At 68.5% G+C, this 57,671-nt stretch carries 45 protein-coding genes, 1 tRNA gene and 3 pseudogenes (2 of these 49 cut by a window edge); 14 read left to right on the top strand and 35 right to left on the bottom strand.

Annotated features, from left to right (window positions below; translation table 11 throughout):
* From O7628_RS18725 to O7628_RS18690, 8 genes are all read right to left on the bottom strand, one after another.
* Nucleotides 1–719, bottom strand: the 5' portion of a protein-coding gene (locus O7628_RS18725; protein WP_278132318.1) for a hypothetical protein. Its footprint begins 370 nt before the window's first position; 719 of the gene's 1,089 nt are visible here — the first part of the coding sequence; its start codon is at nucleotides 717–719; its stop codon lies beyond the left edge, outside the window.
* Nucleotides 720–1,022: 303 nt separating this feature from the next.
* Nucleotides 1,023–1,316, bottom strand: coding sequence for a type I restriction enzyme endonuclease domain-containing protein (locus O7628_RS18720; protein ID WP_278132315.1), 294 nt, complete (start codon nucleotides 1,314–1,316; stop codon nucleotides 1,023–1,025).
* Between the two features lie 53 nt (nucleotides 1,317–1,369).
* Nucleotides 1,370–1,984, bottom strand: a complete 615-nt coding sequence (locus O7628_RS18715; protein WP_278132313.1) for a restriction endonuclease subunit S — start codon at nucleotides 1,982–1,984, stop codon at nucleotides 1,370–1,372.
* Nucleotides 1,981–3,258: an N-6 DNA methylase gene (locus O7628_RS18710; RefSeq protein WP_278132311.1), complete on the bottom strand. Its 1,278-nt coding sequence runs from the start codon at nucleotides 3,256–3,258 to the stop codon at nucleotides 1,981–1,983. Before O7628_RS18710 ends, O7628_RS18715 begins: the two co-directional genes overlap by 4 nt.
* A 97-nt stretch (nucleotides 3,259–3,355) precedes the next feature.
* Nucleotides 3,356–3,610, bottom strand: coding sequence for a hypothetical protein (locus O7628_RS18705; RefSeq protein ID WP_278132309.1), 255 nt, complete (start codon nucleotides 3,608–3,610; stop codon nucleotides 3,356–3,358).
* An 870-nt stretch (nucleotides 3,611–4,480) separates the two neighbouring features.
* Nucleotides 4,481–4,933 carry a SitI3 family protein gene (locus tag O7628_RS18700; protein ID WP_278132307.1) on the bottom strand — a complete coding sequence of 151 codons (453 nt, stop codon included), beginning with the start codon at nucleotides 4,931–4,933 and terminating at the stop codon, nucleotides 4,481–4,483.
* 10 nt (nucleotides 4,934–4,943) lie between these two features.
* A complete protein-coding gene (locus O7628_RS18695; protein ID WP_278132305.1) occupies nucleotides 4,944–5,342 on the bottom strand; it encodes a hypothetical protein in 399 nt (132 codons plus the stop codon).
* 158 nt (nucleotides 5,343–5,500) lie between these two features.
* Nucleotides 5,501–6,028: a DUF6244 family protein gene (locus O7628_RS18690; RefSeq protein WP_278136348.1), complete on the bottom strand. Its 528-nt coding sequence runs from the start codon at nucleotides 6,026–6,028 to the stop codon at nucleotides 5,501–5,503.
* A gap of 286 nt (nucleotides 6,029–6,314) precedes the next feature.
* Here O7628_RS18690 and O7628_RS18685 point away from each other — a divergent pair.
* Nucleotides 6,315–7,148, top strand: a pseudogene (locus O7628_RS18685) (IS5 family transposase).
* Nucleotides 7,145–7,564 (top strand): hypothetical protein, encoded by a 420-nt coding sequence (locus tag O7628_RS18680; RefSeq protein ID WP_278127552.1) that lies wholly within the window; start codon nucleotides 7,145–7,147, stop codon nucleotides 7,562–7,564. Before O7628_RS18685 ends, O7628_RS18680 begins: the two are co-directional and overlap by 4 nt.
* A 344-nt stretch (nucleotides 7,565–7,908) precedes the next feature.
* On the opposite strand, the gene O7628_RS18675 is transcribed toward O7628_RS18680, so the two are convergent.
* Nucleotides 7,909–8,490, bottom strand: a complete 582-nt coding sequence (locus O7628_RS18675) for a hypothetical protein (RefSeq protein WP_132399304.1) — start codon at nucleotides 8,488–8,490, stop codon at nucleotides 7,909–7,911.
* A gap of 627 nt (nucleotides 8,491–9,117) precedes the next feature.
* Here O7628_RS18675 and O7628_RS18670 point away from each other — a divergent pair.
* On the top strand, nucleotides 9,118–9,732 hold the full coding sequence (locus O7628_RS18670; RefSeq protein WP_278132302.1) for a hypothetical protein: 615 nt from the start codon (nucleotides 9,118–9,120) through the stop codon (nucleotides 9,730–9,732).
* Between the two features lie 139 nt (nucleotides 9,733–9,871).
* Here the strand turns inward: O7628_RS18670 and O7628_RS18665 are convergent, their stop codons facing one another.
* The 11 genes from O7628_RS18665 to O7628_RS18615 form a co-directional block, all read right to left on the bottom strand.
* The gene (locus O7628_RS18665) at nucleotides 9,872–11,455 is read right to left on the bottom strand and encodes a serine/threonine-protein kinase (protein WP_278132299.1); all 1,584 of its coding nucleotides are present in this window, start codon (nucleotides 11,453–11,455) and stop codon (nucleotides 9,872–9,874) included.
* Nucleotides 11,456–11,578: 123 nt separating this feature from the next.
* Nucleotides 11,579–12,361 carry a DISARM system phospholipase D-like protein DrmC gene (gene drmC / locus O7628_RS18660; protein WP_132399292.1) on the bottom strand — a complete coding sequence of 261 codons (783 nt, stop codon included), beginning with the start codon at nucleotides 12,359–12,361 and terminating at the stop codon, nucleotides 11,579–11,581.
* A complete protein-coding gene (locus tag O7628_RS18655) occupies nucleotides 12,358–14,262 on the bottom strand; it encodes a DUF1998 domain-containing protein (protein WP_132399290.1) in 1,905 nt (634 codons plus the stop codon). Before O7628_RS18655 ends, drmC begins: the two co-directional genes overlap by 4 nt.
* On the bottom strand, nucleotides 14,262–18,110 hold the full coding sequence (gene drmA, locus O7628_RS18650) for a DISARM system helicase DrmA (RefSeq protein WP_278132293.1): 3,849 nt from the start codon (nucleotides 18,108–18,110) through the stop codon (nucleotides 14,262–14,264). The genes O7628_RS18655 and drmA overlap by 1 nt, the downstream gene beginning before the upstream one ends.
* Complete coding sequence (locus O7628_RS18645; RefSeq protein ID WP_278132291.1) at nucleotides 18,107–18,676, bottom strand: hypothetical protein; 570 nt, start codon at nucleotides 18,674–18,676, stop codon at nucleotides 18,107–18,109. The genes drmA and O7628_RS18645 overlap by 4 nt, the downstream gene beginning before the upstream one ends.
* 116 nt (nucleotides 18,677–18,792) lie before the next feature.
* Nucleotides 18,793–19,989: an AAA family ATPase gene (locus O7628_RS18640; RefSeq protein WP_278132289.1), complete on the bottom strand. Its 1,197-nt coding sequence runs from the start codon at nucleotides 19,987–19,989 to the stop codon at nucleotides 18,793–18,795.
* A 25-nt stretch (nucleotides 19,990–20,014) separates the two neighbouring features.
* Entirely contained in the window at nucleotides 20,015–21,598 is a 1,584-nt protein-coding gene (locus O7628_RS18635) for a 3'-5' exonuclease (protein WP_278132287.1), read from the bottom strand.
* Nucleotides 21,599–21,628: 30 nt separating this feature from the next.
* Complete coding sequence (locus tag O7628_RS18630; protein ID WP_278132285.1) at nucleotides 21,629–25,642, bottom strand: type IIL restriction-modification enzyme MmeI; 4,014 nt, start codon at nucleotides 25,640–25,642, stop codon at nucleotides 21,629–21,631.
* Nucleotides 25,639–28,782: a DISARM system SNF2-like helicase DrmD gene (gene drmD / locus O7628_RS18625; RefSeq protein WP_278132282.1), complete on the bottom strand. Its 3,144-nt coding sequence runs from the start codon at nucleotides 28,780–28,782 to the stop codon at nucleotides 25,639–25,641. Before drmD ends, O7628_RS18630 begins: the two co-directional genes overlap by 4 nt.
* Nucleotides 28,783–28,951: 169 nt before the next feature.
* Nucleotides 28,952–29,839 carry a hypothetical protein gene (locus tag O7628_RS18620; RefSeq protein ID WP_278132281.1) on the bottom strand — a complete coding sequence of 296 codons (888 nt, stop codon included), beginning with the start codon at nucleotides 29,837–29,839 and terminating at the stop codon, nucleotides 28,952–28,954.
* A complete protein-coding gene (locus tag O7628_RS18615; protein ID WP_278132279.1) occupies nucleotides 29,836–31,761 on the bottom strand; it encodes an N-6 DNA methylase in 1,926 nt (641 codons plus the stop codon). The genes O7628_RS18620 and O7628_RS18615 overlap by 4 nt, the downstream gene beginning before the upstream one ends.
* A 98-nt stretch (nucleotides 31,762–31,859) precedes the next feature.
* On the opposite strand from O7628_RS18615, the gene O7628_RS18610 reads away from it, so the two are divergent.
* The 6 genes from O7628_RS18610 (at nucleotide 31,860) to O7628_RS18585 (ending at nucleotide 40,944) form a co-directional block, all read left to right on the top strand.
* A complete protein-coding gene (locus O7628_RS18610) occupies nucleotides 31,860–32,375 on the top strand; it encodes a DUF4352 domain-containing protein (RefSeq protein ID WP_278132278.1) in 516 nt (171 codons plus the stop codon).
* Nucleotides 32,376–32,462: 87 nt separating this feature from the next.
* Entirely contained in the window at nucleotides 32,463–33,020 is a 558-nt protein-coding gene (locus O7628_RS18605; RefSeq protein ID WP_278132276.1) for a hypothetical protein, read from the top strand.
* Nucleotides 33,021–33,451: 431 nt separating this feature from the next.
* Complete coding sequence (locus tag O7628_RS18600; protein ID WP_278132274.1) at nucleotides 33,452–33,850, top strand: RNase H family protein; 399 nt, start codon at nucleotides 33,452–33,454, stop codon at nucleotides 33,848–33,850.
* 75 nt (nucleotides 33,851–33,925) lie between these two features.
* A complete protein-coding gene (locus tag O7628_RS18595; RefSeq protein ID WP_132405812.1) occupies nucleotides 33,926–35,038 on the top strand; it encodes an HU-CCDC81 and SPOR domain-containing protein in 1,113 nt (370 codons plus the stop codon).
* Nucleotides 35,035–38,379: a transposase gene (locus O7628_RS18590; protein ID WP_278132272.1), complete on the top strand. Its 3,345-nt coding sequence runs from the start codon at nucleotides 35,035–35,037 to the stop codon at nucleotides 38,377–38,379. The genes O7628_RS18595 and O7628_RS18590 overlap by 4 nt, the downstream gene beginning before the upstream one ends.
* Nucleotides 38,380–40,944, top strand: a complete 2,565-nt coding sequence (locus O7628_RS18585; RefSeq protein ID WP_278132270.1) for a DUF3962 domain-containing protein — start codon at nucleotides 38,380–38,382, stop codon at nucleotides 40,942–40,944.
* 69 nt (nucleotides 40,945–41,013) lie between these two features.
* Here O7628_RS18585 and O7628_RS18580 read toward each other — a convergent pair whose 3' ends face one another.
* The 6 genes and pseudogenes from O7628_RS18580 to O7628_RS18555 form a co-directional block, all read right to left on the bottom strand.
* Nucleotides 41,014–42,489, bottom strand: a complete 1,476-nt coding sequence (locus tag O7628_RS18580; protein ID WP_278132268.1) for a site-specific integrase — start codon at nucleotides 42,487–42,489, stop codon at nucleotides 41,014–41,016.
* Nucleotides 42,486–42,821, bottom strand: a pseudogene (locus O7628_RS18575) (hypothetical protein); the annotation flags it as partial. The pseudogene O7628_RS18575 and the gene O7628_RS18580, both read right to left, overlap by 4 nt.
* A 129-nt stretch (nucleotides 42,822–42,950) precedes the next feature.
* A complete protein-coding gene (locus tag O7628_RS18570) occupies nucleotides 42,951–43,370 on the bottom strand; it encodes a hypothetical protein (protein WP_278127552.1) in 420 nt (139 codons plus the stop codon).
* A pseudogene (locus O7628_RS18565) lies at nucleotides 43,367–44,200 on the bottom strand (IS5 family transposase). Before O7628_RS18565 ends, O7628_RS18570 begins: the two are co-directional and overlap by 4 nt.
* A 99-nt stretch (nucleotides 44,201–44,299) precedes the next feature.
* A complete protein-coding gene (locus O7628_RS18560; protein ID WP_278132265.1) occupies nucleotides 44,300–45,193 on the bottom strand; it encodes a DUF2637 domain-containing protein in 894 nt (297 codons plus the stop codon).
* A gap of 387 nt (nucleotides 45,194–45,580) precedes the next feature.
* Nucleotides 45,581–46,468, bottom strand: coding sequence for a replication-relaxation family protein (locus O7628_RS18555; protein WP_278132263.1), 888 nt, complete (start codon nucleotides 46,466–46,468; stop codon nucleotides 45,581–45,583).
* Nucleotides 46,469–47,706: 1,238 nt separating this feature from the next.
* On the opposite strand from O7628_RS18555, the gene O7628_RS18550 reads away from it, so the two are divergent.
* The gene (locus O7628_RS18550) at nucleotides 47,707–48,402 is read left to right on the top strand and encodes a hypothetical protein (protein ID WP_278132262.1); all 696 of its coding nucleotides are present in this window, start codon (nucleotides 47,707–47,709) and stop codon (nucleotides 48,400–48,402) included.
* 173 nt (nucleotides 48,403–48,575) lie between these two features.
* Here the strand turns inward: O7628_RS18550 and O7628_RS18545 are convergent, their stop codons facing one another.
* Both O7628_RS18545 and O7628_RS18540 read right to left on the bottom strand, forming a co-directional pair.
* Nucleotides 48,576–49,154: a hypothetical protein gene (locus O7628_RS18545; RefSeq protein ID WP_278132260.1), complete on the bottom strand. Its 579-nt coding sequence runs from the start codon at nucleotides 49,152–49,154 to the stop codon at nucleotides 48,576–48,578.
* 110 nt (nucleotides 49,155–49,264) lie between these two features.
* Nucleotides 49,265–49,627, bottom strand: coding sequence for a cyclic-phosphate processing receiver domain-containing protein (locus O7628_RS18540; protein ID WP_278136347.1), 363 nt, complete (start codon nucleotides 49,625–49,627; stop codon nucleotides 49,265–49,267).
* A gap of 103 nt (nucleotides 49,628–49,730) precedes the next feature.
* Between O7628_RS18540 and O7628_RS18535 the strand changes: the two genes are divergently transcribed.
* Nucleotides 49,731–50,105, top strand: coding sequence for a hypothetical protein (locus tag O7628_RS18535; protein ID WP_278132258.1), 375 nt, complete (start codon nucleotides 49,731–49,733; stop codon nucleotides 50,103–50,105).
* A 103-nt stretch (nucleotides 50,106–50,208) separates the two neighbouring features.
* Here O7628_RS18535 and O7628_RS18530 read toward each other — a convergent pair whose 3' ends face one another.
* The 6 genes from O7628_RS18530 to amcA (O7628_RS18500) form a co-directional block, all read right to left on the bottom strand.
* On the bottom strand, nucleotides 50,209–50,889 hold the full coding sequence (locus O7628_RS18530) for a helix-turn-helix domain-containing protein (RefSeq protein WP_278132256.1): 681 nt from the start codon (nucleotides 50,887–50,889) through the stop codon (nucleotides 50,209–50,211).
* 109 nt (nucleotides 50,890–50,998) lie between these two features.
* The gene (locus O7628_RS18525) at nucleotides 50,999–51,523 is read right to left on the bottom strand and encodes a hypothetical protein (protein WP_278132253.1); all 525 of its coding nucleotides are present in this window, start codon (nucleotides 51,521–51,523) and stop codon (nucleotides 50,999–51,001) included.
* A gap of 70 nt (nucleotides 51,524–51,593) precedes the next feature.
* Complete coding sequence (locus O7628_RS18520; RefSeq protein WP_278132251.1) at nucleotides 51,594–52,256, bottom strand: pentapeptide repeat-containing protein; 663 nt, start codon at nucleotides 52,254–52,256, stop codon at nucleotides 51,594–51,596.
* Between the two features lie 75 nt (nucleotides 52,257–52,331).
* Nucleotides 52,332–52,517: a multiple cyclophane-containing RiPP AmcA gene (amcA, locus tag O7628_RS18515; RefSeq protein ID WP_278132250.1), complete on the bottom strand. Its 186-nt coding sequence runs from the start codon at nucleotides 52,515–52,517 to the stop codon at nucleotides 52,332–52,334.
* Nucleotides 52,514–53,650: a cyclophane-forming radical SAM peptide maturase AmcB gene (gene amcB / locus O7628_RS18510; protein WP_278132249.1), complete on the bottom strand. Its 1,137-nt coding sequence runs from the start codon at nucleotides 53,648–53,650 to the stop codon at nucleotides 52,514–52,516. The genes amcA (O7628_RS18515) and amcB overlap by 4 nt, the downstream gene beginning before the upstream one ends.
* 343 nt (nucleotides 53,651–53,993) lie before the next feature.
* Nucleotides 53,994–54,155 (bottom strand): multiple cyclophane-containing RiPP AmcA, encoded by a 162-nt coding sequence (gene amcA, locus O7628_RS18500; RefSeq protein WP_204956669.1) that lies wholly within the window; start codon nucleotides 54,153–54,155, stop codon nucleotides 53,994–53,996.
* A 420-nt stretch (nucleotides 54,156–54,575) separates the two neighbouring features.
* Here amcA (O7628_RS18500) and O7628_RS18495 point away from each other — a divergent pair, with 420 nt between their 5' ends.
* Both O7628_RS18495 and O7628_RS18490 read left to right on the top strand, forming a co-directional pair.
* The gene (locus O7628_RS18495) at nucleotides 54,576–55,913 is read left to right on the top strand and encodes a hypothetical protein (protein ID WP_278132245.1); all 1,338 of its coding nucleotides are present in this window, start codon (nucleotides 54,576–54,578) and stop codon (nucleotides 55,911–55,913) included.
* Nucleotides 55,910–56,473 (top strand): flavoprotein, encoded by a 564-nt coding sequence (locus tag O7628_RS18490; RefSeq protein ID WP_278132243.1) that lies wholly within the window; start codon nucleotides 55,910–55,912, stop codon nucleotides 56,471–56,473. The genes O7628_RS18495 and O7628_RS18490 overlap by 4 nt, the downstream gene beginning before the upstream one ends.
* A 259-nt stretch (nucleotides 56,474–56,732) precedes the next feature.
* On the opposite strand, the gene O7628_RS18485 is transcribed toward O7628_RS18490, so the two are convergent.
* Nucleotides 56,733–56,808, bottom strand: a tRNA-Lys gene (locus tag O7628_RS18485).
* Nucleotides 56,809–56,994: 186 nt separating this feature from the next.
* Here O7628_RS18485 and O7628_RS18480 point away from each other — a divergent pair.
* On the top strand, nucleotides 56,995–57,671 hold the 5' portion of the coding sequence (locus O7628_RS18480; protein ID WP_278132241.1) for an Ig-like domain-containing protein. Its footprint extends 595 nt past the window's final position; 677 of the gene's 1,272 nt are visible here — the first part of the coding sequence; its start codon is at nucleotides 56,995–56,997; its stop codon lies off the right edge, out of view.

Below are 57,671 nucleotides of genomic sequence, written 5' to 3'. Positions count from 1 at the left end.
AGCTGACAGATCTTCACGAAGCTGGGCGTCGGAACCATGCGGTAATCCCCACCTGGTTCTCGCTGTTCGCACTTCTTGTCGAGGTTCCGCATCTCGTCGAGTTGTTGCCGAAAGTGGTCGTCGACACGACAACGCCAGGACGAACCGTCCGGGACCATCCGCTTGTACTGCACCAGGACGAAACTGCGTCGTTGCTGGTGGTAGTAGATGAGGTCGATACCGAGCCGGGTTTCGATCGGCCACCGGTTGACGTTCATGATTTCCAGCGTACGCCCATTACCGTCGGCAAACCTCCGAACGGCCAGCCGGTCGCTTTCCTGGCGGGTCCAGCCGAGGAACGTGTTCGCGTCGTGTTCGACCATCGGATCTTCTCGTGGCGTCATGCCAGGCCGCGGGGGAAGGAAGGATTCGCGCTCGGAGATGCTGTCGATTTCATCCTCTGTAAGGAACCCGTCGGCCGGCAGCAGGTCGGGAGCGCCGGTGAACGCACACAGAGTTGCGAAAGAGTCTCGTTCCTCCGCCAGCGCCGCCTTGCGTGGTGCCGGCAGGTCGATGTCCCTGATGCCGAACAGTGATCCAATCACCGGGTCAAGCTCGGGGTCCTCAGCCAGCAGGATATCGAGCACGACTCTGCTTGCTTTGTCGGTCAGCTTGCCCTGACGCTCCAGCGGCCGTCGCTGGTCCTTCCGAAGTACGGCCCGCAGACGGCTGAGTTCCATCGGACGTTTGAGTTGAGTCAGCTCTCGCAGCTGAAACGCCCAACGGAGGTCATCGGCCCTGCTGTCGTCATCGACTCCTGCCACGAAATGTACGGCTTGCCGATATAATAGTAGGACTACGTCGACCCTGACCCGCGACTGGATTGGGAAGGAGACTCGGCAGCCACCCGTACCGGTGCCTCGTGCTCGCCGATCAGCGACCTCCTGTAGATACGACATGCACGTATCGTCGGCAAAAACTATCCCCAACTGGCGGCCGCCCACTGTGCCTCCCTGCGATCGGCCGAGGTGCGAGTTTCCGTTTTAGCTATTTCGCAGTCGCTCCGGGCGCGACGACCACTCGTTCGCGAACGTCTCCATCTGGCGGACGACCAGGTCAACGGCCGAACGCTCGTGATCGGGCGGATAGTCGTAGCGAGACAGCAGGCGGCGGATATGGCTGCGGAGCTTGGCACGTACCGGTTCACGGGAGAACCAGTCCGCCGTGATCGACGACTGGATCGACTTGACCAGCTGCCGGGTGATCTCCGCCAGGGTGCCAACTCCGTGGGAACATGGGTCCAGCTGACCACCGCAGACGCACCCGGTCAGTGGCATGTGCAGACGTTGATCGGTGTACGCTTCGGCGCGAGACGAGCAACCGCTGACGCTCATCGGTTGGTCAGCAGCAGCGGCAACAACGAGTCGCGTAGCTGCTCAGTCACCTCGACAATCTCCCGGTGTAGTGCGGCCTTGTCCTCGAGGGCGCTCATGATGTCCCCTATGGTCGCTTGCACTGCGAGCGGTGGCACGAGTACCGGCAAGGCCCGCAGAGTGCTGAGGGTCAGTGTTGGCACTGTGGCTGTGGATGCATGCCGGGCGGTCCAATCGCGTACCGTCGGATACCGCAGATAATGCAGCAGGTACCGGGGATCGATTTCCGGTTTCGGGCGTAGCCGAAAACAGGCGGTGCCGACGACCCATCCCTTGTGCTCCAGGCCGGCGAGGGCTTGCTTGCCGAGGTCTCCGGTGCGCACGCAGATCAGATCTCCGGGGTCGAGTCGATACCGATCCAGCCGAGCGGACGCCTCAGCTGCCACCAGCACGGTGCTTCTATCCGCAATACGCCCGTGTAGCAAGTGCTTTGGTGCGACGACTTCGACCGGCACACCGTCGGTCTCCACTGGCCGGATCATGCTGTTCGAAGGGCCGGCCACCACGTGACATACGTCGGCTAGCGGCATCTCCTGCCAGCCGTCCGGTACCGGACCGATCGGCGAGTTCACAGCGAAAGCTCCTTCAGATGGGCCTCGATGGTCCGGTCGAGACGAGCGGCTTGTTCGGCGAGCCGGTCGAGTCGCTGGGTGAGTTCGTCCACCTGCCGGGCTCGCGTCTGTAAGTCTGGTGCCTCATTTAGCGGAGTGACATAGACGCGGGGGTTGAGCCGGTATCCGTCGCTACGAATCCTTTCAAGTGGCACTGCGGCGGCGAACCCTGCGACGGTGTCAATCCGGTGTTCGCGCCAGCCCCGGTACGTCTCGACGATCTTGTCAATGTCTGCGCCAGAGAGGGTTCGGCGGGGCCGCTGCTGGACGCTGCCCATCTCGGTTGCGTCAACGAAGAGCACCTCCTCGGGCGGGCCGGCAAGCGAGCGCCGCAGGAGCCATAGCGCAACTGGGATGTCAGTGCCGGGAAACATCTGACCTGGAAGCGCGATGACTGCCGACACCACCCCATCATCGAGCATCGCGGCCCTGATATTCCGCTCCTGTGTGTTCTCCGAGAGTCCCGCACCGTACGGCATTACCACTGCAGCCCGGCCACCAGGGTTGAGTGAGGCGAAGATGTACTGCAGCCAGGCGAAGTTGCTGTTGTGCGCCGGTGGCGCACCGTACCGCCACCACCCACCAAGTCCGCGGTCACCACTCCAATTCGACAGGTTGAACGGTGGATTTGCCGTTACCACGTCATACCGGCTCTCCGGCGCCCCACTTGGCAGGCTTTCGGCGGCCCGCGGTAGCACCTGCGGCACCACCCCCCTCAAGCGCAGGTTTAGATACGCCAACGCGCACGAGCGCCCCGAGTAATCGGAGATCGCTACCGTCAACCGTTCGACCGCTTCGCCCTGCCCGATCAGCCGGTCAGCGATCGCGGCAAGAAAGCCACCAGTCTTGCAACAAGGGTCAAGCACCCGATCGCTCTGCGCCGGCTCAAGCAACCCCGAAGCTAGTCCTGTGATGGCCCTGGGCGTGTAGAAGCCCCCCCCACCCTTGCCGACTGCCCCGCTGACCTGGTCAAGCACCGCACCAAAGACCTGCGGAAGGGGGACTTCGTCGGGGTCAATCCGGTCGATCAACTCGAGAAGGGGCGCCATCTGACGCGCCTCGACGGTCTTGCGGAGCGGTTGCAGCAGAGGATACAGGAGATCGACGTCCTCCCCGTTCGCCGACCAGTCAGCGACGATTGTTCGCTCGACATTCGAGGAGCCATCGGCCAGTACCTGCCAAGCGGGACTGCCGCGCATGTACAACAGGACGAGCACGACGTCACCGAACTCCATGACGTTGAGCATCCCCCGGTATCGGTCGAGGCCCCGCCAGAGCGTTTCACTGTAGCGTCGCATCGTCGCGTCATCCGTCAACGACGAACGCGTCTGTTCATCCGATATTTGGATCATGTCCCCTGCCCTCGTCCTGCTTGCCCCGATCACCCTGCTTGTCCTTCGGGCCTTGTCGGCGCGGGATGATCCGCAGCCAGAGATTCAGGAGATCCTTCGACTCCCAAGGCAGTATCCGATGCGCCAGGGCGAGGAAGAACGCACCAACAGCTACCCCCCACGGAGCGTCAGCCAAGGCGATGCCAAGCGGCGCAACCACGCTGGTAAACATGCCAGACAACGGCTTGACGATCATCGGCATCCGCCGGGCAGCCAGAGGTTACAGCCAGAGAGGCATACCTGAACCCCTCGCGACACCACCCGAGACTTCGTCGCATCCAAGAGCCGCCCCTTCCGCCGTAGGCCACTCCACTGTAGACGCGTATGGGTCTGCGCGCAACGCGCAGACCCATACGCGTGCGGTGCATGTCCTCGGTCGCACAACCACCTCGAATCGGCGCCTGGGGAACTCCTCGCGCAGCGCCAGAAGCGGGGCGTCGCCACATTGCCCTGCGCTACCGAACTTCGGGTCTGCCGCATCGGCAGGTGACAGGTGTGGACACGCGGCCTGACTAGCCGGTGGATGCAGATGGTCTCGAATTCCATGGGGGTCGACCGGGACAGTGACCGCTGTCGTCGGTGGCTGTGGTGGATCCCGTTGGTCCAGGTCACGATCGCCATCCGTAGTTGCTCGCGGGTGGCCCACGATCGCCGGTTGAGGACGGTGTCCTACTCGACATGATCATCTGGACGGCAAGGGACGACGGATCGGCTGCGAGGGCGCGCCTTCCACCGAGGTGGTTCGGCATGCCCATCAGCAACCTCATCCCCTACGAAAGGGTCGCTCCAGAGCCGATCCCGCCTCAAGATATAGGGTAATGGTCCATGATCCCGCGGACCGAGCCTGGGCGCACAAAAGCCCTATGCGGACTGCCATACAGGCCTACCCATCCGCTGGACAGCCATCAAGGGACTGAGCCGGCGGCTCCTCGCCCTCATCGTGGTGAACCCCTGCCGCCCCACGGCGCCGGGCGGCACCACCGGGTGATGGAGGTTCCCCTGCACGCGAACCCGCCGAAGTCCCCCTCGCCAGCAGCGTAATCGGCAACGACCGGCTCCATGCCACTCATCGCCCGACAAGGTCTTCCCCGTCGTGAACGCCCCACCAACTCGGCGCGTGCCTGTGCAGCCTTCCGGAGAAGCGGGTCAGCAGCAGCCAGTCGGCGTCGAGGATCAGCGCGGCGTCCTCCGCTCGCTCGCCCAGCACCCGGGCCACAGACGCCAGCATCTCCCGCGTGGCCCGGTCGGAGGATTCGCCCTTACCCAGTCGGAAGCCGATGGTGACGTACCGCTCCGGTTCCCACTCCCACACCGAGCCGTCAGCATCCTCGGCCTCGAAGTAGCCGTGGGAACCGGCGTAGATGCTCACCGTGTAACCACACCGATCACTGAGGTCCGCACTCAACACCCGGGGCCTGCCATCTACCGCCGACTCCTCGACACCCTCCGGAGCGACGACGCCGGCCAGCACATCGAGGGGAACATCGCCGGCTAGCGTCAAGCGGTACTCGGTCGCCATGGATAGCCCTTCAGTCTCGTCGCAGGATCTGGATTATCGCCCCGCTGCGCGTCACCGCCACCAGTTCCTTCAACCCTGCGATCGGCCAGTCGTCGAACTGCTTCTGCAACGCCGCGAGATCACCGCGCCAGTCGTGGAGGTTGACCACCACCCGTTGGGTCTGCTCACTGGCGATCTTGTCGTCAACCCCGCTCCACACGCCTCGCACGCTCTTCGCCGGCGTCGGGGAGTAGCAGTCGAAGACGTGTCCCTCGATCAGATAGTCGGGATCCTTGCCCGGTTTACCGGAATCACCGGTACCGAGCCGGGCGTCGGCGACCTCCTGCCTGGTCGGGTTCTGGTGGAGCAGGTATCCCTCAGCGGCGACGGTATCGGCGCATTCGTTCTCCAGCTCTAGGGAGCGCCGCACGCGTTCGTCCTCCTTCGGAGGAATCCGGGTACGCCGACCGGTAGGCGAGCCACCGCGCTCTCCGGTGGGCCTGCGCGTCCACGACGTCGTCACACCCATGCCGGCAGACGATGTGGAAACTGAAGCAGGGCTGGCCGGTACGACACCGCCAGCCCCGCTCAATTTCCCGAGGACCCCAGCTGTCGCGCCTCGGCGATCGCCACGTCAACCACCTGACGGGTGGTAGCGGTGCGCTGGACCAGCACGACAAGCACCTGTTTGACGCTCTCCAGCGCCTGGAGGAGCGGCCCTGGCTGCCCGCCCTGCAACACCGCGACGACAAGCTGCTGCGCCTCACCGACGTGCATGATCGTGGCGGCCGTCTGGTCGCGGATGCCGTCGACCGCACTCCGCACCGGAGCCAGCCCATTGATTGTCTCCCCCGGACTGCCCTGCTGAGGGACACCAGCGGTCGCCTTCGTGGCATCACCGACGGCACCGGCGAGACCGCCCAGTCCGCCCCGGACAGTGGCGATGGCCCCGCGAATCCGCGCCACACCCGCAGCGACCGCAGCGAACCCGGCACCCGCAGCCCGCAGCCCGATCTCCTGCGTCTGCTGCTCAGCAGCGGCAGCCAGACTCTGCGCGCGTTCGACCCCGGCGGCCAGCGTACGTAGCTCCGCAGTGATCTTCTCGACGTACGACACGCTGCCGTATTCCTCCACCTGGCGACGAGAGCCCCTCAGGAGCTTCAACCTACCGGCACGGCACCGACCTCACCAGACGCCGCAGAGCAGTAGGCGATCCCGGCGACGCCAACCCGGTCCAAACGGCTCTCGAGCAGCCATCGAGCACCGGGCCACCTACCCGGAAACGAGAAAGGCTCCGACCTGAGAGGGTGGTTCGGTAGCTTTCGTCCAATATGGGTTTGGGCTGGCATGTGAATGTGAGCCGTGGTCGTAACCGGTAGGTCCGGCCGGCGTTGGGCTGATCATGGGTGAGCGTGCGGCGTATCCGAGTGACCTGACCGATGAGCAGTGGGCGGTGGTGGGTCCGTTCCTGCAGGCGTGGAAGGACCGGCATCCGTCGGTGTCGGGGCATCAGGGTCGCTACGAGCTGCGGGAGATCGTGAATTCGATCTTCTACCAGAACCGGACGGGTTGTCAGTGGGCGTACCTGCCGCACGATCTGCCGCCGAAGTCCGCGACGTATTACTACTTCGCCCAGTGGCGTGACGACGGCACTGACCAGGTGATTCATGATCTGCTGCGGTGTCAGGCGCGGGAGAAGGCCGGCCGTCGGGAGGATCCGACCGCGGTGGTGCTGGACACTCAGTCGATTCGGGCGGCCAACCACGTCCCGGCGGCGACGACCGGCAAGGACGCGGCGAAGAAGGTGCCGGGCCGTAAGCGGGGCCTGGCGGTGGACGCGCTGGGGTTGATCATCGCGGTGGTGGTCACCGCGGCGTCGGTCACCGACAATGCGATCGGTGTGAGGCTGCTGGACAACGTCCTCGCGCACACGCCGACGGTGACCAAGGCGTGGGTCGATGCCGGGTTCAAAGACGACGTGCAGATCCACGGCGCGGTCCGAGGTATCGATGTCGAGTAGGTCCTGCGGTCCGACACGACGGCCGGGTTCGTGCCGGTGAAGCGCCGGTGGGTGGTGGAGCAGACCAACGGCACGTTGATGCTGCACCGCCGTCTGGTCCGCGAGTACGAGAGCCGACCCGCCTCCGCGGTGTCACGCACCTGGTGGGCCTCGACGGCGAACCTCATCCGCCGGTTGACCGGCACCGCCACCACGTCCTGGCGCGACCAACGGTGACGCAGCCGACGCTGCTGGCCCTGCTCACCGAACGCGAGAACGCCGCCGGCCTGGCCGTCGAGCGGCTCCGCGCCCAGATCGCTTCCCTCGACGAGCAGCTCACCGCGGCCGAGACCGAGGTCGCCGAACTCGCCATCACCCGCAAGACGCTCCTGAGCCTGGGCGGCCCACTCGATCCGGCGGCACCTGCTGACCCGACCGTCGCCAGCCCCGCCTACCAACAGATCCTCGCCGTGTTCCACGGCGCCAACGCACCGATGCGCGCCAAGGACATCTGCCAGGCCCTCGCCGCCGGCACCACCGCGAAGGACACCGAGAATCTCCGCGCGAAGCTCAAACGCCTCGTCGCCCGCCAGATCCTCACCGAACCCGAGGCCGGACTGTTCACCCTGGCCCCGCCGACGGCGTCCGCGTAACCCCCACCACCAGGGCCGCTAACGAACCGTCAAACCCGCATCGGACAAAGCCTCCCGAACCACCCTCTGAGGCATAACCCCAGGTCGGAGTCCCTTGCTGCTGGTGCGCAGCCAGGGACTCCGCCGTGCCATTGCTCGCGATCCTCGGCGGGGTCATCTTTCATTGGCATGACGAGAGTGTCCGTTGCGCTTCGGGAACAGGTCGCGCTGGGGCTTGTGGCTTCAGCTCGGGTCTGTTGATCGATGCCGATTCGGGCAGGTCAAGGATATTGGGTAGGAGTCGGGGTGCTGCTGAGCCATTGCGGCTGTGTCCACAGTCTGGGCCGTCGAGCCGATCGCCCGGCTCAGCGCGAGGCAGCGGCCTCCGTCGCAGGTTCGGCGGTGTGCACCAGGCGTGGATGCCTAAGCGGCCGTGGCAGCAGCACAGCCTTCTGTTGCGGGAATCGTGTGCCCCCGTAGTGGAAGATCTGGGCGCAGTTCTGCCCGCGCGTCTCGGTTGCCAGGGCACGGCCGGCGAGCCGCGAGTACATGCGGCTATGTTTCAGCCAGGCAGCCTCTTCGCCGTGCCGGTCGAACCCACAACCGGTTGCCGCGTGTCCGAACACATCGTGGACGGCGCGAAACATGTCGTTCTCCCCGTCGCTGAGGTACGGATGCGGATTGCCGGTGGCCGCGCTCGCCCAGACCTTTAGCCGGCGCTTCCGCACGTCGTCCGTTAGCGAGGCCATGTCCGGGTACGGATCGGTGTCGATGATCCGCACGGATACGCCCAGGCCGCCGTACTCCTGCCGGCCCACCAGGTAGTGGTACTGCCGCACCGTCTCCCGGCAGAACGCGGCGTAGGCGGCATAGGCCCGCTCGTCCCGCACGGGCGCGGCCATGTAGGCGTCGGCAATAGCCGCGCCGACGACAGGGTCAAGGCGCACTCGCGCGTACGCCAGGGCGGTTGGGCCGCCCATAGAACCCGTGCGGTACCGCTGCGCGCCACGCCAGACGTACTCGATTGGCCGAATCGTGGAGGCCGCAGAAGACACAGGTACGAGCAAGGGGTTTCATGATCCTCCTTGGATAGTCAGGTTGGGGGGGCGGCTTCGGTCAGCGCACTGACGAGCGCACCTACAGCGGGGACAGCGCGCTGGCCCCGGACCTGGCTTCCTGCTCGCGGCGCAATTGTTCGCTGAGCATCCTGATTTCGGACGCCCGGCGCTCCTGAGCAAGCTTCGCGAACTTCCCGATGGTGGCACTGCGTCCTCGACGCGGCATCGTTCCTCCAAAGGCTGATAACCCGTAACCGCCAACAAGATAGCGTCTGTGAACCGCGTACACAAGCGATTCGTTCATGATCTAGTTCACGCGCGGGCATCGGACCAAGCAGGACCCCAGCGAGGCCACCCTCACCTCCAGCGACATCGCACGACTTGCGAACGTCAGCCGGGCCGCTGAGCAACTGGCGTCGGCGGTACGCCGACTTCCCCGCGTTCGTGGGCGGCACCCCGATCAGACCGGCCTTCGACGCACGTGACGTGGAACAGTGGCTACACCACCACCGTCGAATGCAGCACGTCGGCACCGCGCAACAGGCATGGCGGCGCATCGAGAGTTACCGACCCGCAGCACAGATCAGCGACAGGCTCGGAATCGCCGGCGCGTTCCTGCTCGTACGCGCCGATCGGGCCGAGGTTCCCACCGAAGGCCTACCCACTCCGGACCAGCTCACAAGCCATCTGTACACACTCGATGCCGGCCCGGCTGAGCTGGTCGGTGCATTGTTCCCGCACCAGAGGACCGCGCAGCTGTCCGCGCTGCTCCGCGCAGCCGATCAGCTCGATGCAGACCAAGGCGCGGAGACCGCCTGCGAACACCTGCACCGCCAGTACGTGACCTCCGCCCGCTGGATGCCCGGGCTTGCCGGCCCGCCAGACGTTGTCGCGGAAGTGATGCTGACTCTCGCCGGCTCCGGAGCCCTCACGTTCGACTTCACCACCGGCACGGGATCCCTCCTCCGGATGGCCACCGACCGGGCCCTGCACAACGGAACCACCAGGTGCTACGCCCAGGAGAACAATGCAGGGGTACGCGCTGATCACTCTGCTACGCCTGTGGTTCGTGCACCTACGCGCCCGACACGCCGGACACACATCACCGCCGCCCGTGGTACACGTCGGTGACAGCCTGCTCGCCGACGCCCTACCCGACCTACGGGCAGACGTCGTCGTAGCGAACTTCCCGTTCAGAACCTCGTCGTAGGCCCGTACCGCCTCGCGCCCCTGTCACGCCAGACCGCGGTAACACCGCGACCTCACGTGGCTATCGGGTGCCGGGGCCGCGCAGCCCGGACAACAGATCGGCGATCTCCCGGGCGCTGGGGTGGCTGGAGCTGTGCAGCCGGGTCACCTCGGCGAGGAGCCGGCTCAGGGTCTCCTCGGCAGCGCGTCGTTGACCCGCGCCGAGCTGGAGCAGTCCGATCTGACGACGCAGCTCCAGCGTGCGGGGGTCACCGGGGCCGAAGGCCTCCTCCTGATCACGCACCAGTGCTTCGAGCTGCCGCAGCGCCTCGCTCGTCTCGCCGAACAGGGCCCGGCAGGTGGAACTGCGGAGCCGGCACCGCAGCGCGAGTTCGGCGTGCGGCCCGTCCTCCCGCGCGATGTCCTCGGCGAGTTCCTCATACACCGGGGCGGCCCGCCGGTAGTCACCCTCCTCGAACAAGGCGTCAGCGAGTTCGAGCCGAGCCCGCACCACGTCACCGTCGGTCCTGCCGAGCGCGTCGATCGCCGGCTGGATCGCGGCGGCGAGCAGCTTCGATGCCTGCCCGTACCGAGACGACCCAGCCAGGCGATTTGCCTCCGCCCGTAGGCGCCGCAGCTCGGAGCGGCCGGTCTCCGACCGCGCCTCGTTACGCCGGTGCGGCGACGCCGGCGGCTTGGGCAGCGGTGCGGGTGGCATCGGCGGGCGGGCGGGCCCAGCGGGCGGCGGGCCGCCGAACACCCGCCCGAGCACCGCGCCGTACATGCGGATGGGGCTGATCGTCGACAGCGGGTGAAGGACACCCGGGAGCGGTCCAAGCTCGGTGGCGAAGGGCATCAGCCGGTCGTAAACGACTCGCGCACTCGTGGGCCGGTCCTCGGGCTTCTTCTGTAGCAGGTGCAGCAGCAGGTCTTCCAAACCGGCGGGGACGTCGTCGCGTACACCGCGCACCGGCAGTGGTTCGTGACCAACCTGCTTGCTCCACACCTCGTACGACGTGGAACCGGTGAACAGCCGCTTCCCGGTGAGCATCTCGTGCAGGGTGCAGCCCAACGCATACAGGTCGGTGGCCGGACCGCTCATGTTGGTCTGGATCTGCTCGGGTGCCATGTACTGAGGTGTGCCAGGCGGTAGGCCCGTCAACGTGATCTTCGAGAAGTCGGAGAGGGTCGGTGCCGCGGCGAGCCCGAAATCGAGGACCTTGACGGCACCATCCGGCTGGAGCATGAGGTTGCTCGGCTTCAAGTCTCGATGCACAAGCGAGGCCTGATGGGCGGCGGTGAGCACCGCGCAGACCTGGGCGGCGATCGCCGCCGACCAGCCGACCGGAAGGGCATCCTGCTCAGCCACCAGGTCTGCGACACTTATTCCGTTGATGCGCTGCATGACGAGGTAAGGCCTGCCCTCGTGGGTGCCGACGTCATAGACGGCAGGGACTCCGGGGTGCTCCAGCCGAGCGGTGATCCGGGACTCACGCACGAACCGTCGGATGTAGTCCCGGTCCGGCTCACCGCCCGGAGAGCGGATGAACTTGACCGCTACCGGCCGGTCCAGTTTGGTGTCATGGCCGAACCACACTTCGCCCATACCACCACGACCGATGGGCAGTTCATCCAGTTCGTAACGGCCGTTGACCAACGTCCCCACGGCGCCAGACCTTCCATTCTCGATGCACCCAAAATCCACGCCATTCCGCACGACCGCACCCGGACATCCGCGTCGGCCGACTCACCGGTGGCCCTTGCCACGCCGTCACGTAGCCGGGCATGTTCAGCGCCCCGGCCCGGCAACTGGAAGCGGGACCAGTACGCCTCGGCCCTGCAACTCGGCGATGTGCTCGGCCGCCCGCTGCGGCGCGGTCCCGCCCCGGACCAGCAGACCGGCTTCGATGTTGCGATTGACACCCGACTGGGTGAGGTTGGCGCTGGACAGCAGCAGCACTCCACGGTCGGCCACCGCGATCTTCGCGTGCATCCTGGCGTGCTCCCCGGCCCGCCGTTCGAGCGGCCAGTGCCACAACCGTACGCCGGGCAGGCTGGCGAAGGCCGCAGCCGGCTCCACCCCGTCCAGCGCTCCCCGCGCACCGGCCAGCGTCTCGACCACGACCGTCACGCTCACCCCCCGGACGACCGCTGCTGCGAGAGCCGACAGCAGCGGCGGATAGGGCCTGGCGGAGTACGTCATCAGCAGCAGCTCGGCCTGTGCCTCCGCGACCAGCTCGACGAGGACTTGGGCGGTCGCCCGAACCGGCACCGGATGGGTGCTGGGGCCGCTCCACACCGACTCGATGCGCACCGCGGCAGACCGTTGGGTGTGGCCGGCGGCCAGCCCCCGCAGATAGGCCGCCGCTTCCACACCCGACACACCCGTGGCTCGCCGCGCGGCGAGCACCGCCCGGGCGGCCTCGGTGAAGCCGGGCACCGGCACGGCGTACAGCGCGGCCTGCTCGGGCGAGTCGTCGCCGAGGCGGTCGGCCAGGACCCGCAGGTGCGCCGGGCCGAGCCGGTGCACGGCGGCCTCGGCCGCCGCTTCGAAGGCCGGCTGCCAGGTCACGGCAGCTCGGGGAAGAGCGCCAGGTCCGGCTGGTCGATCGGTACGACGAACCGTCGGTCCAGGAACCGGTTGCCCCGTTCGCAGGTCGTCTCGGAGACGAACAGGCAAACGTGGCAGGCGGCGCCGTGCAGGAAGTCCTCCGGGTGGTGCGGGAGCCGCTCGGCGCAGAGCGGGTCCGACGAGCAGTGCATGGCGTCGCGCAGGGCCCGTCGGGTGAGCCGGGTCAGCGCGTCGGGTTCCGCGAGCGACACCAGGCCGCCGAGGGTCCCTTCTCCGTCCGGGACGGCGGTGTAGATGAGGATGCCGGCCCGCTGTGGGTCGTCGGGGGTGCTCGGGTAAATCCGTTCGGACAGGCTGGCCGAGCTGTAGCCGCACTCCAGGGCGATGGTGCGGATCAGCAGGTGGGACAGGGTGTGCAGGGCGATGTACCGCTCGCCCGGCCAGTTCTTCATCCGCTCGAAGCCTCCCCGGATCCGCCCGGAGTAGCGGCTTTCCCGGAACCGCCCGTACGCCTCCCGGTGCGTCTGCAGGCACTCCGTGTCGGTGACTCGCCGTTCCCACTCGGCGAGCAGCTCTTCGGGAAGGCGCAGGAAGATGCCTTCGCCGCGTACCTCGCTGGCCGGGATCCAGTTCTGGGTGGTCTTGAACAGCGGCGCCCGTTGGACCAGGTCCGGGTCCATCGGGTCGGGGGCGTCGAGGCGGGTGAAGCCGACCAGGGCCCGGACCTCGCGCAGCCGCTCCGCCTGGATCACGTCGGCGTAGATCTCCTTCAGCTCACCGGGTACGCCGCCCGGATCCCGACGGAGGGTGAAGTCGTCGGCGGCCGGAGGCAGCTCCGCGGCGGAGAAGACCTCCCACTCCGGCGTGTGCAGGTCCGGGTATGCCTTCTCGTCATCCTCGTCGGTCCCGGGCCCGTTGCGGTGCCGTTCGATCGCCGCCCAGACCTGGGGGTCGGACCACCGGTCGAAGTCCTTTAGCGCCGGCACGACGGTGCGCAGGTAGGGCAGCATGTCGACGCCGGGCATGCCCTTGAGGGCCTCCCAGTGCTGCTCCACCTTGGTCTGCAGCTCGCTGGCACCGCTCTTGGGCACGGCCAGGGCGGAGAGCGTCTGAGCGAACCACTGGTTCGACGCGCCCACGATAAGCAGCTTCAGCTCGCCCCTGGTGCAGCCTCCCGGCTCGAAGTCGCCGAGGTGTGCCCGGCGGCCCCGACAGCGGGGCAGCTTCTCCGCGCCGCGACCGCCAAGTACCTCCTTCATATTGCGGCGGGCACCGCAGGGCATGCACCTGATCTCGACGTTGGCGCCGAGGTTGCCGCCCCGGTCGTCCATCCGCAGCCTCGGGTGGCTGGCGTCGGGGCAGCCGCCACCCTGGTGTACGTACTGCGAGTAGGGAAAGTCGTCGAGGTGGCCGGCGGTGCAGGCGAGCACAAACCGGGCGGCCACCGCCATCGGCCGCCGACCGATCTTCTTGCGTCCGCAGGTGGTGTGGAAGAACCGGGCCTCGTGCGGCTTGCGGGCCTTGGCGTTCTCGAACCCGAAAACACCCCCGTCGATGGGGGCCAGTTCGTCGCAGGCGGTGCAGCGCAGCCAGCCGGGGAACGGCGTGATCGGCACCCCGACCTTCGCGGCCGGGCCGTTGGGCTGCTGGTCCACGCCGTCCATCCACGGCGCCGGCCGCAGCTCCTTGATGGACTTGTCCCTGAGCAGCTTGCGCACGGCGGCGAGCAGCCGTGGCTCGGTGATCTGCTCCAGCTCGGGCACCGGGGTGTAGTTCCAGTCGTCGAGCCCCCGCACGAGCACGGAGAAGTTGGGCAGGTCGACGATGGCGCCGACGCCGGTGGTGAACATGAGGTGGCTGGGGCGGACCGATCCGACCCGCCGGAAGTGCCTGCCCGCCATCAGTGTCCCTTCCCCGCGATGGTCGATTCACCCAGTTCGTCCCCGTCGGGGAGGTCCTCGTCCCGCGCGTCGTCGCCCGGCGGGCCGAACGACCAGTCCGGCGCGCCGTACTGCGGGTCGAAAATCTTCTCCCCGGCGGGCAGCACCAGGTTGATCTCGTTCTCGGTCTCCCGCATCGACTGCCCGACGGTAAGGTCGGTCCAGCGTTCGCCACCGGCGACGGTAAGCAGGCCGACGAGCTTCTGCTGCTTGAAGGTGCCGTCGGCGTAGCCGAGCCGCGTGGAGCCGGTCCTGCGCTCGTTCCACCGGTCCCGCAGCCGGTTGATCCGCTCACCGAGATAGTCGCGGGCGCGGGTGCCACCGATGGCTTCGGCCCGGTCGAGGAACCGGTCGACGACCCGCTGCACCTCGGGGCCGTCGAGCGGCACGTCGTGGGCATCGGTGTTGCGGGAGAAGGCCTCCTCCGTGTTGCGCACGGCCGCGACCACGGTCGCGGTGGTCCCCCGGTCCAGCGCCCGCCGGGTGTACGGGGTCACCGACAGCGCTTCCACCTGCCGGTAGAAGGTGGCGTGGTAGTACTCGAAATCCTCGTAGTGGGCTAGGTCCCGGGGCCGGGTCCAGTTGTAGAGGGTCACCACCAAGCCGGGGCGGCTGGCGTCGCGGCCGACCCGGGAGGACGCCTGGATGTACTCGGCGGTGTTTTTCGGCTGACCGGTCACCACCATCAGACCGAACCGGGAGACGTCCACGCCGACCTGGAGCATCGAGGTAGCCAACACCACGTCGACCGGCAGCCTGCCGTCGTTCTGCCGCCGGTAGTAGCGTTCGGTCACCGGATGCAGTTTGAGCCGCGGGTTTGAGGCAGTCTTGGCCTTCATCGCCTCCCGCATGTCCTCGAAGATCGCCTTACGCCGGGCGGTCGTGTCGATCTCGGCGTCGAAGCCGATCTCCAGCCGTTTCAGCACGTCACTGATATCTCCGGACGAGATCCGGGAGGTCAACTCCTGGACATTGAGCATCACCGCTCCGGTGAGGCGGTCCGACATGCCTTTACGGCGGCCGTGGGTGCGTACCCGGGTGGTCACGTCGTCGTCCAGCAGCCGGCGCATGCCGGCCAGCTCGCGGGTGGCGCTGAAGTAGCCCACCGTGGTCAGGTACGGGTCGGCGGGCGCGCCGTACCGGTCGAAGAGGGTCTGCCCGGCGAGCAGCAGGATCTCCGCGACCCGGATCTCGGCCGACTTCATCCGCACGCCGTGGGCGCAGACGCCGAGGTAACGGCGGCCCGGGTGGTCCACGGTGACCGGCACCTGACGGCTGAAGAAGGTGTCGGCGATGTCGACGACCGGTGGCGGGAACACCGCCAGGTCCCGCCCGAAGACCCCGAGCACCTGCGCCCTGGCCCGCTTGGTGGTGGCCGTCGACGCGACGATCTTCGGCCCGGCCGTGCCGCCGCCGGGCAGCGGCCAGGTACAGAGCTGGTCCACGGCCGCCTCGAAGAGACCGACCATGGTGCCGAGCGCGCCGGAGATCAGGTGCAGCTCGTCCTGGATGATCAGATCCGGTGGGCGCAGGCGGACCACCGGCTGGCTGGTGACCGCCTCCAGGCTGCCCTTCTTGTTGTGCCGGTTGCTGCACCCGGTGCGCGTGTCCAGGTCGTCGTGCCGGTAGCCGTGCCGGGGGCAACGCTGCCGCACCCGGCCGAAGAGCAGCCCGGCGAAGCCGCGCCAGGGCAGTTGCGCGAGCTTGTCGACGGTGGCGATGACCAGGCTTGGCGCGTACCGGTAGATCTCCTCGTCGACAGTGAGGATGGGCAGGCCCTCGGCGCTTCGGGTACGGGAGAACGGGCAGGCGTACGCGCCCTCCGCCTCCGGGCAGAACAGCAGGACCCGCCGGAGGTCCTCCTTGGGTTCGAGGTCCCGCTCGGCCCGCAGCTTCGCGCCGCACCACGGGCAGCTCAGGGTTTGCAGGACGTTGGTGAACTTGCCGTGGCCCGCCTCGCGCGCCTCGGCGATCTGCGTGGCCGCCTCGTCGAACCAGTTCGGCGACACTCCCCCGCCGACCCACAGCCCGATCCGGAACGGTTCGACGCCCCAGGTGGTCTCGTCGCGGCGGCGCAGCACCTCGGCGGCGCAGATCAGCGCGGCGGCCCGCTGGAACTGCTGGGCGGTGAGCAACCGCAGCGTGTACCGCATCAGCACCGACACCCCCGCATCACCGCTACGGGCGTCGGCACCGGCACCGACCACGCCCTGAAGGCGGCGGATGGCGAAGGTGAACGCGGTCAGGCCGAGGTACGCCTCGGTCTTGCCGCCACCGGTCGGGAAGAACAACAGGTCGACGAGGGCGTCCCGGTTCGCGGCCCGCTCCGGGTGCGCCGGGTCGGTCAGCGACGGCAGGTTCAGCAGCACGAACGCGAGCTGGAACGGGCGCCAGGAGGCGGCGGCGGCACCGCGCGCGTCAACGGCGGCCTTCGCGTCCGCGTACGACAGGTCCTGCTCCTCCCGCAGCCCGGCCACCTCGCTGTGCCGGCGCTGCAACGCCATGGCCTCGTTGGCGAAGCGGAACGCCGCCAACGCCTCGCCGTGCCGATCGGCCGTCGGGTCGGTCAGCAGGGCGATGCCGGCCCGCAGCCGCTTGGCGGCCCGGCGGGCGGTGAAGACGGCGTGCCGCGCGGTGTCCCGGAACGGCTCCGGCAGGTCGGGGATCTTTGTTTCCTCGCCGGCGAGCCAGGCCTCGTAGCCGGCGGCGAGGGTCGTCAGCCCGGTCCGCAGCCCGTCGACGTCGGCCGTGGCCAGGGCGTCCATCGACAGCTCCACGCCGGCCAGCGGGGTGCCGGGGCCGGTCGGCGCCACCGTCGCGGGCACGTTGTAGGTGGGCAGCCAGGTGGTGAAGAGCTGGTGGGCGCGGCGTTCCCCGGCGCGTACCCACGGGTGCACGGCCACGTTGCGGCCGGAGGCGTAGCGGCGCTGCCCCCGATAGAGCAGCCGCAGATGCGTCTCCTCCTCGTCGTCGCCGATCCCCTTCACCCCGTCGAGCGGGTCGTCGATGGGGAGGAAGACCGCCGCGTGGCCGTCCGACGCGGTCACCGTCAGCGCAGACTGGAACAGCCACGCGGTGTCGGCGTTGCTCTCCGGCTCGGCCTGGGAGTTGATCAGGGCGAGCTGCACCACCCGCCGCCCGTCGCGCGGCCGGACCTCCACCGCCAGGTGGACCCCCGGCGCGTCCGGGTCGGCGACGGTCAGCGGAATCCGGTACGAGACATCGCCGTCGAGCCGGACCGCCCTGGCGTACGACACCGGCTCGCGATACCAGGCCCGACGCTTCCTGCCCTTGTCGTCCTCCGACTCGCGCAGGTCGTAGCGGCCCCACTCGGCCGTCACCGACAGCGTGTCGGTGTCACCGGCCACGGCGAACGACATGCCCATCGAGGATGCCCACATCTTGCCCAGGTTGAGCGGGGTGACCACCTCGGGCAGCTCGGCCTCGCTGCCGTCGCCCTGCACGGCGGCGTCCACGTCCTGCACCTCGGCGCTCCTGTCGGTGCGCGGGCGCTGCTTCGGCCCGAGCATGCCGACGAGGTACCGCTCCCGTGGCCCCATCGCGCCGGGCGGGAACTCCTCCCGCTCCCCGTCCCACGGCCCGAGCAGGTCCCGCCCGATCAGCTCCTCCAGCTCGTCGCGCACCTGGTAGGAGGTGGCCGCCGGGAACACCTGCGGCACGTCGAGCGGCGACCCCGGGCCGGCGCTTCCGTCACCCGCGCCGTCGCTGTCGCCGTCCCCGGACAGCGACAGCGACTGCTGCTCGCCCCGGGGGTGCGGGAACAGTCCGCCCTGGACATCGACCGTCACTGCGGCCTCCTTGCTCGGGGAATGTGCGACGTACAGCACTCGGTGACATCGGCTCGCAGCTGGTTCCACGAGCGGTTACTGCCGACCGGCTTATCGATGCAGTTCAGCGCCACCGCCTTCGCGAGGACACCGGGCGCGTCCGATTCCCGGTAACGCCGCCCGGCACCGCTGACGTTGCGCATCAGGATCTGCTTCGGGTCGCCCAGCGTGCCGGTGTCGCGGTTCCGGTACTGCTGCGGCACTCTCCACGAGGACACGGTGCCGGTCAGCGCGGCAGGGAACATCAGCAGCCAGGCCTCGACCTCTGCCACCGACAGGACGTAGTGGGCGTTGCCGAACTGCGCGTCGAGCGCGGACTGCACGCGCCGCCGGGCCTCGACGTACTCGTCTCCGTCGGGCCGGTCGAGATCTTCGTGCACGAAGACGCAGGCGAGGTCAGCCCGTTCGAGCTTCGCCCTTGCCTTGGCCTTGCTGGCCAACGTCTTGACCCGGCTGGTCAACTCGCCATGGCTCTTGGCGTTCAGCAGCCGGACTGGGTCTTTGATCTCGACCAGTCGACCGCTCATGGCAGGACACCATGCCTCGAGCAGGACGCGCAGGCACTCCCGGTCGTTCCGGTCCTCCCCGGCGAGCGCCACGACCGGCCGTTGGGTCGCACGAACGGACGTTCCTCCCCGACGGGTCACAGGTCACCGCCGAGTACGCCCGAGAACCACAGCTCACCGAGCGGCAGGTCCTCACTTTCGGCCACGATCTCCTCGATCCGCTCCGCCGTCAGCGCCGGGATTGCCGAGGATCCGTCGTCGAGCCGCTCACAGATCACCAGTTCCTCGGGCCGCAGCCGGTCGGCAAGCGCCGGGGAGTGGGTGGCGATGAGGAACTGGGTACGCTCGCTGGCCTCGCGAAGGCGTTCCACCAGCAGTTCGAGCGCCTGGGGATGCAACCCGTGGTCGATCTCCTCGACGCAGGTCAGTGCGGGCGGGTTCGGGTCGTAGAGCAGCGCCAGCAGGCCGAGCAGCCGGATCGTGCCGTACGAGGCGTCGGCAAGCTGGGTGGGCCGCCTCAGCCCACGTTCGTGCAGCACGATCACCACCTCGCGGGCCGCCCCGGAGGGGTATTCGAAGTCGATGGCGTCGAGCTGCGGCAACACTTCCATGGCGTCCTCGACCAGCCGCTGCCACGCGCCTTCGTTACGACTGCGCAGGGTCAGCAGGAATCCGGCGAGGTTGGCGGCGTCGTCGTCGAGGACCTCCCGGTCGGTACGCGGAAACCGCGACGGCCGACGGGCCACGTCCACCCGGACGTCGAACACCCGGAACGAGGCGAGCCGCTTGGCTACGGTGCTGACCTCGGTTCCCCCCTGGTCGTCGGCGAGCCGAGGCAGGGTGGACAGCCCACTGCTCAGGGCGCTGATGCCGATCTCCCGTTCGGTGGATTCAGCCCGGTCTTTGGCGATCCCGACGACGCTGACCTTCTGCCCCTTGATCGTGATCCGCCGGCCGCGTCCCTGGGTGCGCTTGAACTGGAAGGACTCCTGGCGTGACAACTTGCCCCCACGCAACCGCGTGACCCGCAGCGCATACTCGTCGGGCACGCTGCGACTGCTGTGCGTGGTCCACGTCGCTTTCAGCTTGATCTGGATATGCGCCGGTGGCTTCTCGCCACCCCAGAAGCGCACCTCTTCCAACCCGCCGCGCAGGTCCAGCGCGGGCTGAAGGTCAGTGCGGATCACATCAGCGAGGAAACGGAACACCTCCAGGACGTTCGTCTTGCCGGCTCCGTTAGGACCGACGAGCACGTTGAGCGGACGCAGGGGCAGGGACACCTTCCGCAGGCTGCGGAAGTTCTCCACCTCGATCTCGATGAGTCGCTTGTCCATGCCTCACCTCCTCCGTATCAATCCTTCACGCGATCAACTGTCGGGCCAGCTCAAAGGCACCGCCCACGAGCAGCCCACCGACGGCGATCACCGCCGCGCATCCGCTCTTCTTCTCGGCGGTCACGACCGGAGCGGCCGGCACCCGTGCGACGGGAACGGTGATCCGGATGGTGGACGACTCGTCCCAGTCGTCGTGTCGCTCGACGAACCTGGCGTGGTACTCGGCGGGACTCAGCTCCCGGGGCCGCCAGAACTCGTGCCACTCGGGACGCCGGGGGCGGTTGCCCGCAGCGCGTTCGGCGGCGAGCCGCCCGGCGACCTCCGCGCCGCTGGCGTCGGCGAACAGGCCACCAGCCGCCTTTGCTGCCTCCGTCTCCATCGCCTTGCGTGCCTGATCAGGCGACATGATGTCGATTCCGGCAGCGGCCGCCTTGGCGATGCGCGGATCGTCCTGCCCCGCGCCACCGTTGATCACGAGCCGGACGGTCTTGGTGACGTTGACGGCTACCTTTGCGCCGTGCTCGACGGCGTAGTCGACCACCTCGGTGACGTCGGCCGAGTCCCCGACCGGCAGGATCCGCCAGCCCTTGAGCGGGCCATTGCTCCGGGCCCGGTTCGCGGCGGCGGCTTCCTCCAGGTCACCGATGAGGTGCGAGGCAGCAAGCTCCTTCGCCGCCCGCTGAAGCTCCTTCAGCTCGACCGAGGTGACCACACCGTCCTCCTCAGCGCGGGCCCGCGCCTCGGCAAGGAACTCCTCGTGCACCTGCCGCGCCGTACCTTGGGTCAGCCCGGCCCGGGCGGCAGCGACCGCGAGTTGCGCCGCTTCCTCGCCGACGATCCGGCCGTCGGCGAGCGCGTGGGCGAGCAACGCCCGGTAGTCACGCAGCCCGTCCGGCCGGGGCGGCGGCGGGACCGCCATGCGCGGCAGCCGCGCCGTGAGGGTCGCCAGCCACCCCGCCGTGCCCTTGCGCAGCCCGGCGGCGCGCGGGGCGACGATCCCGGTGCGCGGCAGGCCGGGCAGCGGCACCGGCCGTGGCCCCAGCCAGGCCAGCGGCTGCGGCGCCTCGGCGATCAGCTTCGCCAGCGTGCCAGCGAGCGCACGGGAATCGCCGAGCGCCGAGTGCAACGCGGTCGGCCACTCCCCCGTGATCAGGTTGGCCACGTTCTCCAGCTTGTAGCCCCACCGGTCGAGGTGGGTGCGCGCGGTGACGAGCGTGCACAGCCCGGGAACCCCGGGCAGCGTGACGCCGAGCCGCCCGTACTCGGCGGTCAGGAACCGCTCCTCGTAGTCCAGGTGGTGACCGACCACGATGGCACCACCCAGGTACGCGAGCACGTCCCCGGCGACGTCCTGGAACGTCGGAGCATGCTTGACGTCCGCGTTGCTGATCTCGTGGTATTCCTCGTTGTTGATCCGCACGCCCGGGTTGACGAGGGTGGAGTACTCGTCGAGCACGACGCCGTCGCCACGCATCCGGACGATGCCCACCTCGCAGACCCGGGAACCCTTGTGGGGATACAGGCCGGTGGTCTCCAGGTTGAGGAAGGCGAACGTCAGGCCACGCGGGTCGACGCCACGCTGACGGGTGAGCTGGCCACGAACGAACACGGAAAGCAGCCTCCGGGAGGGGTACGCGGATCAGAACAGGGTCGCGGGGCCGGACGGCGGCTTGCGGCCGGACTTCTTCTTGTCATGCAGGCCCTGCGCGACCTCTTCGGCGTAGCGCTCGTGGTTCAGCTCCAACAGCCGGTCGAGGATCTCCCGCTGGACAGCCGGGCCGACGGTGTAGCGGACGTAGGCCCCGGCCTTGTGGAAGCCGTGGTCGAGGCCCTCCTCGACCAGGTCGTCCCAGCCGTAGGCCCGGCAGGTCGCCACGTCGATGTCCCGGTGGATCCGCCGCAACTCCACAATGTCGTCGTCCTGACAGCCCGGATCAAAGACCAGGTTGTACGTAGCCGTCAGCCCGGCGTCCCTGCTCAACATCACGTCCCGCCGGTACGTGTCGAGCCGGTCACCCAACGCCCGCAGCTCGGCCGTCAACTCCGGCAACGCAAACGTCGCGATCACATCCGACGGCGAATAACTTAGGTCGGCTTTCATCGTGGAGCTACGGCTGGTGGTCCACCAGTAGTGCGGGGCGCTTGAAAGCAGAGCCAGCATCGCCGTGTCGTCCACCGCGAACACAACAATCTTATTCGCGAAGACCTGGCCCGTCGGCACCAACAACGGCAGAACAGTCTTACTCACCTGCGCTAGCACGACAACCCGATTCAGCCCGGCAATCGCCTGCTGCATTGCCGGTTGCTTTTCTGCATACTGCCAATATTTCTCAGGCAAGGGCTTTCGGAGAACGAAAGTACCATCAGCCTTACGCCGCTGACGCTCGGGTCGAACCTCTCGCTCCACGATTTCGAACACTTCTCGAAACCAACGAGCCCGCTCCACCGGCCAGTCAAAGAAGTTGATCACCCATCGACTTCCCGAGCAGTCAGGGCGAGAGTTAAGGTCCTTCCCATTGAGATAGGGAAACAGAACTTCACGGTTACGCGAGTCCACGGAGATCAACTCCTCGGCCCGACTAGGCTCCATGACGAATCCCATACCCAAGACATACGAGCCAATGAAGGCCACTCGCTCATTCGCCACAAGTCGGTGGGGATTTCCCGCAGTACGGGTGACGGGGGCCAGGGACGACGTGATTCCCTTGACGATGACGCCGTCCGCGACACGCTCGGCGTTCGCACTGACCGTCGCGCGACTCGTCCAAACGGCACAGTATTCGAGTGCGGCGGACGGAGATGGCCACGGCTTACTCTTGATCGACTTCCGGAGGGCTGCACCGCCGGCAGTCACTTGATCGAGCCCGACCTCCCGGGTGTCACCCTGAGCAAGGGTATTGGTAGCAATCAGGCCGGTCTGCCCCCCGGGGTTGAGCAGGTCGTGCGCCCGCAGCAAGAAGTAAGCAACCAGATCGGCGTTCCCCTTGACGCCTCGCCCGAGTACCGTAACGAGACACTCCCGGTACGCTGTACCCAACGGGCCACTGATCTTCTTGCCGCCGAGAAAAGGCGGGTTGCCAATGATGGCGTCGAAGCCGCCCTGCTCGAAGACCTCCGGGAACTCCAGGGGCCAGTGCAGCGGGTCGCGGTCGAATCCGCCGTCCGGCTGGTCGGTGGCCAGCCAGGCGCGTGCCTGCTGGAGCAGCAACTCCACGTCGCCGCCCTTGGCCAACTGTTGGGCCAGCGCGCCGACCCGTTCGGCGATGACGACCTGGTCCCGGCCGCGTTTGACCGACGCGAGCTGCGCGCCCACGACCAGGTCGGCGTAGGCGTCGGCGCGCTGCCGCACCGTGCGTACCTCGTCGAGGAGCCGCCGCTTCTCGGACAGGGTGTCCGCGCGGTCCGGCAGGTCGGCGAGTTGCTGCCGCAGCTTCCGGGCCTCGGCGAGGTCGCGTTCCAGCCGCAGGTCGCGGGCGGCCTTGCCCGGCAGCGTCGCCGCGTTGCCGAGGCCGAGCAACGCGTCGCCGGCGACGAGGCGGTCGTCGAGGAAGGTGAAGGGGCGGTGCGGGTCCATGGAGACCAGCCAGAGGGACAGCTTCGCCATCTCCACGGCCATCGGGTTGATGTCCACCCCGTACAGGCAGTGTTCGATGATCTGCCGGCGGGCCTCGACGACGAGCGGGTCGTCGTCGGCGTCCACCGTGCGGTCGGCGTCGCGCTGCTGGTAGGCGAGCGCGACCTCGTCGCCCTCCCGCGACCAGGCCGCGATGAGGTGGCCGGCGAGGTAGCGGGCCGCCGCGACGAGGAACGCCGCCGAGCCCATGGCGATGTCGGCGACCTTGAGGGCGAGGATCTCCTTGCTGGACTTCGGCTTCCACTGTGCCCTGTCGGCGGTCTGCAGCGGGCCGGGCTCGTAGACCAGCGGTTCGAGCGCGCCCTCGACCACCTCTTCCGCGAGGAAGCGCGGGGTGTAGTGGGTGCCGGTGTTGCGGCGCAGCGCGGACTCGGTGACGAAGAGCGCGCCGGGCAGGATGACCACGGGCAGGCCGCGCAGGTCCGCACGGATGATGCCGTGGAAGGGCAGCAGCCGCTCCGAGAGCGGGTAGTCGCCGCCGGTCACCGCGAGGAGCTTTCTGCGGGCCTCCTCGCGCTCCGCCCCGTCGAGGGGGACGAGCTTCTTGGCCAGCGCCGCCGGAGAGCCGATCTTGGAATCTTTGTGCCGCTCGGCGAGCGCCTTGGCCAGTGACGCCACGTCGGGGTGGCGCTCGCGCAGCGTCTCCAGGTCGGCGAGGGCGACCTCGTCCTCCAGCCCTTCCTTGCCGATCAGCCCGACGGTGACGTCCTGGGCGCGGAAGCCCTCGAAGGAGAGCAGGCCCTCGTAGACGTACCCGATCTGCTCGACGTCGAGGGTGCGGAAGCTGACGGTGCGGCGTTCCCGGGAGCGGCCGGTGCCGACCTGGACGTACTGCACCGAGCGGAGCATGTGCAGCACGGTCCGGTCGTCGATGGCCAGCGGCAGCCAGTCGTACCGCTTCGGGTCGAACAGCGAGCCGTCGTGGCCGTGCAGGGTGAGCCGGGGGTGGTCGATGCCGTGGTAGACGGCGGTGAACAGGGCGAGCAGCCGGTGCCAGGCGGCGGAGCTGTGCTCCAGGTCCTCCTCGCTGCCCTCGGTGACCCGTTGTTCCAGCTCGGCGCAGAGCCGCCCAGCGGAGTACGCCGCAGCGTACAGCTCGTTGTCGGCGGGGAGCAGCCTGCGTTCCTCGGCGAAGAGCAGGAAGACGATGCGCATCATCACCGCGACAGCGCCCCGGTAGACCTCGTGGGCCTCCACGTGGGCCAGGCCGGGTCCGCCGGCGTCCCGTTCGCGTACGTCGGTGCGGCCGATCGCGGCGACGAGCAGCTCGACGGCCTGGCGGACCTGGACACCGAGCGCCTCGGTGATCTCCTCCTGGCTGCCGAGGCTGTCCCGCAGCAGCGGCACCAACCGCTCGGCGTCGGGCACGCCGAAGAAGCGGTGCCGGGACAGCAGCGAGACGAAGGCCCGGACCACGTCCCGCTCGGCCGCCTCCGGCCAGGCCACCGCGTCGAAGGTGGCGGTGGTGGTGACGCCGCCGCGCGGCGCCCAGACCAGGGTCCACCAGCGTCCGTCGGTGGCCAGGCCCAGCTCGACGCGGTGGTGCCGGCACAGCAGCGCGAGCCGGTCGGCGGGCGTAGCGGCCCAGGTGGAGCCCGTGATCCGGGCGGTCGGTTGCTGGCCAGACGGGCAGACCAGGCCGATCAGCCGTACGCCGTCAGGCTTGACCGCCTCCCCCGGCTTGACCAGCACGAACGACGGCCGCAGCTCGGTGTCGTGCTCGGCGACGGTGTGGGCGAGCGCGTCGAGCCCGTCGGTGTGCCGGGCGTCGCCCCAGCCGAGCAGCTCGTCCAGCACGTACCCGATCCAGTCGGCCTGGCCCGCGACGGTGTCGGCCTGCCAGGTGGTGTGCTGCTGGCGCAGCCGGTCGCGACCGCGCCGGTCGAGGGTGTCGAGGGTGGGCCAGGTGCGGCGCAGCACCGGCAGGCTGAGGAACGGCCCGCTGACCTCGACCAGGCTCAGCCAGTTGCGGTGCTGTTCGACGCCGTCGGGGGCGGGGCGGCGGAAGGTGCGGCTCATCGGGTGGCCTCCCGCTTCGGTACGACGCAGACCACGGCCACCGGGAAGCTGTGGTCCTTCGGGTCGCGGTAGCGGGCGGCGACCGCTTCGAGTTCGCGGTCGCGCTCGGCTTCGAGGGCCAACAGCCGGTCCTTCCAGGATTGGCGGTCCCTGCGGTACTGGGTGAGTTCTTCCTTGCTCTTGCTCGCCTCGGCGCGGCTGATCAGCGCCTGTTCGGTCTCGCTGTCGTCGGCGTCGAGCGCGCCGCGCAGCGCGGCAGCGAACTGGTCGAGGTTGTGGACGATGCGCTGCCGCTCGGCCTCCTGCCGCTGGGCGAGCTTGCGTTCCAGCGCCTCCTGCCGGGCCCTGGTGCGCCACTCGATGGCCGACAGCAGGCCGCCGCTGACGCGGGGCCAGCGCTCGGCGAGCCGCGCCCGCACGACCGGGGCGGCGGGGGTGCCGGCGGTCAGCGCCCGGTCGAGGATGGCCTTGAGCGTGCCGAGGTTCTCCAGGCGGCGGAAGCGGCCCTGCTCGGGGGCCCAGCCGCCGGCGTGCAGGACCTCCTCGTGCAGGCGGACGCCGTCCGCGCCTACCAGCACGAACCGGGAGTACGCCCCGATCAGCACGTCCTCCAGCACGGGGTCGTCGCTGACCACGGCGGTGACCCGGTGCAGGCCGATGTCGGGGTTGGAGACGGCGGCGCGCAGCAGCCGGGTCGACATGGCCACCAGAGGGTGGTTGAGGTGGGCGAGGACGATGCCGTCGCGGTCCTGCCTGGCCACCTGCGGGTCGAAGGTGACCGGCAGTTGGCGGGGCGGCTCGTCGCCGTCGACGAGTTTGGCGGTGAGCCCGGCGCCGGCGCGCTGCCAGGAGCCGGTCAGCGGCGGCACCGTGTAGAGGCCGTCGAGCAGGTGCCTGTCGTCGACGTGCCGCTGGAGCTTCTGCTGGCGGGCCAGTTCCAGGGCGGTGTCCACGACCCGCTTGACCGCCGTCGGGGTGATACCGAGCTCCTCGACGGTCTGGTCCAGGTCGGCTCGCAACCGGCGCACCTGCTCGCGCAGGTTGGACTCGACGGGCAAACCGCCGCCGGCCCTGTTCCTGCCGGCCTGGTCGATGTCGACGCTGACCTGCTCACCGAGCATCCGTCGCTGCACCGCGTCGGAGAGGACGGCGTTGACGGAGCCGAGGTCCTCCTCCATCCGGGCCACCTTCGTGGCGACCCGCGACAGGAACTCCAGGTCGGCCTCGAACGCGTCGACCGGCCTGCCGAAGCCGGTGCCGACGAAGTGCTGGATCTCCGGGGCGACCTGCTGCCCGTACCGGTCGATGCGGCCGATCCGCTGCTCCAGCTTGTTGGGGTTGAACGGGATGTCGTAGTTGACCAGCCGGTGGCAGTGGTTCTGCAGGTCGATGCCCTCGCTGGCCGCGTCGGTGGCGAGCAGGATCCGCACCGGACGCTCGCTCGGCTGGGCCTGGAACGCCAGCCGGATCTGCTCCCGCTCGTCGCCGGGGGTGCCGCCGTGCAGCAGCGCGAGCCCGTCGCCGCCGATGCCCTCCTGCCGGAGCAGGTCGGCCAGCCACGCCTGGGTGTCGCGGTACTCAGTGAAGACGACGACGCGTTCGTTGGTCCAGTGCCGGCCGTCGGGGCGGCAGATCGCCGTCAGGTAGGTGATCAGCTCGCGGGCCTTGGCGTCGGGCCGGGCTTCCTTCCGTTCCGCCCAGTCGAGCATCCTGCGCAGCAGGGCCGTCTCGTCGTCGGTGGGGTCCGGCTGCATCGGGCGGACCCGGTCGAGCGCGTCGTCCTCCGCCTCGGCGAGCTGCTCGTCGTCGTAGGTGGCCATGTCCTCCATGAGCTCGTCCATCCACTCCGGCACGTCGTCGCCGGCGGCCAGGCTGGGAGAGCCCTTCCGGTTGGCCAGGGTGTCGAGGTAGACGCGGACGGTGTGGGCGAACGCGGCCGGGCTGGAGAAAAGCCGCTTCTTGAGCAGCAGCGTCACCAGGTCGGTGGCCCTGCGGCCGCGTCGGGAGTGCAGGCGCTTGCGCCGCAGCTCGGCGAAGTGGGTCAGCAGGGCGTGGATCTGCCGCTCGTCCTCCGGGTACGCGACGGGGATCGCGGACGCCTGGCGTTCGACGAAGCGGGGCGTGCCGTCCGGCTTCTCGATGTGGCGCTTGAGCCGGCGCACGACGGTGTCCCGGACCGCGTTCGGGTCGGGCTTGACGCCACGGGCGAACCGTTGGTTGTCGAGGATCTCCAGGAGCGCGGTGAAAGACGCCTGGTAGCCGTTGTGCGGGGTCGCGGAGAGGAAAAGCCGGTGGGTGAAGTGCGGGGCGAGCCGGCGGATCAGCTTGGTCTGCTGTGAGTCGACGGCGTAGATCTGCTTGGGCGCGGCCGGGGCGACGTGATGTGCCTCGTCGAGGATGAGCAGGTCGAAGGTGCGCGGGTAGGTCGGGCCGTCGGCGGGCAGCACCTCGTCGAGGAGTCGCTGCGCCTTCTGGCCGCGCAGCCAGGGCAAACTGACGATGCTCAGCGGATGGACCTCGAACGGGTTGGCCGCCGAGCCGTGGCTGCGGCGCACGGCGGCGCAGCGCTCGGAGTCGACGATGGTGAAGTCGAGACCGAACTTCTCGGCCATCTCGTCGCGCCACTTCAACGTCAGGCCAGCCGGGCAGACGATCATGATGCGGCGGGCGCGGTGCCGCAGCAGCAGTTCCTGGGCGACCAGCCCGGCCTCGATGGTCTTGCCGAGGCCGACGTCGTCGGCGAGCAGCAGGTTGACCCGCGGCGCGTCGACCGCCCGGGCGACCGGTTCGAGCTGGTAGTCCTCGATGGCGACGCCGGAACGGAACGGCGCCTGCAGCGTCTTCACGTCGGCCGAGGTGACGGCGGACCAGCGCACCGCATCGAGGAACGCCGCCAGCCGCTGCGGCGAGTCGAACGCGTCCCCGGTGACCTGGGGCAGTGAGCCGCTGGGCAGCACCTGGCGGCCCGGTTCGATTTCCCAGATGACGTCGAGGGTGTGACCGTAGCGGCCGTCCTCGACGCTCTGCAGTGTGACCAGCGTGCACTGCCCGGACGGCTCGATGTTGCTGACAACCCAGCGCTGGCCCCGCACTGCGACCAGCTTGCTGACCGCCAGTTCGTCGGTCTTGGCCGACGTCATGCTCGGCATGGTGCTCCCATGTTCGTATCGCCCCCACGTGAACCCCGCGACCCTACGTCCGCCCACGATGACGGAGGGTCCCCTGAAAGGGTTGTTTGTTCTCTTTACGGCCCATCTGCAGGTGACTAGAGGATCACCCTGTTTCGGTCCGGTCAACGGGACCATGCAGTCAGCTGAACGACAACTCGGCCCCGGTCGCATCGGGATCACTGCGGAAGAGCAGCAGTTCTACCAGCTCGGGTGTCCATTGCTCACCGTCCTCTGCCAGTTGGACAGCCGCACGACCGAGGAAGGCGAGATAGACGTGATAGCGGTACGGCGACCACACCGATCCTCGCCAGAGCCGGTGCGGGGATTTCCCCTGTGCCGCGTACGTCTCGTCGGCGCGGCGCAGCCAGAAACCCCGCATTCGTCCCGCCAGCCGGTCGTCTAGGATCAGCGCCCCGGGCCGGCGATCGCCGGCCCGGCCGGCGAAGTAGAGGAACTTCGTGAAGAAGGCAGGGCCTAGACCGCAGACCTTGTCCTCCTCCGCGAGGTACCGGTAGGCCGACCAGGCGCTTTCGTGGTCGAGGACGTCGACGGCGTGGGCGAGGCGGCGCTCGACCTCCCCTGGTGGAGGCGCCGGCCAACGGGTGTTGCCGTGCAGGATCCAGGTCAGGCGGGTCGGGCCGAAGCCTCGCCGCCCCCAACCCCAGGCGAAGGAGGCGGCCAGCAACGGCAACCACACCCGGTTCTCCCGGCAATGGCGCGCGACCTCCGTGACGTCACGCCGGCTCACCGGCACCGGCCCCGCGCCCGGTGGGACCGGGAGGTGCTCGCCGAGCTGCGCCCATCGCGTCAGGTCGACGGGAATGCGGTGCTGGTCCGTCAGCTCGGTCACGTCCGCATACCGGCAAACCGACGACTGCGCCCGCTCTCGGCGCTGCCGACGGAACCAGTCGCGTTCCCCCGGAGTCAGACCGCCCTCGACTACGCCCCGGTCGAAGGGGGATGCGCCGTGCGGCAGCTTGACCGGCTCACCGTTCTGCCCGCCGCCGACGTGCACCAGCCCGATCATCGTTCGTCTCGCTCGGGCAGCAGCAGACCGCCCGCCAAGCCGTCAGCAGTAAGTCGAACGAGATCGCCGCCGAGCGCCGTGACCTCTCGTACCGTCGACTCGAAGTCGGTCAGCCGGCAATACACCTCGCCGTGGGCTCGCTGCTCCTCAAGGGGAAGACGCCGGATCTGGGCACGGCGGACGTCGATCCTCGTGCCCGACAGGCTGGTGGCCTGCCGGTCGTTGGCGGTACTGCGCAACTGCCCGGCGAGGAACCACGGATCCAGAGCGGCCGGATTGGGACGGAGCAGGAAGAGACCCGGGCCGAGCAGTAGTCCGCCCCTGGTGATGACCCGGGAGGCCAACCGCCGGGCCGCCACCGGGACGATGACGTCACCGGTCTGCAGGTCGATGCGCTCGGCCAGGCTGCCGTTGTCGTGGCCGGACGCCTCGATCCCGCTGACAACGTCCTGGCCGGTGAGTACAGTTGGCGGCCCTTCGCCCGGGGTGGTGCCGTCCCGCTCCGTCGAGTACCCGGTCCGTACCGGTCCGATGATCTGCAGTGCGCCGCTACGCGCCAGTTCGGCGACGGTCATGGTCTCCGGTGCGGGCCTGCTGTCGTCCACGGGTGTCACCCGTGGCACGAGCGCCGGCAGGTTACCGACGGCGGCGGCCAGACGCTGCTGGACGTTGGCCAGTTGTACGCCCGTGTCCCCGCCGGTGACCGTGGGCTGCCGACGGACGGGGGTGATGTCGACCTCTTCGTCAAGCAGGTCGATCACCGGCACGGCGCGGGCGAATCCCGGCTCCTCGAGTTCGGCATCCGGCGCGGCAACAAACGCCCGCCACACCTCCAGGATCCGCGGATAGGTGACATTCGGCTCACCTGCCGCAGCATCGACCAGCAGCGCTCGCTGTGGCGGTGGCGCCTCCGGTGTCGCCCGCCGCAGCACCCACAGGTGCAGCGGGACGTTGTGCGGTGCGGCCACGCCGGGCGGAAGTGCGACGACGGCACGTAAATGCCCCCGGCGAAGCAGCTCGGCGCGAATCCGCTTGCCGGCTCGACGCCCGGCGACGGTGGGTGGCATGAGCAGCACCGCATGCCCCTCGACGCGCAGATGGGCGAGAACGTGCTGGACCCATGCCAGCTCCGGCTCGGTACGTGGCGTGCTGCCGACGATCCAGCGTGGGTCGTGGCCCAGCTCGTCGTCTCCCCAGTTGGTGACACCGAAGGGCGGGTGGCAGACGACGGCGTCGAAAGTGCGGCCAGTGAACGCGTCGGCGCGCAGGGAGTCACCGGTGCTGACCTCCCCGGGTACGTCGCGCAGGGAGAGCCACAGACCGGCGAGCCGGGCCAGGCCCTCGTCAAGCTCCTGCCCGTGGGCGGAGGCGCAGCCGGCGCGGACGGCGGCACGCAGGACGGCACCGGAGCCGGCTGCCGGATCGAGGACGGCGCTGCCATCGACGTCCGCGAGCGCCACCATCAGGTCGGTCACGTCGTCCGGAGTGGCGAAGGGGCGGCCCGGCCCGGGAGCGGAGAACCGTTGCCACAGCGCGTCGAAGGCACCCTGCGGCCCGAGCTCTTCGACCAGGGCGTCGAGGTCGGGCAGTAGCGGCACCAACTGCGGGTCGGTTGCGCGGCTGCGTTGTCCACGGTGTCGGGCGAGCAGTAGATGACCAACGGTAGCCAAGCCGACGGCCGGTGATGGGATCGCGGTGGCGAGGTGCCGCCAGAGCCGGTCGACGGTCGCCAGCTCCGGAAGCTTGCCCTGGGCGCGAAGCCACTGTTCGACCTGGGTCAGGTCGAACTCGGGGCTGGCCGGGGTGCCGCCCACCGGGGTGGGGAAGTTCGCATGTCGTTTACGCCAGTTGCTGACTGCGGCACGACCAACCCCGGCGATCCGGGCGATCTCCGCTGCCGTGATTGTCGGTGTCTCCTGCACGTTCGCAGTGTGCCACACCTGTCAAGCAGTAGCTCCGTTGACAGCATTCACAGAGAGTGCTCTGATTGACGCCGCGACTTCACCGCAGGAGGATCTCGATGCGTAAGACCACTTCTTTCACTCTCATTGCCACCGCTCTCGTCGCCCTCGGGTGCGGTGCCGGCAGCACCGACAGCACCGACGCCGTCGGTGCCAAGGGAGACGACAAGCCGAAGACCGCGACCATCGGCCAGCCGGCCCGGGACGGCAAGTTCGAGTTCACCGTCAAGTCGTCGAAGTGCGGCGTCGCCAAGGTCGGCAACGACCCCCTCGGAGCCAAGGCGCAGGGCCAGTTCTGCCTGGTCACCATCAACGTCAAGAACATCGGCAAGGAGGCGCAGATGTTCGACGGCAGCAGCCAGAAGGCGTACGCCGCCGACGGTACCGAATACTCCGCCGACAACGGTGCCGCGATCTACGCCAACAAGAACGCCGAGACGTTCCTCAACGACATCAACCCCGGCAACCAGGTCAGCGGCGTGGTGGTCTTCGACATCCCGAAGAACGTGAAGCTCACCAAGCTCGAGTTGCACGACTCGCCGTTCTCCGGCGGCGTGACCGTCGCGCTCAGCTGATCCGCCATCCGCACCGAGCTGGTGCGGGCGCGCCCGCAGCCCGCCCGCACCACCGTTGACCACACCTGCTCATGGAGGAAATCGCCCATGACCCAACCCCCTGGCCCGCCACCGCCCATCCCGACCATCACCAAGCCCTCCCGGGGCCGCGCCTTGGTTGTCAGCGGCATCGCCCTCGTCATCGCCCTCAGCATCGGTGGTCTCGGAGTCGCCGCGCTGGGCAACGACTCGACCGATACCAAAGTCGGCATCGGTCCGGCGATGGCCACCACTCCGACCAGCAGCGCGCCGCCTGCGGCAGTGCCGACCACCGCTTCGGTGACGACGGCACCCACGCTCCCCCGATACGCCACACTGACCAAGAGGGACATCGCGCTCAAGGTGAAGATCCTGCGCAAGCAGTGCTTCGGCAGCGCCGGCTGCAATGTGACCTATCGAATCGACGTGGCCTACCGCGGCACCGCCGACCTGGATCCGAGCAGGACCTACGAGGTGACTTACCAGGTCAAAGGCGCCGAAGACCCGATCATCAACACCTTTGAGGTGACCGGTGACTCCGCCTCAGTGCAACAGGAGGAGATGGCCAGCACCAAGCGCTCCGGCGACACCCTGACCGCCGTCGTCACCGATGTCGCCGAGTTCTGAGGGGAGGTCGTCGTGCGTCCCGACGAGTTTCACCGCGCCCTGCACCTGCTCCCCGATCCGCTACACGCCCGCGCCCTGCCGCTGCGGGAATACGTTCGCCGCAACGCCTGCCCCGACTGTCAGGCTATCGCCGACACGGCGGTCCTCGTACTCACCGCAGTCCAATACGACGAGCTCGACTCAGCTGAGCAGCTCCTTCGGAACGCCGAACGGCTCGCTGCCACGCACGGCACACCCTGCCCGCCGCAACCAGACCCGCAGCGGGGCCGCGGCCGGATCGGCCGCTGGACTACGGCAGCCACGCCGGTCGTCGCCGCGACCGACGCCAGCTGGAAGGACCGCGCCGGCGGCATCGCGTACGTGGTCAGTGACGGCCACTACGGTCTGCGCGGCCGGGGCACCGGCTGGCAGGACCCAACCGGGGCCTCCAGGTGCTGGTCAACGAGCTGCGGGCGGTCGACTTCCTGCTCTCGGCATACGCGGAACCGCCTGCGGGGATGACGGTGCTGGTGGACAACGCCATCGCCCTACGCTGGTTGCATCGCTGGCAGGCCGGTGAGGTGTCCGCGATGCCGGCCGGTTACGACCTGCGGCAGCGCCGGTCGGCCGAGCAGCCGACGCTGGTCCGGCTCGCCGAGGCAGTCAGCCGTCGGCCCGACCTGTCTTTCCAGCACGTCAAGGGGCACAGCGGGCACCCCCTTAACGAGGCCGCCGACGGCTTGTCCCAGATGGCCCGCCGTCGTGTCGGCGAGAGCTTCGACGTACGCCCGAGGGCACACGCCCTGGCCGACGCTTTCCTGTCGGACTGGCACGCCAGCCTCGCCCGCTGACCGAACCCCCCAGCAGCCAAGTCGGATCAGCGTAGATGCCTGGACCCGGATTCTCCTCCAAAGAGAAGGTGATGAATGACCGGTTCGCCCACCGCACCATCATGGTTGCCCGACCCGCAGATCGCGGTTGCGCAGCTCGCCAGCGGAATCCTCGAGTACGCCCAGCAGACCGCGTCGGGTGACACGTTCCGGCTGCCGTACCCGGCGAACCTGCAGCTCGCGTTGGATCGGCTGACCCTGCTCGCCTGGCATCAGGACGCGACCGCGCCGGCCAGCGTGATGGAGCTCCTCCAGCTTGCACAGGAGCCGTTCGGTGACTGGAGGATCGACCTGGCCGGTGCGGACGTCGACCCGGACGAGTCGCTGCTGATCTACGGTCGCCCGACGGCGGCGTGCGAGGAGTTAGGCAGCCTCCGCGGTGATGTCGAAGGTGAGATCCGTGAGAACGCGCTGCTGCGGGCGGTGATGGACAAGGCGCGGGCCGCCGACGCACCGCAGTCCTACGTCGCGTTCCGTGAGCTCCTGATCCGACAGCCGGCGATCGCGGCGATCGAGCTCGACGCGTGGCTGGCGCATCCTGACCTGGCGCTGCTGGCCAACGAGGTACGGCAGGCGTACATGGAAGCGCCGCCCGAGACAATGGCGGACGGAGTAATCCGGACCTGTGGCGGTTGCGGCGGTCTCCGGCTGCCGCTGGATGACGACCGGACCTGGTTCTGCGAGGACGAGACCTGCCCGGCGCCCGGCACGGTCGGGGCGGAACACCCGGCCAGCGAGGGCGTGTGGTGGTTGCGACGTGAGCTGCGCACCTTCATCACCGCACCGGGTCGTGCGGAGCTGCGCATCGCCGACACGATCGGAAAGCTCGGCGTGCCGGTCGCGGTGTGGCCGGACTTCGACGCGTGCGACATCTCAGTCTTCGAGGAACGGCCTTGGGTCGCCGATGTCAAGGCCTGGCGCAATCCGGTACGGCTGGCCCGGCGGCTACGGGAGCGGCTGTTCGCCGTGCCGTCGGAGGTGGAAAGGGCCTACGTCGTCATCGGCCGGGAGCAGGTCAAGGCGCATCCGCGGTACGTGGCACGACTGCGAAAAGCGTGCCCCGAGGTGCGGCCCGGCCAGCGGATCGTGGCGGTATCCGAGGCGGAGTTCATCACTGCCGTGAAGCGGCGGGTGGAGGCCCAGGCATGAGACAGATCAACACCATCCGTAACCGTTTCACCCGCTCCCTCCGCGGCCACTACAACCCGACCGGCGATCAGCCTTCACCCGCACGGCTCATGGACATCGAACTGTGCCTGTATCTCCTGGAAGCGGTCGCCACCGGTCAAGCCGCCAGCGGAGTACCCGCGCTGCTCGACGGCTACCGGGCGCTGTGGGACGCGGTGCCGCACCCGCCAGCCGACGCGGCGGTCCGGCTCGCCAACGCACGAGCCCTGCTGTGGCCCAGCCAACGCCCATACGGGTGGGACGAGTTGCTGCGGGCCTACCTGTCCGCCGCTGAGACGGTGCGGGGCTACCGCTTGGACCCGCTCGGCCGACCGGTGCGCCGGCAGTGCAGTGTGGCGGTTGACAGGTGGGAGTGGTACGAGCAGCTACTCACCGAGCCCCTACCCTTCGCCACCACCGGCGTGCGGTTCGCCGCACCCGGCCGATACCGCATGAGTTCCACGGCGCGTGGGCAGGGCGTGGCGGTATCGGACGACCTTCCGCCCGCGCCGGCTCCGGCCCTGCATGACCTGGCCGTCCGGACGCGGGCACCGATCGAGGTCACCTGGCATGAGTTGGTGGAGACCGCCCGGGCTATGGACGCCGCTGACCTGCAGGCCGGACGCTCCCCTCATCGATGGGAGGAGCGCCTGCAGGATGTCACGCTGCAGATCCGGTTGGCCGACGATACCTTCGGCGACGCGACGACCCTTCGCATCGACCGGATTCTGCACATGGTCGGCATGGTCAGTGTCGGCAAAAGCACCCTCGTGACGATTCTGACGACCTGGGCAGCGCAACACGGCCTCCGGGTGACGATCGTGGTCGGCGACAACTCGGCAGCACTACGTGCGGCACACGAGCTGTCCTACTACGACGGCGTAGCGGCGGCACCGGTCATGGGGCAGAACCGAACCCGGCATGCGGAACGGTTGCACCGGCTCCAGCCACCGGCGCCTGGCCGGCTCCTACCCCCCGAGCCGTACGGATTCGACCTGGTCAGCACCGCGTGCCCGCTCGATGCCGTCCGAGGCGCACCCAAACCGCTCGAGGTACGCGAGGCGCCCTGTCAGCATTTGATCGAGACCGACCCAGACGCCCCGGTTGATGGCTGGCGTGAAGGAGTTCGGCGCACCTGCCCGCTGTGGTATCGATGCCAACGGCACGAGGCCGCGCGCCTGCTGGTCACGGCGAACGTGTGGATCGCGACGCCGTGGAGCCTTGTGCACACTACTGTGCCCGGACCGTTGAGCTACGAGCAGATGCGGTACCTGGAAGCGGCGTGGCGGCGCAGCGACCTGATCCTGTTCGACGAGGCCGACCAAGTGCAGGCAAACCTCGATGAGATGTTCGCGAGCGCCCAGGTGCTGCTCGGCCCGAGCCAAGAAGCCTGGATCGACGAGATCGGGGCACGGGTGGCGGAGAAGTTGCGCTCCACGGGTCGCGCGCCGGTCAGCTCCCGACAGATCCGCCGGTTCATCACGGCGCTGAACCAGGCCCGCTCCGCAGCCGACATCATCTACCAGTTGCTGCAGCGGGACCGGATTCGCGCCGGCAAGCCGGTGCTGAACTGGCTCGACCCCGACTACTTCACGGCTTGGACTCTGTTCAACAGCCTTGCCAAGGACTGGGCCGGGTACACCGCCGCGAAGGGCCGCAAACCGGATCCTGGCTGGGACAGCGACGAGCTCTACACGTTGCTGCGCGAGCAGTTCAACGCGTTCATCGACGACCCGACGGGAGCATCCGGTGAGTTAGCCGGAGGCTTGGCCACCCTGGCCGAGGCGCAACTATCCGACACCGAGGAGGAGAGACGAGAGAACGCCGTCCGGCAGTGGCTTACCGACCTCAGCGATCGAGAGCTGGTCGAGGGTAGGAAGATCACACCCGCGGAGCTCGACCGCAACGTATGGCGGCTGGAGTTGGCGGTCGCCGTGGCCGTGATGGCGCACCGGCTCAACCTGATGCTCGCCATCTGGCCGGAAGTCGCAGCAGAGCTCGACATGTTCGACACGCTTCCGGCGGAGGTACGCCGACCGCCCAGCGACCTCGCCGTCGCGGTACCCGAGTCCCCGATGGGAAACGTGCTGGGCTTCCAGTACGTCGAGGACGATCCCGACCGCCGCGACGGCCAGCTGGGCGAATTCCGCTTCTTCCGCTACACCGGCGTAGGGCGTGCCCTGCTGGTCGGCCTGCCAGACCTGTTTCCCGCCGATGGACGGGGCCCGAACGTACTGCTGTTGTCCGGAACAAGCTGGGCCGGCACCTCGCCTCGCTACCACATCGACGTGCTGGTCGAGGCGATCCTGCGTCCCTCCCCGCAGAAACTCGCCGCCATCTCCGAGACCACGTTCACCCTGGACATCCAGCACCAAGGCGAACGGAGTACCCCGATCTGGGTGTCCGGCCGGTACGGGGCAGAACGCGCAAGCGCCCTGCGACAGATGGTCGCGGCCCTGACCCAGCCAGGTGCGGGGCCCGGTCAGCCCAACCGCCTGGAACGGGAACGCGCCACCCTGCCGCCGGGCCGACAGAAGATCATGCTGCTGGTCGGCAGCTACGCCGAGGCCCGCACCGTCACCAACGAGCTGCTCCGACGCAAGTCCTCCTGGCAGGGGCAGGTGCAATGCCTCGTCGGCGACGACGAACTGGAGAGCGGCTGGGACGATGGCCATCTGCTGCGCCGCAGCGACGTCGCGGACTTCGGCACCGACGACGCGTGGCTGCTGGTCGCCCCCATTCTGGCCGTCGAACGGGGGCACAACATCCTCAACAACGAAGGCGTGGCCGCCGTCGGTGCCGCGTTCTTCCTGGTACGCCCGCACCCACGGCCGAAGGACCTCAGCTACGTCACCCAGCGGATTAACCAGTATGCCCTCGAACAACTACGCCCCTATCCGCTCGACGACGACTCTCTGGCACACGATCGACTCGCAAGCGCCGGCAACCGGCGACGCCGAGCCGCGCAGCGTCAGTGGCGGCGGTTGCTGCACGCCCTGGTCGCCTACAGCCAACTTGGCACGGACGAACGTAGACGCGTGGCCTGGACCCAACTCGTCACCATCTGGCAGGTCGTGGGCCGGCTTTTACGTGGCGGCCAAGCCGCGAGGGTCTACTTCTGCGATGCCGCCTTCGCACCGGTCACTGCCCGCAGGAGCGACACCGACACCGACCTCGACGATGCCAGCACCAGCCTGCTGCACGGCATGCGCGAGGTACTCGCCCCGTACTTCGAACCCACCGGCGTCCACACCGATCGGCATCTGGTCCAGGCGCTCTACCAGCCCCTGTACCGCGCACTCACCAATATGGGAGACCGCTGAATGGCACCCCGCTACGACAACCTCGCTGTCACCGTCCTGCGTCTCGATCCCGCAACCCCTATCGAACGCACCTACCACCTCATGCGGTTTCCGGGCCGCTGGAAGGAGCCGCTGCGTCGCCTCGCCCAGGCCCAGCGGGGCGGCGAGGTCGCCAGCATCCCGATCGCCTCGCTCAACGACGCGATCACCGCCCTCGTTCCCGACTGCGTCGTCACGCTTCCGTACGCCGGACGTGGCGACGACGACCAAGACTGGCTGCTCGCATACCGCGAGGTCAAACCGGCAGCGATCTTCAACCTGGTCGCGGCGTGGGCGCGCGCGCAGAAGGGCACGCCGGAGCAGATCGCCCTGGCCCTGTCGCAGCTGCACGCGAGGGACCTCAGCTGGTCGCCGGTTCACCTCAACCTGACCGCGCCCGACGAACGGCAGCGAGCCATGCGCCTGCTCCCAATGGAGATCGCGGCAACGTTGTCCCGCCCGGACACGACCTGCCCGCATAACGAGTTGCGGTTCCTGCGCTGCCCAAGCGCCGAAGGTTCAGAAGTCATGTCCTGGCCTCCGGAGCGGATCGAGGACCAAACCCCCTTCTCGGTCAAGATCGGCATTACCGCGCAGACCCTGCCCACCAGCGACGAGCTACTCGTCTATCTGTCATACGGCGTACGGCGCTGGATGCCCGTACGGGGCAAGCTCGCTCTCGACCATGGCCACTCGGTGTATCTGGCCCCGACCGTGCCGTACCTGGCCGGCCTAGAGAACTCTCGTCACTTCGGCACGGCGCGGATCAAGCGAGTCAAGGTGACGGAGAAGAACGGCTCGAACGGTTATGAGCCACGCTGGGACGACGCCGTAGCGAGCGTATTGAAGGAAGTCGGCTGTCTCGACCGGCTGCCCGACCCGCAGCAGCTTGTCGACAAGCCACTGGACTACCTGCAGCGTCACGGCGACGCAGCTGCGCTGGTGTACAGCACCGGAATGCTCTCAGCTGAGAAGGTCAGCGCCGGGCTATCGGTTGCCGACCGCCAGCCGCTGATGGACTGGGTCGTCGGCGAGCTCAGCCCGTGCCTCCGCCCGGCCGCGCCGCTGCCACGCGAGAGGTGCACCGTGTACAAAGGGCTTGGTGGCATCAGCCAGAGCCCGGTTTCGGCCGCCTATCTCAGTGAGATCGTCGGGCCACGCCTGGACATCGAGCTGCTCACCGATGACCAGGCCACGCAGTACGCCCTCGACCGACTCACCACCCGTCTCGGTGTCCCGATGCCCCGTGCTGAACAGCTTGGCGAGACGGAGACGCTCATCGACCTGGGCGGGGTGACCGTCGGGGTCCGTCGGCTAGCGGCACCGACGATCCGCGCCGACCTTGACCGGGTGGGACGACGCCCTCAGGCTGCGGTGGAGGCCCGGATCGTGCACATCGCCGACGCGCTCGGTCGGGCGGCCAACCCGACAGTCGCCCTGGTCGAGATCGCCGGCCCCGACGCCTACGAGGGCCGGCGGCGCGGCGACGACCCCAAGTTCGCGATCCGGCACGGCCTGTTGCGGACGGGACGACTCAGCCAGTTCGTCACCCCGGTCGCCGAGCACAAGCGCCCCCCACGCAAGGAGTCGTCCGACCCGAACCGCGAACGGTTCGCCGCAGCCGTCGATGAACTCTTCCGGCAGCTCGGCGTACGCCCCGAGCCGCTTCCTGAACCCGCGCGGAACACGCTTCTCCGGCAGCCTGCCCTCCTGGCCATCTGGATGATTCGTCAGAACAAGGGGCGCGTCTGGGGGCTCGGGCGACAGGTACCCGTCGCCGTACTCATCGATCCCACCGGTCAGCATGTACAGGTTCGTGCGCCCAAGGTGCCCTGGCAGCCTCTACACACCGGGCTACTGGAAATCGGTAGACGGTATGTCAACGTGGACCTCAAATGCGGTCCCGACGACGTGGTCCGGTTTGCCAAGGACGTCATCGACGAGGCCACCGGCGCATTCCCCGACACGCTGCTGCTCACCCATGCGCAGAACCTGCGCGGCGTCTGGACCACCCTCACCAACGGCCGCATCCAGCTCGACAACCTCGGCTTCGGTGCCGGCGACCCTCAGCCGGTCAGCAAGCTACCGGGCCTACGTCATGTGCGCGTTCGCACCGTTGAAGGCGGCGAGACACCGGAGTGCTACGGCATCACTGATGACGAGACAGGCCAGCCCAAGGGTCTGTGGCGCTTCCTGGTCCATCGGGTGTACGGCAGCACCACGGGCAAGCCCAGCACACACTCCGGCGCATTGAAGGGCGTCTCGAAGCTGATCCCCGGCGAGCACAACGGCAAGCTCACGGCCCCGAAACCGAAGGCCCAAGTATGGAACCCGCAGTTCATCGAGCTACTTGTGGCGGGGATCCAGGACGGCGACCAGCCCGAGCACTGGGCGGCGCTGGCTCACGACCTACGGGACGCCGCACCGTACGTGCGGAACACCACTATCCTGCCGTGGCCACTTCACCTCGCGGAACAGATCGAGCAGTACCTTCTGCCGACAAAGATCACTGGTCTCGATGCGCAGGAGGTTATCGGGGACGAGTAGGCGGCGTGGCCTCCCTGGCCCTCTGGGTGGGGAGGCCACGCCGGAGCATGTGCCGCTCGAACTGTCCTACTATGCCGACCGCGCTCCGCCACCCCGCTGTCGCGGTACCACAGCCGCTGTTGCTTCTGCGGCGGCGTGTGAGAGTTCGGGGAGGACGTCGCCGTAGAACTTGGCGGTGAAGTGTGGGCTGGAGTGGCGGAGTCGGTTGGAAATGACTTTCATCTGGACGCCGGCGGCGAGGCCCATGGTGGCGGCGCCGTGGCGGAGGTCGTGAAGCCGGATGGGTGGTAGCCCGGCTTGGGTGGCGAGGTGGTGGAAGTGGTCGGTGACATCGGCAGGGTGCAGCCGCCCGCCGGTCGGGTTAGTAAACACCAAGCCTGTCCCGGTCCAGGCTGCTCCGGCGGCGAGGCGTTCGCGGTGGTGCCGGGCGCGATGGGCACGCAGTACCGCGACAGTTTCGACATCGAGGGCGACGGCAGCTTCACTATCGGTGGTCTTGGGGGTGTCGATGGCGGTGGCCCAGCCGTGTTGGACGAGTTGCCAGCGAACGGTGAGAGTTTTGGCGTCGAGGTCGAGGTCGTCCCAGTGCAGGCCGCAGGCTTCGCCTCGGCGGAGGCCGGTGAAGGTGATGAGGTGGTAGAGGGCGTAGAGCCGGTCGTTCGCGGCTTGGGTGTGGTCGAGGAATCTGCCGGTGTGTTCGGGGGTCCAAATCATGACCGGACTCGGGGTCTTGCCCGTGTCACGCCAGGTCTTGACGCGTTGGTCGGTCCACACGGTGGGCTTGGGTGCTCGGGCGGCGGGTAGCTCGACCAGGAGGGCGGGGTTGATGTCGAGGTAGCGGTGGCGGCGTATCGCGTCGTTGAGGGCCTTGCGGAGGGTGGCGTGGATGAGGTGCATCGTCCTCGGTCCGACGACCCGCTGGTTCTTGACCTGGTCGCGTTTGGCCTGGTTGCGGCTGGCGCGCAGGGTGGTGATGGTGGTGTTGCGTTCGGCGATGGCCTCGTACATGGCGTCGATGTGACCGGGGCGGAGCCGGTCGATGCGCAGGTGCCCGAGGTGCGGGATGAGGTGTAGGCGGATGTGCCCTTCGTAGGAGCGGACGGTGCCCTTCTTGATGCTCTGGCGGCCGGCGAGCCAGTCGGTGAGATATACGGCCATGGTGGGGAGCTCGGTGGGGGTGATGTCGAGGTGCAGGGTCCGGCGGACCTGGTCGGGGGTGGGGACGGGTGCGCCGGTCTTGACGGCGGTTTCGACGAGGTCGCCAGTTTTGACCATGACGTGGGGGTCGGTGGGGTCGGGGACGGCGAGGGCGGCGCGGATGCGATCGAGGATGGTATCGGCGTCGGTTTGGGTGGGGTAGGGGCCGTGGCGCAGTGTGCGGCGGGTGCCGTTGGCGCGGGCGGGTAGGTCGATCTGCCAGTGCCACTGTCCGTGGTTACGGGACCAACCGCCGCCAGGCCGACGCAGATCAGGGCAGGAGCGTCCCAGCCGCCGACCCGTCGCGGTGTCGCGGCAGCCGCAGCGTTTGAACGTGGAGCCTTTCACTGGTCGTCTCCTGGGTGCTCGACGTGGTGCCGCCAGCGGTGGCGGGTGTAGTCCGCTGGTGGCGCGGTCGATGCATCCACGCTCGACACCGTCACGGGATCAAGTCGCCGACCGCCGTCGGGATCCGGGGCAGGCTGGTCGAGGAGGAGGAGTCGGATGAGGCCGGCGACGGGGACGATGATGCGGGTCCCGGCGCGGATCAGTGGCGTGGGGAAGGTGTCGGTGGCGGCGAGGCGGTAGGCCTGGGACCGGCTGATACCGAGTACCGCTGCGGCGGTGGGCAGGGTGGTGGCGGCACCGAGCGCGCGGATCCGCTCGACGGTCCACGGCTCGTTGGTAGGCGTGTGGTGGCCGGCCGGTTGGGTGTGGGGGTCTGGAGTGGTGTGGGCGTTCAGAGGGTGGTTCGGGAGGCTTTGTCCGATGCGGGTTTGACGGTTCGTTAGCGGCCCTGGTGGTGGGGGTTACGCGGACGCCGTCGGCGGGGCCAGGGTGAACAGTCCGGCCTCGGGTTCGGTGAGGATCTGGCGGGCGACGAGGCGTTTGAGCTTCGCGCGGAGATTCTCGGTGTCCTTCGCGGTGGTGCCGGCGGCGAGGGCCTGGCAGATGTCCTTGGCGCGCATCGGTGCGTTGGCGCCGTGGAACACGGCGAGGATCTGTTGGTAGGCGGGGCTGGCGACGGTCGGGTCAGCAGGTGCCGCCGGATCGAGTGGGCCGCCCAGGCTCAGGAGCGTCTTGCGGGTGATGGCGAGTTCGGCGACCTCGGTCTCGGCCGCGGTGAGCTGCTCGTCGAGGGAAGCGATCTGGGCGCGGAGCCGCTCGACGGCCAGGCCGGCGGCGTTCTCGCGTTCGGTGAGCAGGGCCAGCAGCGTCGGCTGCGTCACCGTTGGTCGCGCCAGGACGTGGTGGCGGTGCCGGTCAACCGGCGGATGAGGTTCGCCGTCGAGGCCCACCAGGTGCGTGACACCGCGGAGGCGGGTCGGCTCTCGTACTCGCGGACCAGACGGCGGTGCAGCATCAACGTGCCGTTGGTCTGCTCCACCACCCACCGGCGCTTCACCGGCACGAACCCGGCCGTCGTGTCGGACCGCAGGACCTACTCGACATCGATACCTCGGACCGCGCCGTGGATCTGCACGTCGTCTTTGAACCCGGCATCGACCCACGCCTTGGTCACCGTCGGCGTGTGCGCGAGGACGTTGTCCAGCAGCCTCACACCGATCGCATTGTCGGTGACCGACGCCGCGGTGACCACCACCGCGATGATCAACCCCAGCGCGTCCACCGCCAGGCCCCGCTTACGGCCCGGCACCTTCTTCGCCGCGTCCTTGCCGGTCGTCGCCGCCGGGACGTGGTTGGCCGCCCGAATCGACTGAGTGTCCAGCACCACCGCGGTCGGATCCTCCCGACGGCCGGCCTTCTCCCGCGCCTGACACCGCAGCAGATCATGAATCACCTGGTCAGTGCCGTCGTCACGCCACTGGGCGAAGTAGTAATACGTCGCGGACTTCGGCGGCAGATCGTGCGGCAGGTACGCCCACTGACAACCCGTCCGGTTCTGGTAGAAGATCGAATTCACGATCTCCCGCAGCTCGTAGCGACCCTGATGCCCCGACACCGACGGATGCCGGTCCTTCCACGCCTGCAGGAACGGACCCACCACCGCCCACTGCTCATCGGTCAGGTCACTCGGATACGCCGCACGCTCACCCATGATCAGCCCAACGCCGGCCGGACCTACCGGTTACGACCACGGCTCACATTCACATGCCAGCCCAAACCCATATTGGACGAAAGCTACCGAACCACCCTCTCACAGGTTGGGGTCTCCTGACTGCGGTGGAAGCGGTGCAGAGGTACGCGAGGTGGTAGGCGTGGCGGGTTCCGGTGCTGTCGGCGGGGTGCTGCGGTCGGCGGGTTCGGGAGTCTGCTGGCCGGTGGTGGGGGCTGGTGGGGCCTGGTCGGCTTTGAGGATCTTCAGTAGCTGGGACGCGCGGGTGTTGGACACGGTGTGACCGGTGGCGCGCAGCGCGGTGGCCAGGGCGGCGCGGGTCAGCGGCCGGCCCTCGACGGCGAGGTCCTCCTGGGCGCGCCTGGCGACCAGGAGCAGGGCATCGGTGTCGGTGGGGTGGGTGGACGGTCCGCGCCGGGACGGCCGGTGCCGGCGGACCGGGCTGTCGGTCCGGGAGTGGTCCGGTCCGGTACGCGGGTGGCCGTTGCGGGTGTCGGGGACGGTCCGGGCGGGCAGACGCCGGTCGGCGGTAGGGGCGGACCGGTCTTCGCTGCGGTCCGACGGAACCTGGCTTGCGGTGGCGGTGGGCTGGCCCCCTGGTCGGGCGGTGGACGGGTCCATTCCGGCTGGTGTGGGTTCGGGTGGGGTGTTGGTGTAGCCGAGGGCGATCTTGACCATGACCAGGAAGCCGAGCGCGGGCACGGCCGCGGCGGTCCAGCCGATCGGTGACGGCTCGGCCTCCACGACCTGCGCCGCGAGCGACAACGTCACCGCGCAGGCCAACACCGTGGCCGGGAATGCTGTTGAGACTTGGGCTCGTTTGCGGCGGCGTAGTTCCAGGCCGGAAGCGATGGACATCAGCTCCAGCACGATCGCGTCCGCCCACGCCAACCACCCCGGCTGACCGTGAGCAGCGGCCACGTTGTGGACATGGGTGAAACTGGCCGCACCCGCCGCCCCACCAATCGCCAACATGATCACGACCTGGACAGCTTTCTCTGCCGGACTCCGTCCCGGACCGACGTCCGAGTCACCGGGTGCGGTCGTGGCCGACCACCTCCCCCGGCCGGACCACCACCACGCCCCGTCCACCCGCGCCTGCGGACCGGACCAACGGACGGACGGTCCCCGCGTACCGGACCAGAGGCGTGGATGGCTCGGTCCGGGGCCGGTCCGCGGACCGGCCACGCGGAGGCCGGGACGAGACCTCCGTCCGCTCGCTGTCAGGGCTGCCCGATGCTGTCACCGGGCTGTCAGCAGCCTCCGATGAGACGCTGACAGCCCAGTGACAGAACGACCCCGTCGCCGTCGCCGTCGCACATGCCGACCGCACAATGAAGGGGTCCGGTGAAGCGATGTCGCTCATGCCGCCTCCCCGGTCGGGTCACGGTCGTCGAGGACCCAGGCCGACAAGTCAGCCAGCATGGACCGCTGTCCGCCGTCGCCGGCCACCGCCCACACCGCCTCAGCCGGGCCCAGGCCCGCCGTGATGGCGTGGTCGCGGGCACCGGTAGCCACCGGCACCAGCGGCGGCGTCTCGGCCCACATCCGGCGCAGGTTGCGTTCCCGGGCGGCGGAATGCAGCCAGAACAACACCGGCCACACCCGCCCCAACACGGCGAACCACTCCCGGTAACCGACCAGCTTCCCGATCAACACCGACAGCGGCTCACCACCGGTGTCGTACTCCACGAAGAACGGCACCCGACCACCCCGCACCATCCACAGGCCGTAGCCGTCCGGACGCACCCGGGGCTGATACGCGCGCACCAGAGCCGGATCCCCCAGCCGGGTGAACACCCCCGACCGCCGGCACGCCGCCTCCGACAACCACTCCCCCAACCGCACATCCGGATGAGTGCGGGCGTAACCGGCGAGGCCGGTGAAGAAGCCGTTCACCCCGAGGCGGTGCTCCAAGGTGCGACTGGACGTCCAACGGCGCCGCTCCACCCGGGCATGATCACGACGGGGCGGACGCTCATCACGACCAGCGGCGACGACCTCCGCGCCGAGCTGATCGATCACGTAGTGGTACGGGTACGAGTCACCGTCCGCGCGCTGCGGGCGGAACCGCGCCACCAACCGCAACCGGTACAACGTTCGCAACCGCCGCTGACAGAAATCCAGAGACGGAAACAGGGCCTGCGCGATCTGGAACGACGCCAACACACCGTGGTCGTAAAGCCAGCCCAGCAGCACACGGTCACGGGCGGTCAGTTGGGACTGGACCCGAAGGACCGGGTCATCCACCGGTCATCACCTCCTTCCCGGTGCGGATGCCAGCCCCAGGGGGAGGGACCCGAGACCAGGCAGGGTCTGTCGCAGGACAAGCCGATAGCGCTGACAGCCGGCCTGACCTGCGATGTGATACAGAACAAGGGGTCCGTTCCGGGGTCCGGTTGAAGACTGACCTCAACACCGACGCCAACCCGGACCCCGCAACAGGCACCGAAACGGAATCTGTCACCGCCACCAAGCCGAAGCGCAGAGACGAGATGCACGAGGAACACAGCAACTCCTTGATCGAAAGATGAGGAAACATCGAACGTCGGGACGCCGTAGCGGCCGCCTGCAGAAACCAAAAGACCGCGAGTATGTGCACTGTGGACTTGTCAACGAACACGTCGACCGATGCACCGGCCGACCCGAGAACAGATGAGGGCAGCAACGACCGCCACGACCACCAGAAGGGCGGTCGCGGCAGCTGGGACAGCGGCGACAAGTGCGGCGAGCAGGGTGGCATAGCGCCGCGCCGGTAGTGGGATCGTCTCAGCCTGGGACAGATGCTCCGGGAGCCGTCGACATCACGACGGTCCGGTAGGGCGTCGACTAACCCGCCGGAGAAACATCCTTCATGGCGAACCCCCTGTCACTCAGAACCATCGACGGCCCGCCCCTCCCGAGCCTCGAACGATCGGCGACGCTCCCGAAGGAGCGTCACCACACCGATCGATCGGACCCGGCGGGTAGGCCGCCACTCGGTCGTCTGTGTACCAGTACGCCTCCGTCGGCAGCACCCTGTCAACCAGCATCACCGGCAGTCGATCATGACGCTTACGGACCCAGCTGGACGCAGTAGTACCCGCTGACCCGTACTTGTCTCGAATGGGACGGATTCCCCGGCCGAAATAGGCAGAAGAATCTTGGCCAGCCGGATCGGCTGTCTCACATCATGAGAGGGCGTCCTCGCCGATAGACCGATCAGAGCCACGTCGCCGTTCTTCCAGCCGCCGACACCGCATGCAGAGCTCGCCAGCAACAGCATGGGCAGACCGGTGAATGCGCCCCGCCCCGACAGGATCCCACCTGCAGCGCGAAGGCGTGCTCAAGCGGCACGCCTTCGACCTCGGCCTGATCGGGCAGTCCGTGAGCGGGTTCGTGGGTGAGCTCCGGTGATAGATTGTCGGGTATACGTTCTTGATGATCCAAGCTTGTCTGGCCGTGCTCGGGCAGTTCTCGCCCGACGGTCCCGCCCCCGGATGCCGCGCATGGCAACTACCGACATCCGCTCGATGGCCGTCCTCCGCGTCGATGACCGGATCGAGGCGGCACCCGATGAGTTGATCGAGGCGATGATCGGGTTCGAGGAGCGGTTCGGTGGGCTTTGGTACCCGGTCATCGGCTCCAACGGTATGGAGTACGGCCTTGATGGTGGTGTGGTGGTCCATCGCGGCCCGCTCGGGCTGGCCTTCACCGGAATCGTGGACGGCGACTGGACCTGGGGCATCGACATCCTTGCTGACGGCCGCACCGCTATGGGACCCGGCCAGTGGTCCTACCGCGTGATCGACCGCTCCGTCGACCAGCGTCTGGAGAGCCACGCCATGCTCGTGACGGTCAGCGGCTGGTTCCATCGGACGTTCACCTGCCACACGCCGCGCGAGGTGGTCCCGGTAGTGGACGAGCGGCGTCTACCGCGGCGCGTGCCCGAAGCGACCGGCCCGACCGAGTCCTGGTGGCTGGACGACGATGCCGGTATGGCTGTCCAGGTCCAGCTCAGCGCCTGGCCAAACGACCGAGACGTGTGGACCATCCGGTACTTCACCCGGGCACCGACGCAGACCGCCGACGCGAACCCCGTCGTCTTCGGAGCAACAATCCACGAGACCGTACCGACGCTGTGGTGCGCGCTGTGTTCCCATCAGGTCGGGCCGGGAGGCACCTGCCACCGTCCACGTCCCTGAACGATAAGAGTGGAACAGCGGATCCTTGTGCCGAGCCTTGCGGCCACGAATAGACCAAGGTACGCGGTTGTCTACCTGGCGATCTACCCGCCAGCAACCGATCTGCCGCAGACCACGCATGCTGCGCAGCGACGCCACAAACCCGATCGAGCACGCCTTCGGTCCTGCCGATGTCAGCGCGTGTTCGACGCCTCGATGATGGTGGCCGTTCCTACCATGGGCCGACCCTCGTGCATCGTGATCGTCATGCCCGGTTGTAGGTGCCTCCAGAGGGCTGGGGACAGCGGGCCAAGGCGGACCGACCCGGTGGCGCCTGGTGGCAACGCCGGCGCCGACTCCACCCAGATGCGTGCCACGAGCAGATCGGGGTCTCCCGCGGCCGTGCGCCTGCCGACATCCCACAGCGGTCGGAGGAAGCCCTTGCCCGGGATCGGCGTTCGCCGTCCTCCTTCGGCGGGCGACAGGAGCCGCAACTCTGCGCGGACGATCCCGTGGATGCTCTCCCACCGACCCCAGCGGCACCACGCGGCGGCATCAGAGAGCCCCATCAGCTCGGCGCTGTCGATCAGCAGATCCCACCAAGCGGTCGGCGGTTGCCAACCCGTGTCGAGGTCCGCAAGGAGGCCGAGCGCGACCTCCCACTCGTCGTGGTCGAGGTACTCGCGGACGTCCACCACCGTCACGCCGGCCTCATTGACGACATCAGCGGGGACCATGGCCGCAGCACGGGCGAGCGCATCGGCACCACCCACCTGCGGATTATTCAACGTCGTCGCAGCATCAGCGTGACATCTCCCACCGGCGCTCGGATCTGCCGCCCCGGATGTGACAACCGTCGGGCGGCGCGTTCGAGTCGGTCAGCTCACACGAGGCTGTCGAGGTAGCCGACGTCCGTGGAGCCCGACGCGACGCGGACCCGATACCCCCAGTGCCGGAGGACCTGGGCGACCTTCGCGGCACCGGCCGGATTGGCGGAGTGGACGTCGATGACGCCGACGTCGAAGGGGCGGTTGTCGAAGGCAGCCCGCTCCAGAACCTCCACGACCGGCCAGATCGTGTCGCCCCCACCGAGGTCGTGGTCCAGCCACAGCTCGTCCAGGTGCCGGTCGCGATACCGATCGAGGAGTTCCACTCCAGCGGCGCTGGTGCGGGCCACCTCCGCGCAACGGCCATCCACGAACGAACGGAGGTCATCGACCAGGACGATCGTTCGACGGGCATCCACGCGATGATGATGCCTGGCACCGTCATCATCTGACATCCGGATTTGCCGCGACGAGAGCGGGAGCCTTTCGTTGTAGGGGCTGCGGCGGCCATCATGGTCTGTCATGAGGTTCGAGACGCTCGTCATCGTGGAGGTGGTGGGTCGGCCGGCAAGCTACTCGTCGGCAGCCGAGCCTGCGTGGAAGGCCGCGGTCCGCGAGGCATTCACCAGGAGTGGCTTGGGGCCCTGGGCGGGGCGCTTCTCGGTTCTCGTCGAGTTTCGTACGCCAGAAGCGCGCAACGCCAACGAGGTGTGGGACCTCGACAACCTGATCAAGCCGACGTTGGATGCGATGGAAGGCGTCTTCGGGCTTCGAGAATGGCGCGGACCAGCGCAAGCGGCCGACGACCGCGTCGACCATCTCGAGGCGACCAAGCGCACCGTTCGCAGCGACGAAACGCCCGGCGCCCGGATCGAGGTAAGGCGCTTGGTTCAGTAGCGGGGGGACGCATGGACTTACGGCCGTTGGCTGGGCGCGGCGGGGAAGCCTTGCCGCATCACGCGACGTGGCGCTCGTGCCATGCCGCCCTCTCACCACAGGCCTACGTGTGGTGGTTCGGGGTGTCGAGGATCAGCAGGAACCGGGCTTTGACGTTGCTGTCGGCGAGCGTAAGCGTCTCGTCCAGGGCGGCTTGTGTGGCCATCGTCGGTGGCGGTGTGGGCGTGTGGTGGTGTTCCCAGCCGGAAACCGTCTCGGACGCTACCCCGAGGTGGCGGGCGAAGGCGGGGACGGTCATCCGGAGAGCCTCGCGTAACGCGCGGGTTTCCTGTCCGGTCCACCGGCCGACGACCACCGTCCCACACCCATAGTCAGCCGTCGCCGCGTGAGTGGCCCGGGTGGCGGTCCGGCCGGCGCGCCGCTGGCGTTCCTCGTCCCGCGCCTGCGCCCGCTGGGCGTTGAAGTCCCGTACCAGTGCAGCCATCTGGTCGAACGCCGCGAGCAGCGCCCCATGTGCATCGACCGCCCGGTCGGCGTCCTGCCAGAACCGACGAACGCTGGTGTCCCGGCCGATCTCGGCGTTGGCTACCGAACTGCGGGAGTAACAGATGCTCTTGGCGAGCTGCATCTGCGTCAGCCCCTGCTCGGGACGCCACGCGGCCAACCGCCGACCGAGGTCCCTACGCGCCTCGGCCACCTGCTGCTGACTGATCAGCCCCGGCAAGCGCAGACCCGACGAACTCCGACCGTCCACGGCCGGCTGCGTGACCCGCACATTCGTCATCGGTGCCGCCGGTACGAAAGCCGGGACACCTGGCAAAGGCTTGCCGTAGTCGACGGCACACTCGGTACAGCCGCGAGACGGTCCCGCGCGACATCCGACGGTTCGATCATCACTTCGACGGATCCCGTGAGGACCGCGACAGCGCCGGTCGTGCGTCGTGACGGACCAGCGCCGCAACAGTCTCGGCGTGGACGTTCAGGGTCACCCGCACCGCCGCCGCTCGGGCCATGATGACCGCACCGTCCGCGGTCACTACCGATACCGGGCAGCCCGGGTCGGCACCGGGTACGGGTGAGGTCCGGTTAGCTTCTGGCCCTGGTTTCTCGGGGCTCGCTTCAGGGTCTTGGGCATCTCCCTGAATGATGAAGAAGCCGAGGTCGGCGTTGGTCGCCTTACCGAGGACTTCCCGCAGCGCCGTGCGGTACGGCTCGAACGGCCACCGGTGCTCCCCTCGTTCGCGCTTGCCGATGTAGCGGGCGTCGACGGCGCTGCGGCATCCCCCCTGTGTGTGGGTGTGGGCGTTGACCGCGTCGGCCAACTCCTGCCGGGACATCGGCCGCCCCGAGCCCGACGGAGACGGCAGCGCCAGCCGAGTTGCGCCAAGCAGGTTGTTCGGCCCTGGGTGATAGGCCACGACGTCGTTCTCCTGATGTGTTCGTGTGCTCTCGTAGCCGGCGACCGGCCAGGGAGAAGGAGGGGCTATGTCACTGCTTGCGTACGGTCAGGTGGAGATCCTGAACGGCCAGGTGGGTGAGGTCGGGTAGCTGGTCCTCGTTGAGGGTGACCCCGTGCAGGTTGCCGAGACCGGTCTTCAGGTCGTACAGGCCGTTTCCTCGCAGGTCAGCGCCATGGAGGTGGCAGGAGTCGAGTTCCAGGCGGGCCAGTTGGCAGGACCGCAGGACGATGTTGGGGAGGCGGCAGGACGACCAGGTGGCGTCGGTAAGAAGGCAGTCCACGAAGGCCATGGCTCCGGCTGCGGTGACACGGGTGAGGGACGCGTAGTCGAAGCGGCATCCCTCGAACAGCACGTCCTTGAGCCGGATGTCGGTGAGCCTGGCGCCGGTGAACCGGGAGCCGGTGACGGCACAACGCTCGATGCTGACGCCGGACAGGGTGGCACCGGAGAGGTCGGCACGGGTGATCTCGCAGCCGAAGAGGGAACCACCGTCCCAACTGCTCTCGCTCACGTCGACACCGACGAGCCGGCTACCACGGATGGTGACGCCGTCCAGCATGACGCCACGCCATAAGGCGTCCTCAATGGTGGCGTCGCTGAGGTCGTCGGTTGGGTCGCTGATGGTGTCGAGATCATCAGGGTCCAGCTCCGGGAGCAGTATCCGCAGTTCGCCGACTGTCGTGGTCCGCATGTGGTCCTTTACCTGTTTCCGAGGGCGGTGCGAGACGGGCCGGCCGTCGCACCGCCGAGTGTCGGGAGTTCGCTGTCAGCGCTTCTTCTTGTCCCAGTTGTCCCAGCCGGGGCGGCTGTCGAATTTGCCACGGTTGTCCCAGGTGGGCCGGTTGTCGAACTTCGCGGCGTCGATCGACGCTACCGCCTGGGACGGTGCGACACCGAGACGGTCGAGGTGGTGCGGCGGAGCGTTGACGAGGGCGGCGAGGGCGTCGTTCATGCTGGTCCTCCGGTCGGGGTGAGATGGTCCGCGGTGGCGCGGACGAGGGCCTGTCGGGTGGTACGGCAGAAGTTGGTCTCGCGGACGGTGAAGGTGCCGTGTTCGAAGTAGCGGTTGCCGGCCTGCCCGCCACGGCAGAAGTCGTAGAACCCGCACCGGTCGGCGCACTCGTTGAGCGCGGTGACGAACTCGGTCATGTAACGCAGACCGCCGGCCCGGCCGATCATCGCGGTGATCTGTTCCGCGACCACGTTGCCGGCGATGAAGTCCCCGTACTCGGAATCGGTGATGCCGAGCAGTTCCGGTGACAGGAGCACGACCTGGCCGTCCCAGGACACCGTGGGAATCGGTTCATGGGCTGTGTGGTCAACCTGTCCGGCGCGGGCGGCGGTGAGATAATCGGCCAGCCGGTCCAGGTCACGGATACGCAGCCCGCTACCGGCGGTTCGGCGTTGCACGAGCCGCCGCCAGAACCGGTACGCGGCCTCCTCCGTCACCGGTTGCCGGGCGGCGCCTTCCTGCTCCTCGATGTTGAAGCCCACAGACTGGCACCCAGGCAGGTCGGTGAAGAAGTCGATGAGGTCGTCGGTGTGGTCGATGGTCTCCGGGGTGACGACGCAAATCACCGAGTACTCCAAACCCGCGTCAGCGAGCATCTGAACGCCGCGCATCGTCCGGTCGACCGTCGGCCTACCGGCGCGGTCGACCCGGTTGCGGTTCAGGGCGCCCGGGCCATCGACGCTGACACCGATCTCGAATCGGTAAGCGGTGAACAGGTCACACCACCGCTGGTCGACCAGGGTGGCGTTGGTCTGGATCTCGTGACGCACCCGCCCCGTCCGCCGAAGCGGCTCGAAGGCAGTGAGCAGGTTCCGGAAGTGGCCGATCGGCGTGGCGGTGGGCTCACCTCCATGCCAGACGACGCTGACGGGATGCTCGCTGCCCTGCTGCTCGATGGAGGTGGCACAGGCCCGCGCCACCTCCACGGTCATGAGACGGCGGGACCGACGGTCAGGCAGGTAGCAGTAGGCGCAGTCGAGGTTGCAGAAGCTCGTCGGCTGCACCACCAGGGTGTGAAACACCTCCGCGATCGCCGGTCCCCCCACAGCGGTGATCACACCGATGCCGCTCACCATCACTCCTCCCTCGAAGACACTGGTGCGTCGGTCGTCGCCCTGGCAGAGCCGGCGCGTCGCCTGGCCCAGTCGACGAAGCGGTCGAACAGGTCCTCGCAGTTGCTCGTCCCGCTCGCGTCCGGCTGGCTCAGGTCGTCGATGGCCTCGTGCAGACATCCGGCCAGATAGAGGAACAGGCCGATCCGATTGCCCGCGTACTCCGTCAGGAGCGCGCTCCTGGCCCCGTCGCAGGGCCATGGATGGCCGCAGGCGCGGCAGCCCCAGTGCGGACGCGACGGCACATGCTCATGGCCCGGGCTGCGACAGCCCGCCGTAGTCGCTGGAGGGCTTTGGTCGACGCTCACCGGGGGAGCTCCCGTCGGGTCCGCTGCGCGAAGAACCGACGCCACACGTGGGTCAACAGCGGCGGGTCCGCGGTCCCCGCCGGCATGGGTTCTGTCGACGCCGGTGGGCCGGGCCGCTCCTGCTGGCCGCTCGCGTAGCGGGAGACGTACACGGTCATGCCCGCTCCCCCGTCACGACGCGTCTTTCGCAGCGGTGGGTCCACCGGGATCCGGTTGACCCACCGCTGCCGGCCGGTGGCTCGGCAGCGAGGTGACCGCCACCCGCCCACGCAGCCCTTCTGGCGGTACGCGAACGAGGAGTCAACGGTGCTGCCGGCGGACTGGCCGGTGACGGCAGTTGCGGAGGCGTCGGGTCGCGTTCCGGCCTGTCACCGCTCGGCACATCCATCCGAAGCTCCCTGCTCTGAGACTGCCGCTGACCTACCGGCGCACCCTGGGAAGGTGGCCCGGCACACCCACCCTCGCCCGGGGCAGGGCGTGCACGGAATGTCCTGTCGGTGCACCGCCGGTGCACCTGCGGTAACCCCAGGTGCCGCTACGATCACCAGGCAGGAGACGGTCCGTCGGGAGGACGTGCGATGACTCCGATCACGACCTGGACCGGCCGGGATGCCACCGCCCTACGCCAGGCGGCGCGGATGAGCGTCACCGCCTTCGCCGAGCACCTGGGCGCGGCCCGCCGGACGGTGGCCAAGTGGAGCAGCCAGGGCGACAGCGTCATTCCCCGCGCCGACATGCAGGCCGCGCTGGACACCGTGCTGACCCGAGCCACACCCGACGTCCGCGAACGCTTCGCAGCCCTGCGGGCGACGGGCACCAACGGTGCAGCCGCGAGCACCACGCCACCGCACACCGACCCGGATGCCGATACTGGTGAGGACAGCCACCACAGCCCGGACTCGGATGGTGACGTGCAACGGCGAGACTTCCTGCGCAGCGCTGCGGTCAGCGTCGCCGCCGCCCCCGGCATCGCGCCGGTGCTCGACGCACTCGTCTCGCCCCGGCAACAACCCGCCACGGTGCTGTCCGTGCAGCAGCTCTCCGGCAAGGTGGCCGCCGTCAAACGCGACTACCAGGCCTGCCGATACGAACGGGTCCTCGACCAGCTCGGCACGCTGTTACCCGCTCTCGAACCCGCCAGGGCGGACGCGGAGGGCACGCAGCAAAGGCAGGTCGACGTCCTGGCCGCCGAGCTGTACCACGTCGTCGGTAGCGTCCTGCTCAAGCTGGGCGACCGTGGGATGGCCCTGGTCGCCGCAGAGCGGAGCACCCGCGCCGCCGCGACGAGCCAGGACCCAGTGGCGGTCGCCGCGAGCGCACGGATCATGACCCACGCCCTGATGAGCAACAACCACGACGAGCAGGCGGTGACCCTCGCCGCATCTGCAGCCGACGAGCTCGACCGGGGCACCCGCCTCGCGTCGACCGACGCGGTCGCCGTGTACGGCGCCCTCGTCCTACGCGGCGCCGTCGCCGCAGCCCGCCGCGACGACCGGGACACCGCACACACGATGCTCGACGAGGCCACCCGCGCCGCGACCCGACTCGGCTACGACGGCAACGACCGATGGACCGGCTTCGGCGCCACCAACGTCCTGCTGCACCGGGTCAACATCGCACTCACCCTCGGCGACGCCGGCACCGCCATCGCCATCGCCCGCACCATCCCCCTCGGCAAGGTGACCCTCGCCGAACGCAAAGCCACCCTCTACGTCGACGTGGCCCGCGCCTACACCCAGTGGGGACGCCACGAACAGGGCCTCAACGCCCTCCGCACCGCGTATGAGGTAGCACCCGAAGAGATCCGCTGCCGCCCAGCGGTCCACCGCCTCACCAACGACCTCGCCCGCCTCGCCACCGGCCCGGTACGCGCGGCCGTCGTCGACTTCACCCAGACCGCCGGGATCCCCCGGTGACCCCAGGGCACCTCCAGATCGTCGTCTGCGCCGCCGGTCCCGCCCCCGACGTCACCACCCTGATCAACACCGCACACGAGCAGTCCTGGACCACGGCGGTCACCGCCACACCCCACGCGACCAGCTTCATCGACATCCCGGCCATCGAAGAACTGACCGGGGCACCCGTGCGTTCCGACTACCGGGCATCCCCGGGCGTCCGCCGCTCGTTACCCGCCGCCGACGCACTGGTCATCGCACCCGCGACCTACAACTCGATCAACAAGATCGCCCTCGGCCTCGCCGACAACTACGCCATGACTACCATCGCCGAACTCATCGGACGACACATACCCACCGTCATCGTCCCCTTCGTCAACACCGCCCTCGCCACCCGACACCCCTACCGCCGCGCCGTAGCCAGCCTCCGCGACGAAGGCGTACACATCCTCCTCGGACCCGACCACGACTGGGAACCACACCCACCCGGCACCGGCAACGTCCGACGGCTCACATTCCCCTGGACCACGGCATTCCACGCAGCCGCCGCACTCGCTGAGAAAGCACAGCCGCAGAAGTAACGGCCGCTGGGCCGGGTGAACCCGGATCACCTCCGTCGACCGATGGCCCGACGCCCACACCACCCGACCATGCAGCAAGATCATCAAACAGCGGGCGGACGCACCACAGGCGATGCTGGGGTCCGCCGACATGCCGTTCGTCCACCGGAAGCCGTAACGGTCCAACGGCTCCCGAGCACCCACCGAGACACCGGACCACCGGCAGAAACGCCAAAAGGCTCCGACCCAGGGTGAAACCCCAGGTCAGAGCCTTTTTGGGTGGTGCGCCGCCAGGGACTCGAACCCCGAACCCGCGGATTAAGAGTCCGCTGCTCTGCCAGTTGAGCTAGCGGCGCTCGTTGGCAACGGAGAGAACCCTAGCACGCCTCCTGAGCGGGGTTCCAATCCGATACCCGGCTCCACCCTTCGGACACGCTTAAGGGTCAAAAGCCCCTAAATCCCTCACGATTGGCGGCGCGGGCGGTGGTAGCTGGCCGCCATGCGGCACGATGTCCGCCAGGTACGCGAGAACAGAGGTGGGAATGGGCATGTTCGCGCGGGCCGGGGCGACGGTAGGCGCCCTGAGCCTGATGGCGTCGCTGGCACTGACCGGGTGCGGTGACGACCAGAAGAAGGCGGAGTTCGTCGACGGTGCGCCCGCCGTCGGCAGCAGCGTCGCCGCCGAGACAGGAACGGCACCGGCCGATCCGGCCACGAGCGCCGACCCGACGCTCAAGGTCAGTCCGGCAGACGGGGCCAAGAGCAGGCCGGTCAGCACCGAGATCTCCGCGAAGCTCCCCGAGGGCGGCAAGGTGACCGACGTCACCCTCACCGCCGCGAACGGCGACAAGGTCGAGGGCCGCTTGCGCGCCGACGGCTCGTCCTGGGTGCCGAACAAGCCCCTGAAGTACGGCACCCGCTACACGGCCACCGTCAACGCCGCCGGTGCCGGCGGCGAGGCCAAGCAGGGCACCAGCACGTTCACGACGATGGCCAAGCCGAAGTCGATGATCGCCTCCGGGCTCTACCTGTTCAGCGACAAGACGTACGGCGTAGGCATGCCGGTCGTCACCGAGTTCCACCCCGGCATCCCGGAGAAGGACCGGGCGGCGGTGCAGAAGCGGATGTTCGTCCGCACCGACCCGCCACAGCCCGGCGCGTGGCACTGGGTCTCCAACGGCACCCAGGCCTACTACCGGGCGCCGGAGTACTGGAAGCC

Source organism: Micromonospora sp. WMMD956, assembly GCF_029626125.1.
GTDB classification, from domain to species: Bacteria; Actinomycetota; Actinomycetes; order Mycobacteriales; family Micromonosporaceae; genus Micromonospora; species Micromonospora carbonacea.
The sequence above is the reverse complement of the archived record's forward strand: the minus strand, read 5'-3'. Positions and strand labels throughout refer to the sequence as shown.

Coding starts and splice junctions, on each gene's coding strand:
- O7628_RS18720 (WP_278132315.1), bottom strand. CDS start 1,316: ATGCCACTGACCGGGTGCGTCTGCGGTGGTCAGCTGGACCCATGTTCC.
- O7628_RS18710 (WP_278132311.1), bottom strand. CDS start 3,258: ATGGAGTTCGGTGACGTCGTGCTCGTCCTGTTGTACATGCGCGGCAGT.
- O7628_RS18705 (WP_278132309.1), bottom strand. CDS start 3,610: ATGATCGTCAAGCCGTTGTCTGGCATGTTTACCAGCGTGGTTGCGCCG.
- O7628_RS18700 (WP_278132307.1), bottom strand. CDS start 4,933: ATGGCGACCGAGTACCGCTTGACGCTAGCCGGCGATGTTCCCCTCGAT.
- O7628_RS18670 (WP_278132302.1), top strand. CDS start 9,118: ATGCAGCACGTCGGCACCGCGCAACAGGCATGGCGGCGCATCGAGAGT.
- O7628_RS18655 (WP_132399290.1), bottom strand. CDS start 14,262: ATGGCGGGCAGGCACTTCCGGCGGGTCGGATCGGTCCGCCCCAGCCAC.
- O7628_RS18645 (WP_278132291.1), bottom strand. CDS start 18,676: ATGAGCGGTCGACTGGTCGAGATCAAAGACCCAGTCCGGCTGCTGAAC.
- O7628_RS18640 (WP_278132289.1), bottom strand. CDS start 19,989: ATGGACAAGCGACTCATCGAGATCGAGGTGGAGAACTTCCGCAGCCTG.
- O7628_RS18630 (WP_278132285.1), bottom strand. CDS start 25,642: ATGAGCCGCACCTTCCGCCGCCCCGCCCCCGACGGCGTCGAACAGCAC.
- drmD (WP_278132282.1), bottom strand. CDS start 28,782: ATGACGTCGGCCAAGACCGACGAACTGGCGGTCAGCAAGCTGGTCGCA.
- O7628_RS18620 (WP_278132281.1), bottom strand. CDS start 29,839: ATGATCGGGCTGGTGCACGTCGGCGGCGGGCAGAACGGTGAGCCGGTC.
- O7628_RS18610 (WP_278132278.1), top strand. CDS start 31,860: ATGCGTAAGACCACTTCTTTCACTCTCATTGCCACCGCTCTCGTCGCC.
- O7628_RS18605 (WP_278132276.1), top strand. CDS start 32,463: ATGACCCAACCCCCTGGCCCGCCACCGCCCATCCCGACCATCACCAAG.
- O7628_RS18595 (WP_132405812.1), top strand. CDS start 33,926: ATGACCGGTTCGCCCACCGCACCATCATGGTTGCCCGACCCGCAGATC.
- O7628_RS18590 (WP_278132272.1), top strand. CDS start 35,035: ATGAGACAGATCAACACCATCCGTAACCGTTTCACCCGCTCCCTCCGC.
- O7628_RS18585 (WP_278132270.1), top strand. CDS start 38,380: ATGGCACCCCGCTACGACAACCTCGCTGTCACCGTCCTGCGTCTCGAT.
- O7628_RS18560 (WP_278132265.1), bottom strand. CDS start 45,193: ATGTTGGCGATTGGTGGGGCGGCGGGTGCGGCCAGTTTCACCCATGTC.
- O7628_RS18550 (WP_278132262.1), top strand. CDS start 47,707: ATGGCAACTACCGACATCCGCTCGATGGCCGTCCTCCGCGTCGATGAC.
- O7628_RS18535 (WP_278132258.1), top strand. CDS start 49,731: ATGAGGTTCGAGACGCTCGTCATCGTGGAGGTGGTGGGTCGGCCGGCA.
- O7628_RS18530 (WP_278132256.1), bottom strand. CDS start 50,889: ATGACGAATGTGCGGGTCACGCAGCCGGCCGTGGACGGTCGGAGTTCG.
- O7628_RS18520 (WP_278132251.1), bottom strand. CDS start 52,256: ATGCGGACCACGACAGTCGGCGAACTGCGGATACTGCTCCCGGAGCTG.
- amcA (WP_278132250.1), bottom strand. CDS start 52,517: ATGAACGACGCCCTCGCCGCCCTCGTCAACGCTCCGCCGCACCACCTC.
- amcA (WP_204956669.1), bottom strand. CDS start 54,155: ATGACCGTGTACGTCTCCCGCTACGCGAGCGGCCAGCAGGAGCGGCCC.
- O7628_RS18495 (WP_278132245.1), top strand. CDS start 54,576: ATGACTCCGATCACGACCTGGACCGGCCGGGATGCCACCGCCCTACGC.